The organism is Brevibacillus panacihumi (genome assembly GCF_003710985.1).
Lineage (GTDB): Bacteria > Bacillota > Bacilli > Brevibacillales > Brevibacillaceae > Brevibacillus > Brevibacillus panacihumi.
Genome location: NZ_RHHT01000007.1, coordinates 57290 through 114071 on the forward strand (window position 1 = coordinate 57290; position 56782 = coordinate 114071).

Here is a 56782-nt window from a genome sequence, read left to right on the forward strand (position 1 = left end):
TGGCAGGCCAATTCGCTTGCGAAACAAGGCATTCAGTTCGCTCATTTTTCATCCCTCCACGATTATAATAATACCTGATCAATGATGTTCTCATGACCTCAACAAATAGGGGTATCTCGTTTGCCCAAAAAAGGTTGAACGGAACTTTTTTTACTTCCATAATATACTAAATAGTTTAAAAAGTATACTAAAGTGGTGCGGTTACTTGGGGAAGAGGAAACTGGCGGTGGTAACGGGTGTTATACGCGAATTGGGCCGAGCAATGCTGGATCGGTTTCACGAACTCGATTGGATGGTAGCGGGTTGCGGGCGCTCAGTGGAAGCTGTGGAGGAACTGCGCCGGCAATTTGGTGAAGCACATCATTTTTCGGTTGTGGATGTAGCAGATCAGCAAGAAGTGGGCGGAGGAAGTGGTCCAGCGCCTTGGTCCCAAGGAGAATGGAAGGTCGCTTACTTGTCCCAGAGTTAACTAGACTTTCGAGACAACGTTTCCGTTATGGAGACGGTATTTTCCCGTTTGCCTATGCAAGAGGGGGCAGAAGAACCATTAGCATATAGCTTCTGTTTAGACTGAATCGCTCACCCCGCGTTGGGAGTGAGCGATCTTTTTTTATGAGCAATCTTAGCACTAACTATTGTGAATGGCTCATCAGCTTCTGCCGATCCCGCTGCAAATACGCGTGAAGCATGCAGAGAAGAACCGCAGCAAACGATACTACGGTAGAAATCAACAAGCTCGACTCGACCCCGCCTTGATCGTACACATATCCCAAGGCAAGCGGTCCCAGCAAGCGCCCCACTGCCGTAATCGAGCCGACCACCCCGAGGTAAAAGGGAGCCATCTCTCCCGTCCGCTCCGAAATAAAAGTAGGGATCGTGGGGGCGATCAGCATTTCGCCGAAGGTCGTAATGACCATACCAGTAACAAAGGCAGCATAGCTATCGTGCAAGAAGAGCATAAAGGCAAAGCCGCAGCCGTACGCAACTGCGCTGGCGACGAGCTGTGCGGACAAATTTTGCCGCATCAGGCGTTTGACCCAGGAAATCAGAGGCTGACCGGCAAAAATAATAATCCCGTTTACGGTCCACAGCCAGCTGTAAGCAGACAACGGCATGCCTTGGCTGGTCAGATAAGGCGCGACCCCCGTATTCCACACTGTAGTGGAAAAGAAAATAAAGCCTCCGCCAAGCGCCATAAACAAATATACACGGTAATTGAGCAGCAGCTGCAAGGTTTCGGCACCAGTTCGCCTGGCTGCTTGCTCGTGATCCTTGCCGACGAGATCTTTATGGGAAATATGCTTCATGATCAGGAAGAAGAACAGGCCGAACAGCAAGGTGCTGACGCCATTGATAAAAAAGGTCAACTGAAACGAAAATGTCGCGATCAAGCCTGCCAACGCCGTTCCGATCGCCATGCCCATATTGTTTCCTACATAGACGATATTAAAGATCTCTCGCCGCTGTTCTTTCCAGCGGAAACCGATAAATGCCTGAATCGCGGGCGCAGACAGATTATACGTAAAGCCCAGGCACATCATGATTCCCAGATACACAGGCCAGCTCTGTGTAAGCGGGATGGAAAGCTGAAAAAGACCTTGCAGGAACAAGGCTCCGACGATGAGACGCTTGGCTCCCAGACGGTGAAAAAGCGAACCGCCGACAAACTGGCCGAAGATTCCGGCAATGGATTGAAGCATGAGTACAAAACCGGCTTCTGTCATTGTGCGCCCGAGTATCGTATGCACGTACAAGGTAGTCAAAGGCCACATGAATGCACTGCCTGCCGCATTGATAAAGCTGGCAGTGAGAAATAGCATCGCCTCTCGAGGATAGCGTTGCAAAAGAGAAAACGGCGGTATCATCTCTATTCACCTTCTCTGGTAAGATAATGTAAGTATAGAATATTTTTGAAACTTTGTAAACAAAAAAGTTTGTTATATGCTTGGCCGTACCCAAATATAGGCTGCTCCACATTAATCTGATTCGAGTATACTAAACAAAGGACGAAAGTGAGCAATGGAGCAAAGGTGGAGTCTTTTTGAAACGAATCGGGAAACGAATACTTGTCCTGTTGTTGTTTTGTTTAGTAGTAGCGACCGGCTATTATGGATATGCCTTTTATCAATTTTCGCAGGGAATTCAGCAGCCTAATCTGGTCGAGCCGAATCCAGCCCCTTCTGCAGGGAGCAGTGAGTGGACGAAAGCCGCAGAGCTTCCTCGCTGGGATGGCAAAGACCGCGTCAACATCCTCCTTATGGGGGTAGACCGCAGGGGGAATCGCAATAGCGGGTTGCCGCGGTCAGACTCGATGATGCTCGTCAGTCTGGACCCGGAACACAAGCGTTTTGATCTCTTTTCCATTCTACGGGATACCTACGTGGAGATTCCCGGCTACGGCGAATCGCGAATCAATGCTGCCGTGGTGAATGGCGGACCGGAACTGGCGATGAAAACAGTGAGCAAATTTACCGGATTGCCGGTTGATCGCTATGTCATAACGGATTTTGAGGGCTTCAAGGCGTTGATTGATACGATCGGCGGCGTTGAATTGGATGTGGAGAAGAACATGTACTACCACGATCCGACCGATAAGGGCCGTTACGACATCAATCTGAAAAAAGGGCTTCAGAAGCTTGATGGCGATAAAGCTTTGCAATACGTCCGCTTCCGTCACGATGCAACCTCGGACTATACGCGGACTGAGCGGCAGCGCAAACTTTTTGCGGCCGTAGCGAAGCAGATGAGGCAGGGAACGACGTTGATTCAGTTGCCGACGATTCTGAAGGAAGTGACACCCTATATTCAGACCAATATCAGCTCGATGGATATGCTCAAGCTTTCCGCTCTTGGTCTGCAGCTTGACACAGACCATCCGGGCAACTACCAGCTTCCTCCTATGGGAATGTTCCGTGAGTCGCATCGTGCAGGTTCCGTGCTCGTGCCCGATGTTGCCCAGGTGCAGAACTTTATGAAGGAAATACTCGAATCACCAGAAACGAAGGAAAAAGCAGCAACAAGTACAAGTACAGACGAATAGGGAAGCTCAGGCTGCCGGGAGGATCTCGGCGGCCTTTTTCTTTTTGTGAAAAAATATAATTAATTGTTAAACATTTGACGATATAAAAGTAGGTTGTATATTTCGCATATAGCGGAGGGGACATCGATGAAAAAACTGATTTCAACCAGCCTGATTCTTGCTTTATTGGCTGTAGCACCGATCGCAGGTGTACACGCGGGCGATAAAGGAAAAGAATCGGAACGAGCAAAGCAGGAAAGCAAGGCCAATGAGAAGGCTGAGAAAGAAAAAGAAAAGGCTAAAGAGAAGGAAGAAAAGGAAAAAGAGAAAGCCGAGAAGGAAAAGGAAGAGGCAAAAGAAAAGGCTGAGAAAGAGAAAGAAAAAGCTGAGAAAGAGGCCGAGAAGGCCAAAGAGAAGGCTGAGAAAGAAGCCGAAAAGGCGAAGGAAAAAGTTGAGAAGGTATTAGAAAAAGCGGAGAAGGAAGCAGAAAAAGCGAAAGAGAACGCCGAAAAAGAGGCCAAAAAAGCAAAAGAGGAATTAGAGAAAGCGGCTAAAAAGGCGGAAGAAGATAAAAAGAAAGCCGAAGAAAAGGCTCAGAAAGAAATCGAGAAGCTTCAGGTAGAAGCCAAAGCCAATGCAAATGCCAATGTTGACTACGAGGCCAAAAAAGCAGCCATTCAACAAGCTGTACAAGCGAAAAAAGAGCTGATTGACCTTCGGATACAGTTGAAGAAAAACCCGGTGGTAACGGATGAGCTGAAAGCAAAATACGAAGAGCTGACCAGCCGCCTGGAGCAATTGTCCGAGCTGCAGCAAGCGCTGGAGGTTCAAAAGGAACTTCTGGACCGTTTCTACAAGCCAGGTGACAAGAAAAGCTTTGAGAAACTGGGTGAGTTGTACCAAAAAACAGGGGCAAGCGGGCTGAAAGCCTTCGTAAACGGGAAAGAAGTGGTAATGGACGTAGCTCCGTTCCGGGAAAAAGGCCGTGCTCTGGTACCTGTGCGTGCAGTAAGTGCCTCCCTGAATGCTGAAGTGGAGTGGAAAGCGGAGACCCGTGTCGTTGAAGTGGTGCGCGGAGACAAAAAGATCGTGCTTTACCTCGATTCTGGAGAAGCGGAAGTCAACGGTCAAAAAGTAACGCTGGAGACCAAGCCAGTCCTGAAAAACGGACGCGTGTTCCTGCCGCTCCGTTTTATCGGGGAAGCGCTGAACACCAAAGTCGACTATGAGGAAAAAGGTGAAATCATCATCATAGAGGATGAAGAAGCCGTTGATCCAGTTGTAGAAGAAGAAGCGGAAGCAGATGCGGATGTTGAAGCAGACGCAGAAGCAGAAGCGGAAGCAGATGCGGATGTTGAAGCAGACGCAGAAGCAGAAGCAGAAGCAGAAGCAAATGCAGAAGCTGGTACAGAAGCAGACGCGGAAGCTGCTGCTGCAGAATAATCATTTTCATAAAGAGCGATAGGCCCGGACGTTTTCCGGGTCTTTTTCTTTTACTCATAAACAAATAATCCTGATAAATCCTCTTTTCTAGGAGCTTCATTCCCGCCAAAACGCTCATCTGACCAAGCCGTTCTTTATATTTATTCATAGTTATATTAATATTCATAAAATTTAATGAAATCTATCCAAAACCCATTCCCAAAGGATATCCGCTCAAGTATATTTTGGTGGAAAAAGATTTCAGATAAAGGGGGATTTTTGGAATGAAGAAAAAGATTTCCATGCTGGCAGGTCTTACTTTGCTGGTGGGAACCATCCTGGCAGGCTGCTCGGGAGGCGGAGGCCAAACGACTGCACCTGTCCAGCCGGGAGAGATCAAACAAGAGACGCCGGCTGCACCGAGCGATGTAGAACAGCTTTTCCGTGCCAACCTGACGAGTGAGCCTTCCACGGCCGATCCGGGACTGGCGAAGGATGCGACATCCGGAGCGGTTGTACGTGCTACCTTTGACGGTTTGACACGTCTGGATGCCAATTCCAAGCCGATGAACTCTGTAGCCTCCGATGTGAAGCTCTCCGATGACAATCTCGTATACACCTTCACACTTCGTGAATCCAAATGGAGCAATGGAGACCCTGTGACCGCACACGACTTCGAATTTGCTTGGAAACGCGTGTTGGATCCCCAGTTTGGTGCCGAGTATGCGTATCAACTGTACTACATCAAAAACGCGGAGAAAGTTCATAAAGGCGAGGTTTCTGCTGACGAGCTGGGCGTAAAAGCGCTTGACGACCATACCCTTGAAGTCACATTGGAGAACCCGACGCCCTTTTTCCTCCAGTTGACAGCTTTCTATACGTACTTCCCTGTGAACAAAAAGGTAGCGGAAGCCGATCCCAAATGGGCGATGGAAGCAGCTACCCATGTGAGCAATGGTCCATTCAAGATGACAGCTTGGGAGCACAAAAGCAAAATTATCCTGGAAAAGAACGAAAACTATTGGGATAAAGACGTCGTGAAGCTGGATAAAATTGAGTTCGCCATGATCGAAGACGACAATACCGCCTTGTCGATGTTTGAAAACGGCGAGCTGGATTGGGCCGGCCAACCGCTCGGTGGGCTGCCAGTCGATGCGGTGCCTGCATTGAAAGAATCCGGCAAGCTGGTCATCCATCCGAAAGCGACCATGTACTGGTACAAAATCAACACCACCAAAGGTCCTTTGGCGAATGTGAAGATCCGGAAAGCGCTCTCTCTCGCTGTCAATCGCCAAGAGATCGTAGACAACATCACGCAGGTAGGGCAGGTTCCAACGATGGGGATGCTGCCGCAATCCATGATTCTCAAAAAAGAAGGCTATTTCAAAGACAACGATGTGGAAACCGCGAAGCAATTGCTGGCAGAGGGCCTGCAAGAACTGAATCTGAGCCAATTGCCAACCATTACGCTGTCCTATAATACGACTGACCGCCACAAGAAGATTGCAGAAGCGATTCAAGACCAGTGGAAAAAATCGCTGGGGATCGATGTCAAATTGATGAACAAAGAGTTCAAGGTACATCTGGACGACATGCACCAGCTGAACTATGAAATTGCCCGGATCGGCTGGAACGCTGACTTTAATGATCCGATCAACTATCTGGAGATGTTCCGCGACCAGAATACAGGCAACAACGACACAGGCTGGGAAAACGAGCGCTACAAAGAATTGCTGAAACAATCCGCTTTGGAGAACGATCCGGAAAAACGCAATCAGATCCTGGCGGAAGCAGAAGCCATTTTCATGGAAGATATGCCGCTCATTCCTCTCTTCACCGACGTAGACATCTGGGTCCAAAACGACAAGGTAAAAGGCGTTCAAGTAGACGGTCTCGGCTTCATCGACCTGAAGTGGGCAGAAATCACACAATAAAAACATCCGAAAAATACATGAAACGCAAATAAATAGCAGAAGCTGTAGGAGATATCCTGCAGCTTCTTTTTTTATTGGTTGTTAGTGGGGTAATAATTTTTTACAATTGCGCAATAAATCTTAATGAATAAATAAAAATTTATTAAATCACTCTAAAACATGTTTAAAAATAATATAAATGGATGTATATTGATAAAAGATTTAGAAAAGGGGGATTTAGTTGAATGAAAAAGAATGTCTTCTTGGCAATGAGTTCGATCCTCGTATTGGGCGCAGCACTTGCAGGCTGTGGCGGCGGCAATCAAGCAGCGGCACCAGCAGATAATCAAGGCAGCAACGCTGAAGCGCCAGCATCTACTGACCCTAAAGTATTGAAAGTGAATTTGCATTCGGAACCACCTACAGCTGACCCAGGCATCGCAGAGGATTCTACGTCCGGTACGATTATTCGCGCTACCTTTGAAGGTCTGACTCGTACAGGTGAAGATGGAAAAGTACATGAAGCTGCTGCGGAAAGCTATGAAGTATCCGAAGACGGCACAAAATATACATTTAAACTGCGCGACGCAAAATGGAGCAACGGTGATCCTGTAACCGCGCACGATTTTGAATTCGCTTGGAAACGCGCGCTGGATCCAAAAACGGCTTCCAACTATGCATACCAGCTCTACTACATCAAAAACGGTGAAGCGTTCAACAAAGGCGAAGCCAAAATGGACGATGTCGGCGTAAAAGCACTCGACGACAAGACCCTGGAAGTTACTCTGCAAAACCCAACTCCATTCTTTACAGAGCTGACAGCGTTCTATACCTACTACCCAGTAAACAAAAAAGTAGTAGAAGCCAATGAAAAATGGGCGGCTGACGCTGCTACTCACGTGGGTAACGGTCCGTTCAAATTGACCACTTGGGAACATAAAAACAAACTGATTGTAGAGAAAAACGACAACTACTGGGATAAAGACTCCGTAAAACTTGACAAGATCGAATTCTCCATGGTAGAGGACGAGAATACAGAGCTGTCCATGTTTGACAACGGTGAACTCGACTGGGCAGGTGCTCCAACAAGCGCACTTCCAACAGATGCGATTCCGGCTTTGAAAGATTCCGGAAAAATGAAAACCCAGCCTACTGCAGGTACGTACTGGTACAAATTCAATACGGAAAAACCACCGTTTAACAACGTGAAAATCCGTAAAGCATTTGCTTACTCGATCGATCGTCAATCCCTGATTGACAACGTACTGCAAGCAGGTCAATTGCCAGCGACAGGTGCGGTGCCACCATCCATGGCGCTGAACAAAGATGGCTACTTCAAGGACAATGATATTGAAACAGCGAAAAAACTGCTGGAAGAGGGTTTGAAGGAAGAGGGACTCACTTCTCTGCCGACCGTCACACTATCCTACAATACATCCGAAGGTCACAAAAAGATTGCCGAGGCAATCCAAGACCAATGGAAGAAAAACCTGGGCGTCGATGTAAAACTGGAAAACAAAGAGTGGAAAGTGTACATCGAAGACCTGCATCAAGGAAACTACCAAATCGGTCGTATGGGCTGGTTGGGTGACTTCAACGATCCAATCAACTTCCTGGAGCTGTACAAGGATAAAAAGGGTGGCAACAACGACACCAACTGGGAAAATCCACAGTACAAAGAACTGCTGAACCAATCTTCTCTGGAAATGGATCCGGCAAAACGCGCAGCTATTCTGGCTGACGCTGAAAAAATCCTGATGGAAGATATGCCAATCATGCCAATCTACTTCTACACGCAATCTTGGGTTCAAAATGACAAGGTTACCGGTGTAATCGTAGACGGCTTGGGTAACGTTGACTACAAACTGGCTGATAAAGCGCAATAAGATTTACGGAACAGACGAGGGCTGCGAGAAGCAGCCCTCGTTTTTTTGCGTGTTTATGGACAGATGACCAATCCATTCCGCTGCTCCTGACATAAAGTGAAAGGAACATACTGGACCAGGGGGGATCGCTGTGGATTTGGGCAAGTTGCTCAGTATCATAAAGTCGATACCGAAAGAGAAATTGAAGACAGATGCCGGGTTGAAGGAAGTCATCCGTGATCTCGGGAAAAAGTCGGGAAAGAATTTTACAGATCAGGAATTAACCCGCTATGTCGCCCAGTTCCGGACCATGTACAAGAATGAAGATGTAGGAAGTCTGTTGAACAAGCTCGCGAAAAAAGGAATTACTCCCAACGACGTGCAGGCCTTTAAAAAGAAATTTAAATAGTTGGTTTGGAAAAGAGAAGGGGGGAGGTGGGCATTATCGCTGCAAGGACAAAATCCAAGCCAAAGCAAAAAACGAAGAGCAGCTCTTCTCAGGCGAAAATGGCGGAAGCGATCGAGCGAATTGCAGAGGTGCATTCTTCGGGGAATGAGCAAGTGATGCGCGAAATGCATCAAATGCGTCAGGAAATTCAGATGATGAAGGAAAAATTGAACCGTATGAAAACGAGTCAACCTCCTCAGAGGCGAAGGGGAGGGCTTCTGTTTGGGAGACGGCGTCCTGACCCTGTTGAAGTAGAACCTCCCAAACCAAAGCTCGCACTGCCGCTGGAGGAGCTGCTGCCGCTGTTGCCGCAATTGGGCAGCGTAATTCCCCAATTGAAAAATCCCAAGGTGGCCGATTCGATCAAGGTTCTGTCCAATCCGGCAGTCATCGGAATGATTCAACAGTTTTTGACAAGCGGTGGGCTAAAAGGAGGAGCGGCAGCATCCGAAACTCGTCGGGAAAGAAGAGATTGGAGATAAGAAAAGAGGCGTTCGGCCTAAGAACGCCTTCTTTTTTTCGGGAAACAGGCTTGTCCAGCTGTCGGACGTTGCCTGAAATTGCCTGATGATTCGGACTATTAATTTCTGATATATGCCTTGATAATGAACTTGATTCCAATATTTCACATGCCAGGAGGAGAATTATGTTGAAACGTAAGATGAAGCTGATTCCCATTGCTTTGATTGCGAGTTTGGCATTCAGTCTTCCCGTTTACGCAAAACCGAATCCGTCTGACAGTGCGTTTGACAACAAGATCGTAAAGCGAATCAAGGTAGACAATATTTATGACACGATTGACTACCTCTCACAGGAGCCTCGGGTAGCCGGGACCAAAGCGGAGCATGATGCTGCCAAATACCTGGAAAAGCAATTCAAATCTTACGGCTATGACACAGAACTGCAGGCTTTTGAATTTACCAGCTACAAGGCGCCGGACTACATGTCATTGTCCGTCAGCGGCATGGAAGATGTAGATTGGGATCTGGGCAATTTTTCGTACGGTGTGAGTGGACAAGCCTCCGGGGAATTGGTTTATGTCGGTTTGGGCCGTGAGAGCGATTTGGAAGACGTCGATTTGACAGGCAAAATCGCCCTCGTCAAGCGCGGCGAGATCAGTTTTGGAGAAAAGGTGCTCAATGCGGCGAGGGCTGGAGCGGAGGCCGTGCTCCTGTTTAACAATACCTCCGGGGTGATTAACGGTACGCTGGGAGAGCCGAACGATGACTATGTTCCCGCACTGGCACTGACAAGAGATCAGGGTGAGGAACTATTGGCCTTGCTGGAGGCAGGGGAAACCCTGATTGCCGACGTAGAGATTGAAGGTTCTGAAATGAAGGAGAGCACCTCCTACAATGTAATCGCCACGAAGAAGCCTGATAAGAAGAAAAGCACCGGTCAGATCGTCATCGTAGGAGCGCATCACGACTCCGTGGAGGGGGCTCCTGGAGCAAATGATGATGCCTCCGGTACAGCTACCGTATTGGAGCTGGCACGCGTCATGTCGAATATGCCGATCGATACAGAACTCCGTTTTGTCACATTCGGAGCAGAAGAGAACGGGCTGCTCGGTTCCTACGCCTACGTAGATTCCTTGTCTGAAGAAGAGATTGAAAACACAGTCGGCATGTTCCAGATGGATATGGTCGGCAGCCGCGATGCCGGCAAGCTGATCATGTATACCGTCGATGGGGAGAAAAATATTGTGACTGATCTGGGAGCGGCAGCAGGCTCGCGTCTGTCAGAGACCGTCAATTACGGCCGTGAAGGACGCAGCGACCATGTTCCTTTTGCGGAAGCAGGCATCCCGGCAGCTCTCTTTATCCATGCGCCCGTTGAGCCATGGTACCATTCGCCGGAAGATACGATCGACAAGATCAGCAAGGACAAGCTGCAGGAAGTGGCGGAAATTGTAGGGGCAGCGGTTTACCAGATTGCTCGCCCAGACACGCCAGCCCTTAAGAATGCCAAGGTGGCTCCGAAGAAGGTAGAGTATGAATACGAGGAAAGAGAACTGGAGTAAGAGCAGTTCTGCAGTTCGCTTAGAACAGAAAGTGCCGAATTTCGGCACTTTCTTTATTTTTCCAGTGAATTTGGTTCCATTATACTACAAACTTTGCAGATGGTAATGCGTCTAACCTTACGGGACAATTCATTCGCTCGGCTTCTTCGCCAGACGAAAAAACAACATGAAGGAGGTCAGGATGAAAAGACGTTTGTTACCGTTGTTTGTACTATTGTTATTGCTCAGCCTCCCAGGTTGGGCAGCCGCTGCAGACCAATCCGTTCATCTGATGATCGGGGGACAAGCCGTACAGCCGGAAGTACCGCCTATGATTGATAAAGGGCGTACGCTGGTTCCGGTCCGGGTCATCGCAGAGGGGCTCGGGGCTTCCGTAGATTGGGATCAGCCCACACGAACAGCCTTGATTGCGCGAGGCCAACAAAAATTGCAACTGACGGTCGGATCAAAACAGGCTCTGCTCAACGGAAAAAAGGTGCAGCTGGATGCGCCGCCAGTCATGAAAAACCAGAGAATGCTGTTGCCGCTTCGCTTTGTCGGTGAATCACTCGGAGTGACGGTGGGCTGGGAAGAAAGCACCCGTACCGTGATCGCCAACGAAACGCCGCAGGTCGAGCTGAATGGCCAAAAAGCTCCAGATGCCTGGAAGTTTTATCAGGCGGACGATACGTACTATGTATCCGCACAGGCAGTAGCGGATCAGTTCGGACTCAAGAATCATGCTTGGAAACGGCCGGAGCGAGGCCGCACTATTGATGGCCAGCTTACCTTGCCGCTCTCGCAGCTGGAAGCGGAGCTTGACGGTACATTTGCCTGGAATCAAAAGAAGAACCAGGTAGAGATCGAACGTCTCAGCTATCTGAAGGATGTAGTCGCGGACGGGGAGTACGTACATATCGAGACAACACTGCCAGTCGGTGCGGAGGCAATCGTTTTGAACGGACCGCATCGCATCGTGCTCGACCTGCCGCATACGGTTCTGGATGAGGAGCTGATACCGCAAAGCTACGGTTATCAAGGCCCGACTGACCAAGAAGAAAAGGCGAATTCCGACGCAGATTCGAAAGCAGCCGAGGATGATAGCGACGAATCGGACGAGCCTGCTGACGATGAAAGCTCGGACGACGAAGCAGACGTGAAGGCAGAATCGGCAAAAGCAGAGAATGCTCTCATTGCCGATTTGCGCTTCAGCCAGTTCCAAAGCTCGCCGAATACCGTTCGCGTCGTCATTGAATTGAATCAAAAGAGCAAGTACACCCTGTCCTATACCGAGGACGGTATTGAGGTTAAGCTGATCCCGCAACCTCGAAAAACCGGTTATCTGATCGTAGTCGACGCCGGACATGGCGGCAAGGACCCAGGGGCATTGGGCGTAACTGGAAATCACGAGAAGGATTACACTCTCGCGGTAGCCAATAAAGTAGTAGAGCTGTTGAAGCAGTACCCTGAGTTCCAGGTCGTGCCGACCCGCAGTACAGACGTATTTTTGGAGCTGTCCGAGCGTGTTGCCATTGCCAACGACTGGGATGCAGACCTGTTTCTGTCCATCCATGCCAATTCCTTCTCCAACCCGAACAGTGGCGGTACGGAAAGCTTCTATTACAATGCCAACAGCAAGGAGTTTGCTCAGCTTGTCCACAAGCATCTCCAGGGAGCTACACAATTCCAAGATCGTGGTGTGAAGCCATCAGGCTTTTACGTCATCAAGCATACGAAAATGCCGGCTGTTCTGACAGAGACAGGGTTCCTCAGCAATCCCAAGGAAAACAGCAAGCTGACTTCTCCTGAATTCCAGGAGAAAATTGCGAAAGCGCTTGTAGCTGCCATTCGGGAGTATTACCAATCCTATCAATAAGGCAGCTCGCAGTAAGGAGGAAAAGATGAACTACAGACGTCGCCTGATTGGACTCGGCTTATTCGCGCTGCTTCTTTTGGCTGCCGGCTGCGGCCAACAAAATGCTGCTCCCGCTCCGGTGCCGGAGCCAGCGCCGCCTCAGACGGGCGCCCCAGCAGAACCGCCTTCCAATTCCAGCTTGACCAAACAAACCATTTCCGTGTTTTATTCCGACAACGACCTGCTCGCTTTGCAGGAGGAAAAACAGGAGATTGCCTTTGCGGATGATCTGGAGAAATACAAGAAGGCGGTCGCGCTTCTGGAGGCTCCGCAAGAAAAGGAGAAGCATTTCCCCTTGTGGGTCGATTTCAAGTACCACTCGCTTACCTTTGAAGAAGGCAAATTGACCATTGACGCGGACAGCCATAATGTCTACAACCTCGGCTCCAGCGGTGAAGTCATGGCCCTGGATGCGTTGAAAAAGACCCTCTTTCAATTTCCCGAGGTAAAAAGCATCGTGATTTTGGAGGATGGGAAACCGGCAGAATCGCTGATGGGGCACGTTGATATAGTAGAGCCACTGACGCGAGATGAGGTTGCGCAATAACCGATACCACAAAAAGCACGTCCCGGACTGAAGCGGGGCGTGCTTTTTCATTGGTGGAACTACGATCCATTCTCCGTATCGGGTTGCTCGCGGCGGCCGAAGAGAAATTTGATCGAATAGACGCCGGCCAAGCCGACAAGCGTGTAGAGAATCCGGCATACAATCGATTCAGTCTCCCCGAAAAGAGTCGAGATCAGGTCGTATTGAAAGAAACCGACCAATCCCCAATTCAAGGCTCCGGCAATTATGAGAAACAAGGCTAATTGATCCATGTTCGATCAACCCCCTTGGGCAAAGAGTGTCCTCAGTATTCCCCGCTTCTCCACGAAACATCCCGAATCGTGATGATCTTTAAGAAAGCTTTACAATCCCAACACAATAGAACAACATTCCCCCTGTAAACTTTGTAAGTGAAAAGACCAAAAATAATTACCTTACAAAACGGGGAGGATTTTCATCCAATGAAAAAACTCAGCAAAATGTTTATGGCTCTAACAGTTGTGGGTGCATTGCTCGCAGGTTGTGGAAGCAACGCGGCAACTCCATCTCAACCACAGCAACAATCCGGCGAGACACAGACACCAGCACCGGAATCCAATTCTGGCAATACAGGCGCTGAGACAAAAAGCAACGAACCGATTACAGCAGTAGGCTCTACAGCGATGCAGCCACTGGTCGAGCAAGTGGCCAAAGATTTCATGGCGAAAAATCCAGGCTTGCAAATCCAAGTGCAAGGCGGGGGTAGCGGTACCGGCTTGAGCCAGGTATCCAGCGGAGCTGCAACAATCGGGAACTCTGATATTTTCGCAGAAGAGAAGAAAGACATCCCCGCAAACGAATTGGTAGACCACAAAGTTGCAGTAGTTGGCATGGCAGCTGTCGTAAATCCGCAAATCGGCATCGACAACCTGAGCAAGCAGCAACTGATTGATATTTTCAGCGGTAAAATCACCAACTGGAAAGAGGTTGGCGGTCCTGACACAAAAGTGACCTTGGTTAACCGTCCGAAGTCTTCGGGTACTCGCGCCACCTTCAGCAAATTCGCTCTGGATGGCACAGAGGAAGCGGAAGGCATCACAGAGGATTCCTCGGGTACTGTTCGCAAAATCATCGCAGAAACACCAGGAGCAATCGGTTATCTGGCACTGTCCTACATCAATGATTCTGTCAAAGCATTGAAGCTGGACGGCGTGGAAGCAAACGGCGAGAACATCGCCACCAATCAATATCCGGTGTGGGCGTATCAGCACATGTATACAAAAGGCGAGCCGACTGGCAGCGCCAAAGCGTTCCTCGAATATATCCTGACTGACGAAGTGCAAAAAACAGCCGTGAAGGATCTGGGCTTCCTGCCGATCACAGAGATGAAAGTAGATCGTGCAGCAGACGGAACCATCAAACAAAAATAACCTAGCAAATAGACAGTTTTGGCAAAATGAGGGGTGAGGGGGCGCTTCCCCCTTATTTTGCTTGCTGTCCCTTTTCCAAGGAGGGGAATCATGACCCATCGTACTGACACTCCATCACAATCAGGAATTGCTCGGAAAATGTTGACCAGCAACAAACGCCAATGGACGGAGAATGTGACCGGCAGGCTCATCGCTACCGTTTGTGCGGCATTGTTGATCATCGTAGTCTTGTCGATCACGTATTTTATCGCTTCCAAAGGTTTGTCCACTTTTTTTGTGAACGGAATCAGCATCACGGAATTTTTGAGCCAGGTCAAATGGGACCCTGAGGGCGAACCTGCCGTATACGGCGTCTTTCCCTTCATTCTCGGCTCCTTTCTGGTGACGACATTGGCGGCTTTGATAGCAGCTCCTCTCGGCATTGGCGCTGCCATTTTCATGATTGAGCTGTACCCGAACTTCGGCAAGAAAGTATTGAAACCTGTCATTGAATTGCTGGTGGGAATCCCGTCAGTTGTCTACGGGTATGTCGGACTTACCTTGCTCGTGCCGTTTATACGCGAACAGTTTGATGTGCTGGGCTTCAGTCTATTGGCGGGTGGACTGGTTCTCGCTTTGATGATTCTCCCGACGATTACCAGCGTGGCGGCTGATGCGATTTCGGCAGTACCGCAGGATTTGCGAAATGCGTCCTTGGCTTTGGGGGCGACCCGTTGGCAAACCATCTGGAATGTCGTCCTGCACTCTTCCTTGCCGGGCTGTCTCACCGCCATTGTTTTGGGGATGGCGCGTGCCTTCGGGGAAGCGCTGGCGGTCCAGATGGTGATTGGAAACACCACTAAGCTCCCGGGCAGCCTGCTCGATCCAATCAGCACGTTGACCAGCGGAATCACCCTGAACATGGGGAACACGATTCAGGGAACTCCTTACAATAATGCGCTGTGGTCGATGGCCTTGCTGCTTTTGTTGATGTCCTTCGTCTTCATCATGATCTTGCGCATCATCGGCAGAAAAGGACTGGTGAACAAATGAGAGCCAAAATCATGGACCGCGCGGCGACAGTTATTTTGACCCTGATTGCGGTGCTGATCATCGGCACCTTGGTCGGTTTGCTCGGATTTATCCTGACGCAGGGCTGGCATAAGCTGAACCTGGATTTTCTCACTTCCCCGCCTGATATTGTGAAGGCAGGCGGCGGGATTGGACCTCAGTTGTTCAACTCCTTGTATCTGCTCGTTTTGACGATGGTGATCGCCTTGCCGCTTGGGCTTGGCGCAGGCATTTACATGGCGGAATACGCGCCGGACAACAAATTTACGCAGTTTATCCGCATGAGCATCGAAGTGTTGTCCTCGCTGCCGTCTATCGTCGTAGGTCTGTTCGGACTTTTGGTCTTCGTCAACATGACGGGATGGGGATACACGCTGTTTTCCGGTGCCTTGGCCCTGACCGTCTTCAATCTGCCTCTCCTGGTGCGTGTCACGGAGGATGCGATTCGCAACGTGCCGCGCAGCCAAAAAGAGGCGAGTCTCGCATTGGGCATCACCAAATGGCGGACGATTGTCTCCGTAATTTTGCCTGCAGCTTTGCCAGGGATTCTGACCGGAACGATTCTAGCCTCGGGACGTGTCTTCGGGGAAGCGGCTGCGCTCTTGTTTACTGCTGGAATGTCGTCGCCTGATCTGGACTTTAGCCAATTTTCTCTAAGCGGTCCGACCTCTCCGCTCAACCCGTTCCGACCGGCGGAGACTCTGGCGGTACACATCTGGAAGGTAAACAGCGAAGGCTTGGCTCCGGATGCGCGCGATGTGGCTGATGGCGCCGCTGCGGTGCTGATTATTGCCGTGCTGCTGTTCAACCTATCGGCACGCTGGTTTGGCGCATGGATCTACAAAAAGATGACATCAGGGGCCAATTAGGAAAGGGTGGAAGCGATGAGTGTGATGACCTTGGAAAAAACGATCATTCGGGCGCGAGATGTGTCGGTTTACTATGGTGAGAAGCGGGCAGTGTCCAATATTCACATGGATATTGAGCGAAATTCCGTCACCGCTTTTATCGGTCCTTCCGGCTGCGGAAAATCGACCTTGTTGCGCAGCATGAACCGGATGAATGATCTGGTGCCCTCCTGCCGTGTGACGGGATCGATCGAAGTGGACGGGACGGATATCAACAGTGCGGACGTCAACATTGAGGGATTGCGCCAGGTAATCGGAATGGTCTTTCAGCGAGCCAACCCGTTTTTTAAATCCATCTATGAAAACATTGCGTTTGCTCCGCGTTTTCACGGCCTTACAGACAAGCGAAAGCTGGACGAGGTTGTAGAAGAGAGTCTGCGCAAGGCTGCGCTTTGGGATGAAGTGAAAGACCGCCTGCGCGAGTCGGCGCTCTCGCTCTCTGGCGGCCAGCAACAGCGTCTTTGCATCGCGAGGGCGATCGCCATGCAGCCGACCATTCTGCTTTTGGATGAACCGGCTTCGGCTCTCGACCCCATCTCGACGATGAAAATCGAAGAATTGGTGATGAGCTTGAAGGAGGAGTACACGATTGTGATCGTGACCCACAATTTGCATCAGGCAGCCCGCATCTCGGACAAAACCGCCTTCTTTCTGATGGGCGAGCTGATTGAATACAACGATACCTCCAAACTTTTCACAACCCCCGAAAACGAAAAGACGGAAGCCTATATCAGCGGCCGATTTGGCTGATGGCGGCAAGCAAATGCAAACAAAGAAGAAGCCCTCTACGCGGAGGGCTTCTCTGTTGTTGTCTGGAAAAAGCGGATTTCCTGCTCCAAATCTTCGACGACATCGGTCAGCCTGGCGGCGTCGCTCAGGAATTGCTGGGAGTAGCCCAGGCTTTCCTGATTGGAGGCTACAGCCTGCTGCATACCGTCCAACACCTCGACAGCGGAAGCCGACAGTGCATGTACGCGCTCCAGGATGAACTGGCTATGCTGTCGGATGGAAGCGGAGAGCTGCTGGATCGCCGCGAACTGAGCGTTGAACGTATCGCTGAGCTCGACCGTTTGTGCAAACGTATCGGTTGCCTGACCGAGGGTATGAATCGCCTCCAGGGTGGCTGTATCTGTCGTTTGCATGCAGCGGGAGACGTGTTCCATGCGCTGCTCCCCTTCTGCGATCACTTGCTGGATGCGAGAGGTAGCTGACTCGGTCTGCGCGCTGAGCTGCCCGATCTCGTCAGCCACGACGCCAAAACCAAGGCCGGCCTCTCCGGCGCGGGACGCTTCGATACGAGCGTTCAAGGACAAGAGTTTGGTGCGCTTGGAAATATCCATGATCATACCGGAGATGTCGTGGATGTCATTCATGCTTTCCCTCATGGCGGATACCGCTTGCAGCGAAGTGCGCATATCTTCGGAGATCTTCTTCATTTCCGTTTGCAATTGCTCGATGGAATAAGAAGTGCTCGCTGTTTGCTTGCTTGATTTCTGATTCTGTTCGAGAGCATTTTGAAGCAGGGTAGTGATCCGGTTCATTTCCTGCGAGATGCTGTCCACGTGGCCGTGGATGTCTGCAATCTGCTGGTGCTGGGCATCCATCTCGTGCGACAGCCGTTCCGTGACGTGCGTGACTCCGCTTTGCACCGCATGGGAGCGTTTGGAGCCGCTTTCGACATGGAGGGCAATCTGCTTCACATCGGATATGGCGTGCTGGATCTTGCGTATGATCCCGTTTAGTTGTCCGCTCATGCGATTGAAGCCCTCCGCCAACTGCCGAAGCTCGTCTTGGGTTTTCACATGCATCACCAAGCTGAGATTGCCCTCGCTGAAGGCGGTCATTTTTTGCTGCGCTTCCTTGATGGGCGCGACAATTTTGCGGACGTATCCGTACAGCAGCACGGACAAAGCCCCCAAACCGATCAGCGAGATGGCGAGGATGGTCCATTGCAGGCGTTGAACCTCCTGTTCCAGCTCGGCTACTCCCTGCAAAACGATGATTCCCCAGCGAAGCCAGGGGTCGTATTGAAAGGCAGCCAGATAGTCTGCCTGGTCGAGATGGACGGTCTGGACACCTGCGTTGCCTGCCATAACCTCATTCACGACGGGAAGCTGCTCCAAGGATGGGCGAGTCAATGCGTAATTCGCATCGGGATGGGCGACCAGCTTGCCATGTTGATCTACAATCATGGCATAACCGGAGCGGCCGATCTGAATGCCGCCGATAAACTCGCTCAGCTTGGGGACGGAAACAAAGGCAACGACAACCCCGGCGGTCTGTCCGTCATCCTTTTGGAGAGGAAGCGAGACAGCGATCTTGGGAAACTCGGTTTGGGAAAATTGAAAGACATCCGATATGTATGCCGGTTGATCTTGCAAGCGGAGTGCCTGGCTGTACCAATCTGTCGCCCTCGGATCGTACGCATCGACGGGTGAACCGGGAAACGTAAGGTACTTCCCGTCTGTGGTTGCCAGCTGTATCTCTGATATCGTCGGGTGTTGCGCCGCCAGATCGGAAAAGATGTCGAATACCTGGCTGTTGGTCACTTTTCCCGTTTCGTAAGCGGATGCAAATGATTGCAGGGTGGCTACGATCGCCTTCACGCGATGACTCGCCTCCGTCAAGGTGGTGAGCGAGGCCTGCCTCAATTGTTGCCGGGTTTTCTCCTCTAGCATCGCTTCTGACTGATAGCTGATAAAGAACCCCGCCGTCACCATCATGGCGACGACCATTGCCAAAATTCCGAAGAACAGCCTGGTGAAAATTGTCCGAGAATGAATGGATAAAATGCGAAAATTCATGAATGATGGGGACATCATCAGCTCTCCCTTTTTCGTGGCAACGTTCTCAGCCCTAATTGTAGGAGCAGCTTTGGGGATCGTCGATAGATCAGGAAAAAACTTTACCTGATCTTTACCTTCCTTCAAAAATTAATGAAAACTTCATCATATCTATACGGAAACACCATATTTCATCGGTATAGTGAGAAAGCGAGAATAAAACTGTGCAACAATGAAGGAGCGAGAACCGTATGCGTGTCATTTCGGTGCGAGAGCTGAATCTCTTTTACGGTAAGCAACAGGCTCTCCATGACATCAACCTGGATGTCGACTCCCATGCCATCACTGCCTTGATCGGTCCGTCTGGATGTGGGAAATCAACATTTTTACGGACTTTGAATCGAATGAACGACTCGATTGCCCATACAAAAATTACCGGCTCGGTAAAAGTTTTTGACGAGGACATCTACAGTCCGCAAGTGGATGTAGAAGGCCTGCGCAAAAGGATCGGAATGGTGTTTCAGCATCCGAATCCGTTTCCCAAGAGCATTTATGACAATATCACCTACGGCCCCAAGCTGCATGGCATGACTGATCGCGACAAGCTGGACGAGATCGTGGAGAACAGCCTGAAGGCAGCAGCGCTTTGGGAGGAAGTGAAGGATGTTCTGAAAAAGCCGGCGACAGGCCTTTCCGGCGGACAGCAGCAGCGGCTTTGCATTGCTCGCGCCTTGGCAGTCCAGCCGCAAATCCTCCTCATGGACGAGCCGACATCCGCACTCGACCCGATCTCTACTGCGAAAATCGAGGAGCTGCTTGAGACCTTGAAAGCTACGTATACGATCGTGATCGTCACGCACAATATGCAGCAAGCAGCCCGCATCTCGGATAAGACGGCGTTTTTCCTCAATGGCGTGCTGGTTGAGGTAGATGAGACGTCGACCATTTTTCAAAATCCTGCGGACAAGCGAACCGAAGACTATATTACTGGACGTTTTGGATAAATCCAAAGAGGGGGCTATACAAAAAGACCCTAAAAAAGCAAAGTGTTATAACCAAGCCGCTCGGTCTGTAAAAGGATCGGGCGGCTTCTTTGCAGTTGAAGGATCATTCTTCCTTTTTATGCAAGTATAGGACTCCCGGCACGCGGAGAAAATAGGCGCATCGCACCATAAAAGGAGGATGTTTCCATGTGGCATGGCTGGCCGATTGAACGCGTGCTGATCCTGTTTGCAGGGCTTGCTTTTGTCTTGCTTGCTGTTCAGGTCACCTTATTTCATTCCAGACAAAATTTTCGGCACTGGGCGATGTGGATTCCCGTCATAGAGCTGCCTTTGTTTGCGGTTACGGCGATTGTTTTGTCTTTTTATAACGCAGGATGGCTGCGCTGGGTATTTACCGTATGGATGGTGTTGGGGTTGTTTGGGGGCGTATACGGCGCTTATCTCCATACGGCTGGCATCGGACAGCGTGTAGGCGGGTATGGGGAGAGCCAGAATTTTCTCGTCGGTCCCCCGATTATCCTTCCGTTGTTCATGACGGCACTCTCGGGGCTGGGGCTTATCGCCCTGTTTTGGGGGTGACAGGACATGAGCAAACACAGCCGCTATCCCGGTTACGATGTATGGGAGGAGCATCCGCATTGGGATGACCACACGAAAAAGATCGTAGGTTCCCGGCGGACACCACAGGTATCGTATTCGTTTTTCTCCCAGGGCGAAGCGTTGCTGATGCAGACCGTTGTCAGTGTTTTGGTGAACGACCATCGCCTGGAGGTGCTCACCTATGTGACTCAGCATCTGGATGAATCATTGGCTAGCCCGATCGGGGAGGCGCAGCGCAAGGTAGGTGTGCTTCCGAAAAAGCAATTGTACAGGAAGGGCTTGGCCGGGGTGGATGCGGAGAGCCATGCCCGGTATGGAGTCGATTACGTCGTCTTGAAAAAAGAGGAGCAGCAGGCAGTGCTGCAGGCACTCGCAGAGGGGGAGACGAAAGCGGCAGATGCCTGGTCTGAGGTGGATTCCGTTACCTTTTTCAAGCGTGTCCTACGCGAAGCTGTCGATGCTTATTACTCCCATCCCTTGGTTTGGTCGGATATTGGATATGGCGGTCCTGCCTATCCGCGCGGGTACGTGCGCGTGGAAAAAGGACTGACGGATCCCTGGGAGGCGAAAGCGAGTGAAACATGAAGGCGGAGTAACCCATCACAGTGTTCATTATGCAGGGCATCGTTCCAATGACATGAATCAGCGAAAGTACGCAGACGAGGTGGATGTATGCATCGTCGGCGCCGGTGCGGCAGGGGGCGTGCTTGCGTATGACTTGGCGAAAGCAGGCCTGAAGGTCGTCGTAATCGAGGCGGGGCCATTCTGGGACCCGCAGCATGACTTTGCCAGCGATGAGTTGTCCATGCGCAAGCTGGGCTGGCAAGAGACCCGTCTGGTAGATGGGCAGGATCCCTTGCGATTGGGTCACAATAACTCGGGGCGAGGCGTGGGAGGAGGCACCGTTCACTTCACCGGCGTTTTCCTGCGTTTTCACGAGAGTGACTTTATGACCCGGACGCTGGATGGCGTCGGGGAGGATTGGCCGATCCGCTATCAGGATTTGGCTCCCTATTATGACCGGATTGAGCGGGAAATTGCCGTCTCCGGCCCGGACCACTTTCCTTGGGGGGCTTTTCATGGCCCGTACCCGTACCCAGTACGGGAGCCGATCAGCGCAAATGCCCAGCTGTTTCGCGAAGCATGCGCTAAATTGGGAATGGAGAGCGTCGTCGCTCCCTTGGCAATCCTGTCCGGACCTTTTGACGGTCGTCCGCCCTGCATCAACCGCGGCTTCTGCAACCAGGGTTGCATGCCCAACGCCAAATACAGCGGGCTGATCCATCACATCCCGAAAGCGATCCAGGAAGGTGCCGAGGTGCTCTCTGACTGCATGGTCACCGAGATTTTGTCCGAAGGCAACAGGGTGACCGGGGTCGTTTTTTCACACGATGGACAGACATATCGGCAGCGCGCACGCGTCGTAATTCTCGCAGGATTTGTCGTGGAAACGCCGCGATTGCTCCTCCATTCCGCTACCCCGCATTTTCCCGATGGTCTTGCCAACTCCAGCGGTTGGGTAGGGAAGGCGATCATGCCTCACTCCAGCCATGATGTCTATGGAAGATTGCCGGAAGAGGTTCGTTTGTACAAAGGCACCCCGGTGCTTTCTTTGTCTCAGCATTTTTATGAGACGGACCCGGACCGCGGCTTTGCCAGAGGATATACGCTGATTGCACACGGATCACGGCCAGTGGCGATGGCAGGCGCGATTGCAGCCGATCGGGAAGACGGATCCTTTTTGTGGGGGCAAAAGCTCCGCGAGACGATGCTGGATTACAACCTGTATGCGCGGATCACCCTGGTCGGAGAGGTTTTGCCCCATCCGGACAACGCGGTGACACTGAGCGGATTGAAGGATGAATACGGTATGCCTGTGCCCAAAGTGACCTTCAGCTACCAGGAGAATGACAAAAAATTGTACAAGCATGCCATCGGACAAATGAATCGGCTGATCGAGGCGATGGGAGGAGTTCCGGAGCATGTCGTGTCGGACACGGCTCACCTGATGGGGGGCTGTCGCATGGGATCGGATCCGCAGACCTCTGTCGTGAACGAGTACGGACAGTCGCATGATATACCAAATCTTTTCATTGCAGGAGCTTCCACGTTCGTCACTTCCGGCGGTGCAAACCCGACAAATACAGTAATGGCGCTGGCTGCGCGCACTGCCGACAAGCTGATTGAGGCGATGAAGCGAAGGGATGTATGACTTGCAAAAAGGAAGTTTTCGTGAACCCATCTTCCCCAACTTATATGGCGTATAGTATACTGATGTTCAGAATTATGTTACGCGAGGCAAAGGTGGGTTCATATGGAAACGGATTTCATGCAGGTATTGCTTTTGGCGGAGATATACAAGCTGCTTGGCGACAAGACTCGCTTGACGATCATGGCTCTCTTGCAAGTACAGTCACTCTGTGTCCGTGATCTTGTGGAGATTCTGCAGACGTCCCAGCCATCTGTCTCCCAGCACCTGGCTAAGTTAAAGACACATGGATTGGTAAAGGAACGGCGGAAAGGACCTTGGGTGTACTACTCCGTCAACTCCGAGTGCTCTCCTCAAGTAAAACAAATTTTATCGAATTTGCCCGATATGTCGACGGTCGTCAAACCAAACTCAGCCGAAAGGGCTCCGTCTTTCGGCTGAGTCAGGAGCGTTGGATTACAGATCCAGCGCTTTTTTTATTTGTTCTTTGTCAAAGCCGTGGATGACGATTTGTTCGCCATCTTCTTTTTCGATCAGGGTTACCGGCGTCATGCTTGCTCCGATGTTGATCGCCTCTTGGAAGTAGCTTTCGTTCTTGCGGATGTCTCGGTCTTCAAACGGGATGTTCTGCTGGGTCAACCACATTTTTTCCTCTTGGCAAGGACCGCAGGTGGTTTGCGTGTAGACAATGACTTTCGTGGACATGTTTATTCTCCTTTCAGATGTCAGCCATCAGAGGTATTGTATTCGGTCTTTTCCCGTAAAATCCTCTGGTATTCCCACATTAGGATGCCCCCTGCACTAACTCTCCCTTCGTGAAGTCGGTCCCAATAAATGGCGGCATACGAAGCTCGGCGCAAGTGCAAATTATATGCAGTGACGTCGAGGAGGTGAATCGAGACAATGGCTAAGCAAAACAAACAAGCGATCAAACAGGCTGCTGCGCAGCAACAAGCTCAGAACGCTGCTGCTACTGAATTTGCAAGTGAAACCAATGTGTCGGAAGTTCGTCGTCAAAACCAGCAATCTGCTGCGAAGTCTGCACAACAATCCGGACAGCCTACTGAATAGTGATGGAAGTGACAAGCCCCCGTCTTTGCGGGGGTTTTTTATGTTTCGCTTGTCAATGCTGAATGAGGATGATACGTTGACAGCATAGCTGGAGAGACAGGAGCGTTGCAATCATGATCGTGGGAATCGGACTGGATTTGGTCGAAATCGAGCGGATCGCCAAATGGCTTGAGCGGCAGCCCCATGCAGTTGACCGTTTTTTGACTGAGAAAGAGAAAGACCTGTATGCGAGCAAATCCTTGCATCGGCAAGCGGAGTTCGCAGCGGGCCGTTTTGCTGCCAAAGAAGCGGGAGCGAAAGCCTTGGGGACAGGGATCGGTGCGACGGTAGGCTTTTTGGATATGGAGGTTTTGCCGGACAAGCTGGGAAAACCAGAGCTCCATATCTCAGCAGGTGTGTTTGAAAAGCTTGGGCTGGATCATAGCCGCATCCGTGTACATATCAGCATTTCCCATAGCCAGACATATGCGATGGCACAGGTAATTGTAGAAAGTCAGTAAACTTGTCTGCATAACGGGACGAGGATGGACATAGATTTATATCGCGTAGATCAGGAGGGACTACCTGCTCTGGTGACAGAGAAAGTCTTTTGCCGATTGATGCGATATCGCGTCCGCCAAGGCCGGATATAAACAGACACGATGTTCGCCTTCGTCGAGAAAGGACTGACAGATTTCCCAGGAAATAGACAGGGGTGCCCTTCTTTGTCGAAAAATTTGACAAGGAGGAATTCATTCAATGAAACGAGCAGCTTTTCCACTGGTGTTATTGATGATCTTCACTCTGCTGCTCGGCGGCTGCTTTGGTCAAAAGACACCAGAAGATGTGGTGGGTGACTTGAGTGGTACGCTGGACAAGATGGAAGGCTACAAGTCACAAGCGGTATTGACCATGGAAACCGGTACCACCCCGATGGAGTATGATGTACAGGTTTGGTACGAAAAACCGACCAATTATCGAGTGGCCCTCACTTCCAAGCAGCGCGGCATTACCCAGATCATCCTGCGAAATGACGAAGGAGTTTTCGTCCTCACGCCACATCTGAAAAAAAGCTTCCGATTCCAGAGCGGCTGGCCGGAAAACAATGGCCCACTTTATCTGTATGAGACCTTGGCCCGCAGCATCATAGATGATTCGGAGCGTCAAATGAAGATGGATGACAAGCAGTATGTATTTGAAGTAAAGGCAAATTACAGCGGCAATCGATCGCTGACCAAGCAAAAAATCTGGTTGACAGAAGATTTCAAACCGACACAAGCGGAAATCATGGATTCCAGCATGAACCCGCTGGTGAAGATTAATTTTACAGAGTTCGTCTTCAATCCGACGTTTGAAAAGAACGCATTCGACAAAGACCACAACATGAACACGACCTCCTTGCCGTCCGTTCCTACGATGGGCAAGGCTACAGGCGAAGGAGTGCAGGAACAGCCTTCCAGCCAATTCGGCGTAATTGTTCCGACTTATATGCCAGAAGGCGTACAGCAAGGCGACATCGAGCCGGTGACGCGCGATGGGGAACGCGTGGTCGTCCTGAAATACAAGGGAGCCTACAACTACAATTTGCACGAATCCCGTCCGACTGCTGCCAGTGTTTCCTATGAGCAGGGCATGCCGGTGAACCTCGGCTTTACCATTGGCGTCTTGGCCCAGACAGGCGAAAATCAAAGACAACTGACCTGGGAACTGGATGGGGTGGAGTTTACGCTGACTGGAGACCTGCCGGAGGAAGAAATGGTGAATGTGGCACAATCCACCTATGGAGTAGGCGGAAAATAATGAGGGAGAGGGGACGGTCCAGCGCCGTCCTTTTTCGTTTTTCCCACAACGGTTCCGTATGATTCCCTCCAGATTTCCATCTTTCTCAAACGTGAATCTAAGAATCGTCCACTACACTAAGACTTGTACCGAAGAGGTGCGAGACTGGAATGGAAAGGATGATGGCAACATGTTGAGCAAAGCGAAAATGGGATTGCTGTTTGGATCGATGGCTACGGTGCTGAGTCTGGGAGTGCTGGGGAGCGCGTATGCAGCTGACGCGGACCAAGCAAAAACCAACTATACAGTGGAAGGAAAACAAAACTTTGGCAAGGTGAAAATGGGAGGACATGCGGGCTTTTTCGACGGTGCAGCGTTGAAAGATAACAAAGCTCTGCTTGAACTTCTCGGACTGGAGGCCGAAGAGCTGAAAGAAGCTCAAAAAGCTGGCAAGTCGCTGGCTGAGATCGCTGAAGCGCAAGGCGTCGACAAGCAGGATGTCATTGATCTGCTGGTCCAAGAACAGGCAAATCGGGTTGAGGAAGCTGTGAAAGCGGGGAAACTGACACAAGAGCAAGCAGACAAACTGAGCGAAAATGCGGTTGAGCGCATAACCAAACAGGTTGAGAGCGTGAAGCCAGCAGGTGACATGGGATGGGGCAGAGGTTTTGGCGGCCTGGGACAAAGCGAAGCGCTGCTAAAGCTCCTCGGACTGGAAGCCGAAGAGCTGAAAGAAGCCCAAAAAGCCGGCAAGTCGCTGGCTGAGATCGCTGAAGCGCAAGGCGTCGACAAGCAGGATGTAATTGATCTTCTGGTCCAAGAACAGGCAAATCGGGTTGCGGAAGCTGTCAAAGCGGGGAAACTGACACAAGAGCAAGCAGACAAACTGAGCGAAAATGCCCGCGAACGGGTTGAAGAACAGGTATCAAACCCGCATCCAGGCAAAGCAAGAGGAATGGGCAAAGGATTCTTCGGTTTTGGGCAAAACGAGGATTTGCTGGCTTTGCTCAAACTGGACGCTGCCCAACTGCAGGAGGCGCTGAAGGCAGGCAAGTCGCTGGCTGAAGTGGCGAAAGAGCAGGGTGTAGACCAAGAAGAGGTCATTGCGCTGCTGCAAAAAGCGCATGAGGATCTGCTGGCCAAGGCTGTGGAGGAAGGCAAACTGACACAGGAGCAAGCAGACCAGCAATTGGACAAGGCAAAAGAACAGGCTGCCAAAATGGTAGAAGGGACTTTCAAGAAGGTCCGTTCGTCTGAGGCGGCAAAGGAATAACCATACATGTATCAACAGGAGATCCCTGATCGGTTTCTGGCCGAAGGGGATCTTTTTGTTCAACATTCCCTTCATTGACACCAGACAGGGAAAAGCGATACATTCAAGATAACTTATTTGATGAGGTGGCATGCGTTTCATGAAAAAACCGATGTCAGATGTATTGTATCAAGAGGAATCATCCTACAAGGACATGCTTCTGCGAAAAAGCATGAAAATGCGAATCATGGAAACAGTGGCATTTGTCTTTGGAATGATGATTCTGGCACAGTTTTTTCCCAGCGATGCGACGGAGTTCAAGGTGCTCGCTTTTGCGATCGCGATTGCCGTAGTAGGGTTATCGCCGTTCTTGTACAAAGCCATCCTGCGTCCCATGTACAAACTGACAAAAACACATCTGATCATCTCGCTGTCCGGTCAGGAAAAGAGTTATCCGCTGAACGAGGTGGAACCGATTTACGAAGGACGCCATGTCTATCGCTTGAGTGGCAAAAGGGAGTCCTTGATGGTTTCCCGGCAGTTTCTGTCCCACTTGAACGAGCGACTGTTTTACTACCAAAAAGGAAATAAGAAGAGGAGATAAGGATGAAACCGTTTTGTCGTGACACCTGGGTTGAAGTAGATTTGGATGCCATTCGCGCCAATGTCGAGACGTTCCGCCGGCATATTCCCGAGAAGACGGAGATCATGGCAGTGGTCAAAGCGGATGGTTACGGTCACGGAGCTGTACAAGTAGGCAAGGAAGCGCTGGACGCCGGGGCTGATTCACTGGCGGTCGCGATGCTTGACGAGGCCATCGTCCTGCGGGATGCGGGGATCGCAGCGCCGATTCTGGTACTGGGATATACTCCGCCTGAATCTGTACAGATCGCCAGCAAACGGCAAGTCGAGCTGACCGCCTACAGCGAAGCATGGATACAGGAAGCAGACAGGCTTCTGCGGCAAGACCAGCTTGAGCCTGTCGGCATACATGTCAAAGCGGATACAGGGATGGGCCGTCTGGGAGTGCGTACAGCAGATGAACTGCTGGGGGTAGTCGGGGCGCTGGAAGAGAGCGAAAAGCTCCGCTGGTCTGGCCTGTTTACCCATTTTGCCTGCGCGGATGAGCCTGACGATACCCATGTGCGACGACAGCACGAGAAGTTTCAAGCCTTTTTGCAAGCCCTGCTGACTTCGGGCAGAAAACTGCCTAAAGTTCATTGCTGCAATACGGCTGCCGCCATTGCCCATCCGGAATGGGGGTATGATACGATTCGTTTGGGCATAGGTTTATACGGACTATATCCTTCTCCGTACATGAAAGAGCGCGCGGATGTCTCACTGGTTCCCGCCCTTTCGCTGAAAACGAGAATTGCCCATGTCAAAGTGGCGGATGAACCCATCACTGTAAGCTATGGCGCCACGTACACGACAGAACCGAATGAGCAGGTGGCGACGCTGCCGATCGGCTACGCGGACGGCTATTCCAGGCTGCTGTCCAATCGCGGCGCGGTGCTGTTCGAGGGTTCGCGTGCTCCGATCATCGGCCGGGTCTGCATGGATCAGTCGATGGTGCGGATCGAGAGCGGCGTGGCTAAGGTCGGGGACGAGGTGGTCTTGTACGGCAAGCAGGGAGAAGAAGAGATTTCTTTGGATGAAGTGGCCGCGCTGATCGGTACGATCAATTACGAGGTGCCCTGCATGTTGAACTACCGGATTCCCAAGGTATACATGCGCCAAGGGAAGGAATGCGGAGTCTTTCATCCCCTTTTCAAATAGCAGCACCTATTTGGCATATGGGAAAAACTGTCTGTCCGAACACAGCAGGATTTTATGTGCATAACGCGAATTATAGCTAAGCGCAAACAATGCGCGGCGCAATATTTGCGACACCCAGATAAGCAGCAGGTATATTTTTGCAATGGTTTCGACATAATGGTATTGTTCATACTGGCGCCAGTCAGTATCTAACAAGCATAACGGATGGAAGTTACGGTCATGGTTGGAGGTGGATTTGTCTTGTCGAAGTCTAACACGAAACGCATCATGATCAGTTTGCCACATCACTTGCTCCAGGAAGTGGATGGCGTGATTGAAAAGGAAAAATCCAATCGCAGCGAGTTTATTCGCCAGGCGATGCACCTTTATCTGAAGGAGCGCAAAAAACGCACAATCCGTGAAACGATGCAAAAAGGGTATATGGAGATGGCGAAGATCAATCTAAAAATGGCATCGGAGGCATTTGGCGCTGAAGAAGAGGCTGACCATACTCTTGTCCGCTTAGTTAGCGGGGTGTGACCAGTGATTGTCAAACGTGGCGATGTGTTTTTCGCGGACCTGTCACCGGTCGTTGGCTCTGAGCAAGGAGGCGTGCGGCCTGTTTTAGTCATTCAGAACGACATTGGAAATCGATTCAGTCCGACGGTCATCGTCGCCGCCATCACGGCGCAGATTCAAAAGGCAAAATTGCCGACGCATGTAGAGATTGACGCAAAATTATATGGATTTGATCGTGACTCCGTCATTCTGTTGGAACAAATTCGAACCATTGACAAACAACGACTGACCGACAAGATTACCCATCTTGATGATGAGATGATGGATCGAGTCAATGAATCCCTGCAAATCAGTCTGGGACTCATTGATTTTTAAGGATAAATCAGTCGCGCGTGTAGAAAAACCACTTGGATGCGTGCGGATCGAGTGGTTTTTTGGCGTGCCTTTCAAATGCTCAGCATATCAGAAAGAGATCATTTCCTCATTGGGGGAGGAAAATTCCCCGTCTGTAGCGAATCTGTCTGATAGTGAATATTAGACAAAAAGTGACATGATTTGCTAATCATTCCGCGAATCAGAAAAGAAATCGGGAAGAAGCGGAAGGGGTTCGTGGTTGTGGCAGCGTCTAATCCTGAAACAATCCGTATTGAGAGAGAGAACGATATTGTAACCGCCAGACACATCGGACGAAATATGTCAAAAGAGCTGGGATTTGGCGCGATCATGCAATCGCGTATCGCTACATCCATTTCGGAACTGGCACGCAACATCTTCTTGTACGCAGGATCAGGCACCATCACGATTGCGATCGTTGAGCGAGAAGGAAAAAAGGGCTTGCAAATCACAGCGATCGATGAAGGGCCGGGCATTCCTGACATCAGAAAAGCTTTGGAAGACGGCTATACCACATCGGGCGCACTTGGAGCCGGATTGCCAGGTGTGCGGCGAATGATGGACTGTTTTGATATAGAGAGCGCACCCGGAAAAGGGACTCGCGTAGACGTGGTCAAGTGGTTTGAGCAGTAGCGGGAGAGGTGGAACGCAGGTATGACCCGGAGGTTGGAAGCTGAATATGTTCAAATCCTCCGGGATTACTTGAACAGCCAAGAAGAAGACGAGCTGTACGGAGCGCAGAAACTGGGGAAGTGGCTGCTGCTCAAGGATATTTCCCCTGAGGAACTGGTAGATTTGCATAGCAGGGCTTTGGAGAGCGTCGAAGAAGTGCCGGAATTCGTCCGCGCATCCTTTCGCATGTTGACAGAAGTCATGATCGAATACGGGAATGCGCATCGTTCCCTGCAAAGCTGGAGAAACAAGCATGCGCAACTGCAGTCGGAAGTGGAAATCGCATCCGCCATGCAGCAAAGCCTGTTGCCCCAGAACATTCCGACGTACCCTGGCGTGGAGATTGGCGTCGTCAGCGTCGCAGCGAATGGGATGTCGGGCGATTATTATGATTTCATGCACTTCAGCAGAAATCGCTTCAGCCTGACAATTGGAGATATTACAGGAAAAGGCATTCCTGCTGCCATGTGCATGTCCATGCTGAAATACGCGGTCGACAGTTTGGGCGAAATCCAGCTTGGGCCGGATCAAATGCTTCGCCACCTCAATCGGGTCGTAGAGCGGAACATCGATCCCAGCATGTTTGTGACGATGCTGTTTGGCTGCTACGATACGAACCATCACTGCTTCCGCTATGCCGTAGCCGGACACGAACCAGGTTTTCTCTACCGAGCGCGGGAGGGGCAGTTTCACGATCTGGCGGGAAGCGGCATCGCGCTGGGAATTTCCGCTGACAGCACCTATATGGAGCATGAGGTTGCCCTGCAGACCGGGGACGTCTTGATTCTTTTGACAGATGGCGTGACGGAGAGTAAAAAAGGGCGCTCCTACCTGGTGCGTGAAGAATTGGTCGGCTTTTTGCAGAAAGAGGTGGACAAGCCGGCTCAACTCATGGCGGATGAGATCTACCGCAGGCTCATGATGCTTGCTCAGTTTGAGCAGAGGGACGATTACACGATGATTGTTCTGCGCAGAATCTGAGTACAGACAGGGAGGAATTTCAGATGGATCTGACTATCCAGACAATCAGCGAAGAGACGGAGCATCAGGTAATTCTGGGGGGAGAGATCGATGCCTACACCTGCCCGGAGGTAAAGGAGAGATTATTATCTCTGCTCGAGGCGGGAGCGACGAGGCTTACGGTCGATTTGAAAGCAGTCGAATATATGGACAGCACGGGGATTGGCATGTTTGTCGCCTTGATGAAGGCATGCAAGCGTTCCGGTTGTTCTCTTTTTGTGGAGAACCTGTCCGCTCGGGTGGAACGGTTGTTCCGCATCACAGGTTTCTATGACCTCATTGCCATTCGCAAAGGGGAGGAAGCGTAATGGCATCCAATCAACCTGCTGTTGACGTGATTTCACTAACCTTGCCGAATCGGGTGGAATATTTGGGGGTAGCCCGCTTGCTCGTGTCGGGGGTTGCCAATCGGATGGGCTTCACCTACGAGGAGATCGAGGATATCAAATTGGCGGTAGGGGAGGCGTGCACCAATGCAGTAGAGCACGCTTACGAATCCGAGGACGGCACCAACTCGCTTCACCTCGTCTGCCATGTATACGAGGATCGACTCTGGATCGAGGTGGCCGATCAGGGGAAGGGCTTCTCTGTAGAGGATGCAGAGCAGCAGAGGAAGGCACCCCTTTTAAACGGGATGGAAGAGGATGAGCTCGAAGAGGGGGGACTGGGCTTGTTCTTGATACAAGCTTTGATGGACGAGGTTGTTTTCCATACAGGTGCAGGCGTCTCGGTCTCCATGACGAAGTATCTACGGCGAGATGGGGTGGCTGGTGATGACCGGACAATCTCGAAAAATCAAATATAGCCGCGAGGAAGGGAAGGAGCTCCTGCTGCGGTATCAACAAACAGGAGATCCTGATTTGCAGGAACAGCTTGTCGAGATCTATACGCCGATGGTCGAGACACTCGCAAAAAAGTTCCTGCGCAGTCAAATCATGTACGAAGATCTGGTCCAGGTAGGCATGATTGGTTTGCTGTCCTCTTTCCGCCGTTATGATTCCTCCTTTGAAAGAAGCTTTGAGAGCTTCGCAATACCGACGATTGTAGGGGAAATCAAACGCTTCATCCGGGACAAGACCTGGAGTGTGCACGTGCCTCGAAGAGTAAAGGAGTTAAGTCCCAAGATCAAACGGGTGGTAGACGAGCTGACCGTCCAGATGCAATGCTCTCCACAGATCGCAGATATTGCCCGGTATCTGGGTGTGTCCGAGGAAGATGTGCTGGAAACCTTGGAGATGGGCCGCAGTTACCACGCCCTTTCTATGGACAGCGAGCTGGAGGCGGACAGCGAGGGGAATACCATTTCCCTTTTTGACCTGGTAGGGGAGCAGGAAGAGGGGTACGGTCGCGTCGAACGGCATTTGACGATTGATCATGCTCTTTATGTATTGGATCCCCGGGAAAGAGAAATCATTCAATTGACTTTTTACCAAAATCTCAGCCAGAAGCAAGCAGGGGATCTGCTAGGCATGTCGCAGATGCACGTCTCCCGGCTCCAGCGCAGGGCGTTAGGCAAGCTGCGGGAAGCCTTGAAATGGGATCAGACGCAGCCAATATCAGCGAGAACCAGGTAGGGTGTCAGCAGGCACCTTTTTTTGTTTTCCCCCCTTTTCTGGAGAGATGGGCAAGTATGGTACAATAACGAAAAGAGTGACAAAACGGTCTTGTTTGCAGGAGGAATGTATGGAGCTAACGTTGCTGATTCAGACAATTGCCCGGGATACGGGTGTCAAACCTCATCAGGCAGAGCGCACCATCGCTTTGCTGGACGAGGGCAATACGGTGCCGTTTATCGCACGTTACCGCAAAGAGATGACGGGCCAATTGGATGAAACGCAGATCCGGGCGATTGAAGAGCGGCTTCGCTATCTGCGCAATTTGTCTGTGCGCAAGGAAGAGGTCCTGCGGCTGATCGAGGAGCAGGGGAAACTGACGGATGAACTGAAGGCGGCGATCGAACGAGCGGTGAAGCTGCAGGAAGTGGAGGATCTGTACCGTCCCTACAAGCAAAAGCGCCGTACACGTGCGACGATGGCCAAGGAAAAGGGACTGGAGCCGCTTGCCCAGTATCTGTTGGCGCTGCCGAAGTCGGGCGAGCCGGAGCGGGAAGCGTCTCGCTATATCGATCCCGAGAAAGGTGTCCAGTCGGCAGAGGACGCGCTCCAAGGCGCAATGGACATCGTGGCTGAGCACATTGCTGACGACCCGGATATCAGGCAGTGGATTCGCAAGCAGACACTGCAAAAAGGCCAGCTGCTGTCTGAGCAGAAGGCAGAAGAGGCCGATGAGAAAAACGTCTATCAAATGTATTATTCCTATAGTGAACCGGTGAAAAAAGTGGTGCCGCATCGCGTCCTGGCGATCAACCGCGGTGAGAGCGAAGGCGTTTTAAAAGTGACGGTGGAAGCGCCGGTGGCGGATATTCTGGCATGGGTGGAGCGAAGAGTCATCCGGCAGGAGACAGTCGCCCGCGCTTTGCTGCAGCGTACGATCGAGGATGCATACAAACGGCTGATCGCCCCTTCCGTGGAGCGGGAAGTGCGCACAGAACTGACCGAGGCGGCAGAAGAGCAGGCGATTCACATATTTTCCGAAAATCTGCGCAATCTGCTGCTGCAGCCGCCTGTTAAGGGAAAAGTGGTCCTGGGAGTCGACCCGGCCTATCGTACGGGCTGCAAGCTGGCCGTCGTGGATGAGACAGGCAAGCTGTTGGAGGTGGCGGTCATCTACCCGACGCCGCCAGCGAACAAGGTGGCGGAAGCCTCTGCCAAGGTGAAGCAGCTCATCGCGGCTTACGGAGTGACGTTGATCGCGATTGGCAATGGAACCGCTTCACGCGAAACCGAGCAGTTCATCGCTTCTGTGCTCAAGGAATTGAAGCAGCCGATCCATTATCTGATCGTCAACGAAGCGGGGGCCTCTGTCTATTCAGCGTCCCAACTGGCGAAGGAGGAATTCCCTGATCTGGACGTGGCGGAGCGCAGTGCAGCCTCGATTGCGCGCCGATTGCAGGATCCGCTGGCAGAGCTGGTAAAAATCGACCCTAAATCTGTAGGCGTCGGTCAATATCAGCACGATGTCTCCCAATCCCGTCTGGAGGATAGCCTCCAATTCGTCGTAGAATCGGCGGTCAACCACGTCGGGGTGGATGTCAATACGGCTTCCGCATCGCTTCTCCAGTACGTCTCCGGCATCAGCCGCCAGGTAGCCGGAAACATCGTGAAAAAGCGGGAGGAAATCGGGAAATTCACGTCACGCACACAACTGAAGGAAGTACCGCGCCTGGGAGCCAAAACATATGAGCAGTGTATCGGCTTTTTGCGGATCGCGGATGGCAGCAATCCGTTGGACAAGACGCCGATTCACCCAGAGTCCTACGATGCTACGTACAAGCTGCTCGACATGCTGGGAATCGCGCCGCAGGAAATCGGCAGCGAGGCATGCCGGAATCGGCTGCAAGCCCTCGATATAGCCAAGACTGCCGAAAAGCTGGGCATCGGGGAGCCTACCTTGCAGGATATGGTGGAAAGCTTGCTGCGTCCTGGACGAGATCCGCGTGACGAGCTGCCTAAACCGCTGTTGCGCAGCGATGTCTTGCAGCTGTCTGACCTGAGTGCCGGGTTGAAGCTGCAAGGGACGGTGCGCAATGTCGTAGACTTTGGAGCCTTTGTCGACATCGGGTTGAAAAACGACGGGCTAGTTCACATCTCCCGGTTGAAAAAAGGCTTCGTCAAGCATCCGCTGGATGTCGTCACTGTCGGGGACATTGTGGATGTCTGGGTCGTGGAAATCGACGAGAAACGGCAGCGTGTGGGCCTGACGATGATCGCGCCGGATGAGGCAGGCAAATAAAAAAGGCGGCGTCCCGTCATTGCGGACGACCACCATGTTTTTCCCAGTATAAGAACCAACAGCTGTTCAGCAGGCGAATCTGGCGAATGTCCTTCCCGATGAAGGCACGTTGCAGCTGCCTGCGCATCCATTGTGGCATGAAGGTACCTCCTGGAGATATTCGTCTATTGGCAATGTATGCGCCGGACGAACAGGAGGTACCTATTATTTCGTAAAAGCGTAAATCCGACCTCGCCTGCAAAGGCACGGAACTCGACAAGGCGATGAGCAGGTATAAATACGATTCGGGCAGGCAACGTATGGCGGCCCGGTGTGGGAAGGCTGGGACGAGAGATGACCGATCAGGAACTGCAAAAATTGGTGGAGGAGATCTCCAGCCGCTTTTTCGGCGTGGCTTTTCGCCATCAGGCTCGCTTCAATGGACGGCTGCGTACCACAGGGGGACGTTATCTGCTGCGCACGCATGACATCGAGATCAATCCGCGGCATCTGCACGAGCATGGGGAAGAAGAACTGGTGGGGATCATCAAGCATGAGCTTTGTCATTACCACCTGCATCTTGCCAAGAGAGGCTATCGCCATGCGGATCGGGATTTTCAGCAATTGCTGCAGCAAGTCGGGGGGAGCAGGTATTGTCAGCAGGTGGGGAATGGCAGAACGCAGCTCCCGTATCGCTATGAGCTTCGCTGCCAATCCTGCGGCATGAGCTACAAGCGCAAAAGAAAGATGAATCCCACCCGCTATCGCTGCGGGCGCTGCAGCGGCAAACTGACTCTTCGCGAGCTGCAGCCTGCCAAGCCGAATTAGCGCAGCCCTGTGCTCTGGTTTCTTGCGTCTCTTTGGAAGGCAACGTTATAATGAACTGACTATGCAGCAAAGGAGAGCTGGAAGGTGGCACATGATGAATTTTCCTTGATCCGGCAATGGACGAGCCGTTCGAACGGACAAGAAGGTGACGGCCTGACTGTCGGGATCGGAGATGATGCTGCCGTTTTTAGCCCCACGCCAGAGATGGAAGTCGTGGCATGCTGTGATGCGATGGTAGAGACGGTCCATTTTTTAAGAGAGACCATGAAGCCGGCTGACATCGGCTACAAGGCGGTGATCAGCAACATTAGCGACATCGCTGCCATGGGCGGGATAGCCCGGTACGCCCTGGTCAGCATTGCGGTTTCGCCTAGTTATACAGATGAAGAGTACAGGCAAATATACGATGGCATCTACGAGGCATGCGAGCAGTATGGCGTTCGCGTGATTGGCGGAGATACGGTCTCTTCTCCTCGGTCCTTGCATCTGTCCGTCACCGTGCTGGGCGAGGTTGAAGCGGGGCGCGCGATTCGCCGTTCCCAGGCTAGGCCGGGGCAGCTTGTATTCGTGACCGGGCATGTCGGCAGTTCTGCTGCCGGACTGCACCTGCTGCTGGCGAAAAACGAGCCGGAAGCGAAGTGGCTGCCTCTAGTGGAGGCGCATCAACGTCCCGCTGCTCAAATTCAGGCTGGGCGACTGCTCCAGGCTTCAGGAGTGTGTGGAGCATTGAACGATGTCAGCGACGGGCTGGCATCCGAGCTGTGGGAGATCGCCGAGGCGAGCGACGTGACGATCCGCATCGCTGCAGAATCCATCCCGATTCGAGAGGAAGTTCTCGCCTATGCCCGGGTTTCTCGCAAGGAACCGCTGGACTGGGCTTTGTACGGTGGGGAAGACTATCAATTGGTTGGAACTGTATCAGAGGACGGTCTTGCCGCCCTCTCGCAGCAGTTTGCCGAAAAAGGCATTCCGTTTACGGTGATCGGCCGCGTGGAAGGAAATGGAAAAAATGTTCTGGTCACACGTGATGGCCAGCAGATGACGCTGAACAAGGCGGGTTTCAATCACTTTGTCCACGTGGAAGAGAAGAAAGGATGACGGCAATGGCGTACAAGTGGACGCTCGCAGGAGTAGAGCAGACCCAGAATTTTGCCGCACGGCTTGCTGATCTTTTGCAGCCTGCCGATCTGTTGGCGCTGGAGGGCGATCTGGGAGCGGGCAAAACAACGTTCACGCAAGGGCTGGCGCGAGGCTTGGGAGTGCGGAATGTGGTGAACAGTCCGACCTTTACGATCATAAAAGAGTATCAGGGGCGCTTGCCGTTGTATCATATGGACGTGTACCGGGTGGGCGGCGATGTCGATTCACTCGGCTTGGACGATTATTTCTTTGGAGAAGGCGTCTGCGTTGTGGAGTGGGCATCCTTGATCGAGGAAGTCTTGCCGCCGGACCGTTTGACGATTTTCCTGCGTGCGGTTGGCGACGGACAGCGGCTGGTCGAGCTGGTGCCGCGAGGAGATCGCTACGTGAGATTGTGTGAGGAGTTTGATTTTGATGCGCGTACTGGCGATTGATACATCCAATCTGGTCTTAAGTGTAGCCGTCGTGGAGGATGAACGCGTCCTGGCAGAGACGACGACCAATCAGCAGAAAAACCATTCCGTTCGCATGATGGATGCGATCAGCGAGCTTTTGGACGCCACCAATACCTCTCCGGAAGAATTGAGCGGCATCGGAGTCGCTATCGGACCCGGGTCGTATACTGGCGTGCGAATCGGGGTTGCTTCTGCGAAAAGCATCGCCTGGTCCTTGAACTTGCCAGTCGTAGGCGTCAGCAGTCTTCAGGCAGTCGCCATGAATGCGCTCGGCTTCGCGGATTTGATCGTGCCCTTGTTTGATGCCAGACGCGGGCAGGTCTACACGGGCTCCTATACCTCCAGAGGTCTGGATAGCCTAGACGTATTGGAAAAAGAGCGGATTATCCTTTTGCAAGAGTGGTTGCCGCTTATGCGCGATCGTGCTGGCGGGAGGTCGATTCTCTTCCTGGGCGAAGATGTGCGGATGCACCGGCAGACAATCGAGCAGGTCTTGGGGGAGCAGGCCCTTTTTGCCTCCCCGGCGTTCAACCATCCGCGGGCGGCGCATATTGGCTACCTGGCGATGCAAAGGCTGCAGGAGAGTGGAGATGCCCATGCGCTGGTACCGGAATATCTCCAGTTGGCAGAGGCAGAAGCGAAATGGCTGGCGCAAAAGCAGGAGGGTTCGGTAAAGGAGTGATCGCATGGATCAACCGATAGAGTTGGGATTCCGTTTTATGACACTGGCGGACGTCGGAGCCGTCACCGAGCTGGAACGCTTGTCGTTTACCACTCCTTGGCCGCACGATGCCTTTGTCAATGAATTGACGAAAAATCCGAACGCGCGTTATGTGGTAGCCCTGCATCAGAACAAGGTCATTGCCTACTGCGGGATGTGGATTATCATTGATGAGGCTCACATCACCAACGTGGCCGTCCACCCCTCGTATCGGGGCAGGAATATCGGGATTCGGCTGATGCAAAAAATGATGGGAGTCGCGATGATGTTTGGCGCGAAAAGCATGACGCTGGAGGTGCGGCCTTCGAACACGGTCGCTCGCAGCATGTACGTCAAGCTGGGTTTTACGGAACAAGGGATCAGAAAACGATATTATTCGGATAACAATGAGGACGCAATCATTATGTGGGTGACATTGCAATGAACAGGACAAACCAATCGCGCTACGAACAGCGCGTCATGCAGGCCTATCAGGCACATAAACAGTCGGGAGGTCCGACTTATATTCTGGGAATTGAGACGAGCTGCGATGAAACGTCGGCTTCGGTAGTCCGGGATGGCCGCGAAGTTTTGTCCAATGTGATTGCCTCCCAGGCGGATATTCACAAGCGCTTCGGCGGCGTCGTGCCGGAGGTGGCTTCCAGACGCCACGTGGAGAATATTACGCTGACGATCGAGGAAGCTCTGCGAGAGGCCGACAAGACGCTCGATGAGATCCACGCTATCGCTGTTACTTATGGACCGGGCCTGGTAGGAGCCTTGCTCGTAGGGGTTGCGGCTGCCAAAGCAATCTCTCTGGCGCGAGGCATTCCGTTGATCGGGGTTCACCATATCGCTGGACATATTTACGCGAATCGCCTCGTCGAAGAGATGGATTTCCCGCTGATCTCCCTCGTCGTTTCCGGAGGTCACACGGAATTGGTCTGGATGAAGGGGCATGGCCAGTTTGAAATTCTGGGCGAGACGAGGGACGATGCCGCCGGCGAGGCTTACGACAAGGTGGCTCGTGCGCTCAACATGCCGTATCCGGGCGGCCCGCACATCGATCGGCTTGCTCATGAGGGAGAAGCGAATGTCCCCCTCCCTCGCTCCTGGCTGGAACCCGATTCCTATGATTTCAGCTTCAGCGGCTTGAAATCCGCTGTCCTCAACACCCTGCACAATGCCGCGCAGCGCGGGGAGACGATTCAGCCTGCCAATCTGGCCGCAAGCTTCCAGGACTCGGTAACAGAGGTCCTGGTCGAAAAAACGCTGCGCGCAGTCCGGCAATTCGGGGCCAAGCAGGTGTTGCTGGCAGGTGGTGTGGCGGCGAATAGGGGATTGCGGGAAAGACTGCAGTCTCGTTGCCAGCAGGAAGGCATCCCGCTTGTCATTCCGCCGCTCTCGCTTTGTACGGACAATGCCGCCATGATCGCGGCCGCAGGATATATTCGCTATGAAAAAGGGGAATTTGCCGGGCTTGATCTCAACGGAGTCCCGGGCTTGTCGCTTGCTGAGCACTAAAGGGGCAGGTGGCAGGCAATCCATAAGATTTTTTTCAAGGCTGTCCCGAAGTCAGGTGCTGACGACGGGGCAGCCTTTTTCCCTCTTCGCCTCGATCAGTTGGTGGGCTGCCAACTTGTCCACAGAAGTCGAATAACTTTTGTGTCTGTCCCGAGCTCCCCCTGTGAATACTGGTGATAACTATAAAAAATGACCGGGAAAATAGCCCGGTTCCTGTGGATTATTCTGTGGAATATGTGGATAAAGCAGGCAGTGTTATCAACAGGAGGGAGCAAAGTGAAGAGAAAATGCCTCATTTTTCTGTCAGTATTATTGCTGTTGACCATGGTCCCAAAATCGGAGGCGCGTCAGACAGCGCAAGGCCCGCAGGTGATACTCCTGTTCTTGGAAGGGATGTCTTTTGCCGATCTGGAGAGGTGGCGCACCTATCCACATGTGGACAGTTGGCTGGAGCAGGCGGGAATCGGGGCGCTGTCGATCCGGTCGCCAGGCGCGCGTACAGCGGCTAATGCCTATCTTCTAATGGGAGGCGGCTCGCAAGCGCTCTACACGGAGCGAAGCGGTACCGCCTATGAAAGAGGGGAAATCCTTCAGGGCAATCAAACGGCGGGTGTATGGGCAGCAAAGCTTGGACTGGATCCTGCAGACGCCCAAATTGTCTTTCCGGGTATTTTCCGGCTTCATGCGGAGAATCGGGACAAGCCTTACACGCCGCAGATCGGCCTTCTGGGCAGCGTGCTTGCAGCCCATCAGATCCCGGTGACAGCATACGGGTCCGGCGACTACGAGGACGTCCGGCAGCGGCACGCCATTCTTTTTGCCATGGATGAGTTGGGACGTGTACCGCATGGCGATCTGTATGCAAGGACTGCATCATCTACTGAGGACTACCCCCATGGAATCCGAACCCATTACGAGAAACTGCTAAGCAGCATCGCAGCCAACCAAAACAAGGGCCCAGGGTTGATCACTGTGCAGCTGTCGGATCTGGCCCGCCTGTATCAGTTGGCAGATGCGATGGAACCGAACCAGTTTGAGCGTTCCTACGATCGCATTATGCGGGATTGGTCGGTTTTTTTGGATCAACTCTTGTCAGCACGAGCTGAAAATCAGACCGTCATGGTAGTCACGCCAGCGGTGCATGCCCAGGCCACACAGGAGAAAAAGCTGTTGCCGCCCATTCTGGTGTGGCGAAACGAAGAAAGCGGCCTGCTCACCTCGGCGACCACCAGACAGCCCGGACTGGTGAGTGGACTCGATATTCTGCCAACCCTGTTGTCTTGGTTGCAAGTGCCACAGCCAAAGGGGCTGGCTGGACATACGCTGCGCATCCAGGATAGCGGGACAGATATTGCTTCATTCTTTCAAAAGGTGGAGGGAATTCACCATACCTATGCGACACGCTCCTCTGTGCTGTACACCTATGTGATGCTGCAGATGATTACCCTCGCAGGTGCGGTCGCGCTTTGGCTATGGGGGAGAAAACACGGCATGGGCGAGGCGGGAGAGAAGCTTCGCCGCGGAATGCGTCTGGCTCTCTTGGCTATGCTCTGGTTCCCCTTTTTGCTGCTGGCCGAGGCGGCATTGACCTGGCAGGTATCGGGAATCGTCGTATTGGGAGCGTTGATTATGACCTCCCTGCTGCTCGCCTTTCTGATGGAGATCCTTCCGTTGTCTCGAATCGTTGCGGTCGTTTGCGGTTTGACTGTGGCTGGCCTGCTGCTGGATGGATGGACGGGAGCAAAATTGATGGGCCAATCGTACCTCGGATATGACCCGGTCATAGGCGCCCGCTTTTACGGATTAGGGAATGAGTACGAAGGGGTATTGATCGGCAGCACCGTACTGCTGGTCGCGGCCTTGTACCAAATCGACCGTACTCGGGAAAAGCGGCAGGGTTGGAGCCGTCAGGTGATCCCGGTGATTTCGGCGGTCTTGTTCGCGATTGTGCTGTATTATATGGTGGCTCCCCACTTGGGGACGGACGCGGGCGGCTTTTTAGCCGGACTGGTTGGATTTTTTGTTGCCGGGTCAAGGCTGTCGGGATGGAAGCTGGGCAAAAAAGGCCTCCTGCTTCTGGCAGGCGGCCTCGTGAGTGGTGTGCTGGTATTGATAGCGGGCAGTCTTTTGACGGATCAGCCCCTGACGCATGTAGGGCGGGTATCGCAGCAGATCGTCTCTGGCGATTGGGCGCAGGTGGCCCAGATGCTGGAACGAAAGCTGGAGATGAATATCCGCTTGATTCGCGTCTCGATCTGGAGCAAGGTGTTCGTCGTCTCGCTCCTCGTGCTCGGTGTGCTCTCCTTGCGAAATGATCGCTTTCTGGGGCATCTGGCGCAGGACTACCCGTATCTGGCCAAAGGCTTTGCCGGGGTGATCGCGGGCTCGCTCGCTGGATTGGTCTTGAATGATTCCGGCATCGTGACAGCTGCGACCTGCATCATGTTTATGGTCGTCCCGGCGCTCTACGCTGCTCTGGGAGCTCCCGCAGAGTCAGCCATGCAGACAGAGGGGGCGAATAGCCGGGAGGTCGGCGACTGAAGCCTAATCACCGGAAAGCTGGCTCCACTCGTCATATAGCAGCTCCAGCTCTTCCTTCGCCGCTTGGATTTGATCATTGCGCTCCTTGGCCAGAAGATGGTCGCTGTAGATCTCGGGAAGACAGAGCTCCTCTTCCCATCTGCTGATGTCATTCTCCCGCTTCTGGATCGTCTCTTCGATTTCTTCCAGGCGGCGCTGACGCTGACGCTCGCGCCGCTTGGCCTCTTTATCAAGCTCATAGGATGATTTTTCCGCCTGGACGGGAGCCACTCCCGTCTTTTTGTTTGGCTGTGCCATCTGCTCTGCCGCCAGCTCGGCTAGTTCCTGTTTCTTTTCCACGAAGTAGTCGTAATTGCCGAGATAGCTCGTCACGCCAGTTGGCGACAGCTCCAGCACGCGGCTGGCTATCTTGTTCAGAAAATACCTGTCATGGGAGACGAACAGGATCGTGCCCGGATATTCGTCCAGGGCATTTTCCAGGACCTCCTTGCTGTAGATGTCCAGGTGGTTGGTCGGCTCGTCAAAGATCAGGAAATTGGCTTGCTTGAGCATCAGCTTGGCCAATGAGACCCGTGCCCGCTCGCCGCCGGACAAGTCAGAGATCTTCTTCTGCACATCGTCGCCGCTGAACAGGAAATTGCCCAATAGAGTCCGGACGTCTTTCTCCAGCATTTGCGGATATTCATCCCAGATCTCCCCGAGAACCGTGCTGCGCTCATTGAGGTTGCGATGCTCCTGGTCGTAGTACCCGATGGTGACATTGCTTCCGAACGAGATCTCGCCCTTTAGGGCAGGCAGCTGGGAGACGATGGTTTTGAGCAGCGTGGATTTGCCGATTCCGTTGGGACCCACCAGCGCGACCCGCTCTTCCCGCTCGAGCTCAAAGGTAAGACCTTGTGAAAGGGTCGCGTCTGGATAGCCTATGGCGACATTGCTTGCCTTCATGACGACATTTCCGCTCATTTTGGAGACTTCAAAGGAGAAGCTGACCGCCTTGTTTTTGGTGATCGGCTTTTCCAATCGCTCCATCTTCTCCAAAGTCTTGCGGCGGCTCTGCGCCCGCTTGGTCGTCGTGGCTCGGGCAATGTTGCGCGCGATGAAGTCCTCCAGCTTGGCGATCTCCTCCTGCTGTTTGTCGAAGCGCTTCAGATCCTGTTCCAGTCGCGCCGCCTTCTGATCGAGAAACTGGCTGTAGTTGCCGACGTACCGGGTAGCCCGCGTCCGTTCGATTTCATAGACGACTGTCACCAGCTTGTCCAGGAAGTAACGGTCATGGGAGACGACGAGAATCGCGCCCTGGTAGTTTTGCAGATAGCTCTCCAGCCAGGTGAGGGTCTCGATGTCCAGGTAGTTGGTCGGTTCGTCCAGCAGCAGGATCGTAGGGGATTGCAGGAGCAGCTTCGCCAGGGCCAAACGCGTCTTTTGACCGCCGCTCAGCGTCCGAATCGGCGTCTGGTAATCCATGTCGGCAAAGCGCAAGCCGTGGAGCACGCCGCGGATGGAGCCCTCGTAGCTGTACCCGCCTTTTTCCTTGAAAGCCTCTGCGCGATGGGCGTAATCCTCCATGATCTGCTGATATCGTTTGGAATCGGCAATCACGTTCGGATCGCCCATTTTCGCCTCCAGCTCGCGCAATTCCCGTTCTTCCTTTTGCAGGTGGGTAAATACACTGAGCATCTCATCCCAGATCGAACGCTCCGATTCCAGGCCGCCATTTTGCGCCAGGTAGCCGATGGAGACGTCCTTGGGGATGCGGACGGTTCCGCTGTCGTAGCTCAACTCGCCTGCCAGGATTTTCATCAAGGTCGATTTCCCCGCGCCGTTGACACCGACCAATCCGACGCGTTCTCCTGTTTGAACTTGCAGGGATATGTCTTGTAAAATGGTTTCGACCCCATAGGTTTTTTCTATATGTTCTGCTTGCAGCAAGATCATTTCATTCACCTCTTTGTCAACTATGTTCAAGTGTAGCCTAGAGAGCGCTTACGGGACAACCCTGTGGGGCATGGGGAGGAAGAGACATGGAGAAAAAAGAGCTTCGTCACCACGTATTGGAGAAAAGAAACGCGCTGTCCCAAGAGCAGCGTGAACGCTTTTCCAGGCAAGCCTGCCAAGAGCTGCTCCGCTGTGACCGGCTGTCGCAAGCGCAGGTCGTGATGGCATTTCATCCCTTTGGCGAGGAACTGGATATTTTGCCCTATCTAGAGGAAGCCAAGGAGCGGGGCGTGGAAATCTGGCTGCCGTTGACGGTTCCGGCCCAAAGGCGCTTGGTTCCTTATCGCTACGATGGACCTCATATGTTGAAGCAAGGGGTGTACGGGATTTGGGAGCCCAATCCCGATCTGGCAACTGAGGGAGATTGCAGCAGGCTGGACGCCATCCTGGTCCCAGGGGTTGCTTTTGACAGGCGAGGGGGAAGAATGGGGTATGGAGGCGGCTATTACGACTGCTTTCTAGCAGACTTGCAGCACCGTCCTTTTTTGGTGGGAATATGCTTCTCGATACAAGTCGTCGATCAGGTGCCGATGGAGTCCCATGACATCCCGCTGGATGCGCTTGTCACGGAAGAGGGTTTTTATCATTCGTGAAGGTTTTGTGTCAGGCGTGCTCTTTTCGGGCCTTGCTATCTACAGCGGGAGCAAAAAAGTGTACAATACTAACATTGAAGAAACGAAAGGTTGGTAGCTGTGGGGAAATGGAAGGTAGGCGTAATTTCGGCTAGTGACTCTATTGCGACTGGTGAACGGGAGGATGATCGCATCCCGATCATTCGCCAATTGACACGTGAATGGTTACAGGTAGACGTAGCGGTATACCGCGCAGTTTCTGACGATATGGAAGACTTGAAGGAAAATATGATCGAGCTGGTCGACAGGGAAAAATGCGATTTGCTGATTGTCACGGGAGGAACGGGTCTGAGTCCTCGCGATGTGACCCCGGAAGTGACGGCGTGGGTGATCGACAGACCTGTACCGGGTCTGGCGGAGGAGATGCGCAGGGCTGGACTGCAACAATCCCGCCGTGCTATGCTGACACGTGCCGTTGCAGGCACACGCGGCAACTCGTTGATCGTAAATCTCCCAGGAAACCCAAAAGGCGTAGGGATTTGCTTTAATGCCATTGGAGACATGCTTTCCGATGCTTTGCATATTCTGCAAGGGACGGGTGAAGCCAATGAGGATTGGGGAGGATTGGGTTGGTAGAAAAACCGAAGATGCGGGAAGTGCCTGTTCGTGAGGCAATCGGCATGATGCTTCCTCACGATATGACGCAAATTCTGCCCGGAGAGTTCAAGGGGCGCTTGTTCAAAAAAGGACATATTGTCACGGCAGAAGACATCGAACCGCTGCTGTCCATCGGGAAGGAACACATCTACGTGCTGGACATGCCGGAAGGGTTCATTCACGAGGAAGAAGCAGGTGTGCGCATCGCCCAGGCTGTATCCGGGCAAGGCTTGACACTGACAGAGCCGTACGAAGGCAAGGTGTCCATGAAAGCGGTCTGGCACGGACTGGCGAAAATCAACGAACAAGCCGTCCATGCAGTAAATGCGCTCGAGGGAATCGCCTTCTCCACCATCTACGGCGATCAGGTAGTGAAGCAGGGAGATACTTTGGCGGCGACCCGAATCATTCCGTTGATTATCGAGGAAGCGCGAATTGCGGAGCTGGAGAAGCTGGCCCGCTCGTTCGGGCATCCGATCGTGGAAGTGAAGCCGTTCCAGAAAAAACGCGTTGGGCTGGTAACGACAGGCGGCGAGGTATTTTCCGGCAGGATTGCCGACAAGTTCGGTCCGGTCATCCGCTCCAAGGTAGAAGCGCTTGGTTCGGAAGTGGTCGAGCAACGTTTTGCACCAGACGACAAAGAAGCGATTGAGCGGGAGATCAAGTGGTTTTTGGAGCAGGGAGTCGATCTCGTGCTGGCGACAGGCGGCATGTCCGTCGATCCGGACGACCGGACTCCTGGCGCGATTGCGGGCGTCGGTGCGCAAATCGTTCGCTATGGTACACCGATGCTGCCCGGCTCAATGCTTTTGGTGGCTTATCATGGCGAGACTCCGATCCTGGGACTTCCCGGGGCGGTCATGCATGAGCCTTTTACATCCTTTGATGTATTTTTGCCGCGCATCCTGGCAGGCGAAAAAATTGAGCAACCAGATATGACCCGCTTGGGATACGGCGGTTTACGCAAGTGTTAGCTGGTTAGACTGGCATATAACAGGAAAAGGAGTGAAACACGATGAGTACGATTGGAATTCCTGGTTTGATTCTTATTTTGGTCTTAGCACTCGTATTATTTGGCCCCAAAAAGCTTCCTGAGTTGGGCCGGGCAGTAGGTCATACCTTGAAAGAGTTCAAGAACGCGACTCGCAGCCTGACCAGCGACGATGAGGAAGACGAGGACAAGGAAAAGGCAAAAACCAAGGAGCTGTCTGCCAAGACGACAACAGCTGCCACAACGGCGTCCACTTCGTCTGCGGATAAGACAACGGCTGCAGCTGCAGATCAGGAAGCCATAGACCGCGAACGAATTGAGCGGGAAGTGCGGGAGCGCATCGAGCGTGAACGCATTGAGAAGGAGATTCGCGAAAAACTGGAGCAGGAAAGACTGCAACTTGAAAAAGAACAGCACAAAGCGTAATTGGGTAAGGTGGTTGCCATGGCCGATCAGGAAATGACAGTGGTTGAACATCTGACAGAGTTGCGCAAGCGAATCATCTGGGTGTTGGCCGTATTTGTAGTGGCGTTGATCGTGGGCTTCTTTTTGGCAGGGCCGCTCATTGAATACCTGAAGCAGCAACCCATAGCCGACGGTGTTCCGATTATTTCCCTGCATCCCTCTGACGCGCTGCGCGTCTACATGCAGGTAGCGGTGCTGGTAGGGATTGTCGCGGTTCTGCCGGTTGCCTTGTACCATATTTGGCGTTTTGTGTCCCCAGGCTTGCGGGAAAGCGAGCGCCGCGGAACGCTGTATTTTATCCCTGCCGCCTTTTTCCTCTTTGTCGCGGGAATTCTGTTCGGCTACTATGTTGTATTTCCGATGCTGATGCAGTTCATGTCCAATCTGACAGGCAGTATGGGGGTAAATCCCAACTACGGCATCGGGGAATTTTTCAGCTTCATGTTCAATATGGTCTTGCCGTTCGGGGTTCTGTTCCAGCTGCCGATCATCGTGATGTTCCTCACGCGGCTGCGAATTCTCAATCCTGCGAGGTTGTCCAAGCTGCGGCGGTACGCTTATTTTCTTCTGACAGTCATCGGTGTTACGTTGTCTCCGCCAGATATCATGAGCGATGTGCTGGTGACAGTTCCTTTGATTGTTTTGTATGAGATCAGCACCTGGCTTTCTCGGATTGTCTACCGCAAGCAGTTGAAGAAGGATGAAGAATGGGAAAAGGAATACCGCACCCAAACAGATGAAGTCAGCAGTCAAGGCGAAGCTTAAGTCCTCCGAGAGTGGGGACTTTTTTTATTGGCCACGTTTTACCTTTTCGTACCCGGATATACTAATACGGTATGAAAAGGGAGGTGCGCCGTGATTCGGTGGATTCTTTGTGCGGCCCTGCTCCTATCCCCTGTTCCAGCTGAGGCAGCTGCGGCACAACCGGCGGAACAAAGCATTCAGGCTGAAGAAGTGGAATTGTTTGATACAGACAAACAGCAGGTCGTCAGGACTTTCCCCAATTCTTCAGCTTTTCAGCAGCAGGCGCAGCGCATTCTCGACAGTGTGAGCGGTCGTGTATTGGACCTGAACCCTTCGCTGGAGAATGCCATGATCGTGAAAATTCCCCTTGCTCCCCCCAAACGCTTGGTGCATCAGGCCTCCAATCTGGATACCCAGATCACCGCCATGTTTGTCATCATGCCGAAGTCGGGAGGACGTCAGCCGTGGCTGATTTTGCATACCAAGCAGGAGGAGACGGTCCTGGTCGAGTTTTCCGCACAGGTGGATGCAATACGTGAGCAGCTTCATTTGCCAAAGACAGAAAAAGGAACCCGGCGTCCTTGAGAGGGAAGCCGGGTTCGTGGTTGTAGGCGACTCATTTCGGCAACGTGAGAAAGGCTTGCGTGAAATAATCCGTGACGACGCCTACACCGAGCTGGGTAAATCCTTTTTCCAGCACGTTCTTGCGGTGGCCGGGACTGTTCATCCAGCTCTCATGCGCCTCGATGGCATCCGGGTAGCCAGCCGCTATGTTTTCCCCGGCCATGGTGTAGCGGATGTTTGCCTGTTTCAAGCGGGCAAAGGGGTCCATGCCGCTCGTGGCAGAAATATGGTCGAAAAAGTCATTTGTCATCATATCCTGACTATGTTGGCGTGCGACCTCTGCGGCTCCTTCATGCCAGGAAAGCGCAGGAAGCTTGTAGCGATAGCGGACGACGTTGACCAGGTCGAGCAATTGGCGTTCATTGGCGGCGTTGACCAGCTCCCGTTGCTTGATTGTCAGGGGAGGAGGATCGAAGTTGGGGGCTTTTCCTGTGTAGGTCCATTTGGTTTCATAAAAGCCGCCGCGCAGCAGCATCTGGGTGTTGATCATCCGCAATGCCGTTACTTTGTCGCTGTTTTGCTTGTCGAGGTAGAAGATCAAGGGTGTTCCGTCTTTTAGAACCAGCGGACGCTGCTGCTTCTGATTGGTGATCTGGATGTTTGCTCCCATGTAGGAAAAGGAGACGACGTTTTGCAGGGAATGCTTGCTCGCAATCGATTTCAGACTGGCTCCGATGCCTGTGCCGCCAAGCTTGGCCGTCGGTGCGTTGGAGTAGAGATCGACGACCTGATCTCCTGCGATGCCTACCTGCAGATATTTTGATAAATCCTTGTTGTAGACCCACCATTGATACCCCAGACTGCTTGGTTCTGTGCGATTGGGCTCGCCGAGTATGCTCTTCACCTGTTGCGCTGACATGCCGAGTTTGATTCCGAAGAGGTGGTAAGCTTCGTTTGCTTCAGCAGGAGCTGTCGCTTTCGGAGCGGCTGGGAGATGGCTCGCGCTCGCAGCAATGGCAGCAGGCTCTGAGGGAGCCGTTTGAGGCGGGACTGCAGGCTTGATCGCGGAGGCGCCTGCGTCCGCTACTGTTGTGGCAGGAGCTGCCGGTGCTTGTCCGACCCAGGCCATGGATGTATGCGGGTCCCAGCCGACGGGCTTGTCCAGCCATTCACCCACCATGGTGAGCGGGACGTACAGATTCCCTTGATATTCGATGGTAGCGGGCGGGGCATTATCGCCTTTTGCCGGATTCTTGGCTTCTGGAATAGGGAGCGCTTGACCATCCCAGTAGACGGCTTTGGCAGAATTGACATTTACCTGGATCGGGGATGGAGTGTCTGCCGAAAAGAGACGGCTGATTCCGAAGATCACAAGCGCTATCACACCAAGTAAAAACCAATTTCGCATGTTTTGGGTCCCTCCTTGGACGTCTTGACTACACTCTATGCTTGATTATATGAGCGCAAATGATTGCTAGAACCTCATTGCTAGAAAATTGCTTCCTGCTAGAGAGAGTTGAGAGATCAGATAGATGGAAAAATGTGAGGGAAACCACTTGCAAAGTAAAAGGTGATTCATTATTATAGGAATTGGGTGTTAGCACTCGCTCAAGTCGAGTGCTAACAACAAACTTTCTTAACCTACATTTTTTGAGGAGGGTGTTTTTAGTGCTGAAGCCATTGGGTGACCGTGTGGTAATCGAAGCTATCTCCAAAGACGAAACGACCGCTAGCGGGATCGTTCTGCCTGACACGGCAAAGGAAAAACCGCAAGAAGGCCGCGTTATCGCTGTAGGCTCCGGTCGTGTTGCTGACAACGGCGAGCGTATCGCGTTGGAAGTAAAAGAAGGCGATAAGGTGATTTTCTCCAAGTATGCCGGCACTGAAGTGAAAGTGGATAACAAAGAATATCTGGTGCTTCGCGAATCCGATATCCTCGCGATCGTCGGCTAATTCGTTCCTTCACATAGGATACCGTTAGGAAAACACATAAAGCAGGAGGTAGAGAATCGATGGCAAAACAAATCAAGTTCTCTGAAGACGCTCGCCGCTCAATGCTCCGCGGTGTGGAAACATTGGCAAACGCGGTAAAAGTAACACTTGGTCCAAAAGGACGCAACGTGGTACTGGAGAAAAAATTCGGCTCCCCGCTGATCACCAATGACGGTGTGACCATCGCGAAGGAAATCGAGCTGGAAGATGCTTACGAAAACATGGGTGCGCAACTCGTAAAAGAAGTAGCCACCAAAACAAACGACATCGCGGGTGACGGTACAACCACTGCAACTGTTCTGGCTGCTGCCATGATCCGTGAAGGTCTGAAAAACGTAACAGCTGGTGCTAACCCGATGGTAATCCGTCGCGGTATGGAAAAAGCTGTTCGTGCTGCAGTAGAAGAAATCAAATCCATCGCGAAGCCGGTTGAGAACAAATCCTCGATCGCTCAAGTTGCGGCTATCTCCGCTGACGATCAAGAGGTTGGAAACCTGATCGCTGAAGCAATGGAAAAAGTGGGCAAAGACGGCGTTATCACCGTTGAAGAGTCCAAAGGTTTCGCAACTGAGCTGGAAGTTGTAGAAGGTATGCAGTTTGACCGCGGCTACGCTTCCCCTTACATGATCACTGACACTGACAAGATGGAAGCGGTTCTGAACAACCCTTACATCCTGATCACCGATAAAAAAATCTCCAACATCCAGGAAGTTCTGCCTGTACTGGAGCAAGTGGTACAAAGCGGCAAACCTCTCCTGATCATCGCGGAAGACGTAGAAGGCGAAGCGCTGGCTACTCTCGTGGTGAACAAACTGCGCGGTACCTTCACAGCGGTAGCTGTTAAAGCTCCTGGCTTTGGCGACCGCCGCAAAGCAATGCTGCAAGACATCGCTGCACTGACTGGCGGCGAAGTGATCACAGAAGAGCTGGGTCTGGATCTGAAATCCACCAAGCTGGAACAATTGGGCCGCGCTGGCAAAGTCGTGGTTACCAAAGAAAACACCACTGTTGTGGAAGGTGCTGGCGACAAGGCTGCTATCGAAAGCCGCGTAGCACAAATCCGTCAACAAATCGAAGACACCACTTCCGAATTCGACCGCGAAAAACTGCAAGAGCGTCTGGCTAAACTGGCTGGCGGCGTAGCGGTTGTAAAAGTGGGTGCTGCAACTGAAACCGAACTGAAAGAGAAAAAACTCCGCATCGAAGACGCACTCAACTCTACTCGTGCAGCAGTAGAAGAGGGTATCGTACCTGGCGGTGGTACTACATTGATCAACGTGATCAAAGCAGTAGCCGCTCTGGACGTAGATGGCGAAGAGGCAGTAGGGGCACAAATCGTCCTCCGCGCTCTGGAAGAGCCAGTACGTCAAATCGCTGCGAACGCAGGGCTGGAAGGCTCTGTCATCGTAGAGCGTCTGAAAAACGAACCAGTAGGCATCGGCTTCAACGCTGCTACCGAAGAGTATGTGAACATGCTCGAGGCTGGTATCGTGGATGCTGCGAAAGTAACTCGTTCCGCACTCTCCAACGCTGCATCTGTAGCGGCTATGTTCCTGACTACAGAAGCGGTAATCGCGGACAAACCAGAAGAAAACAAAGGTCCAGCTATGCCAGACATGGGCGGCATGGGCGGAATGGGCATGATGTAAGAAACGGCTTCAAAACCGTTTCGCAAAAGAGGCAGACTTTAATGTCTGTTTCTTTTTTTTTGAATAATCATCTGAAAATTTGGAATAAACAGTTGAAAAAATATTTCGTGAATTATTATAATATTATAAAATATTTCTACATAATGCTTTACACATATGAGCAATCAACAATTAGCGAACGTGGAGGCGATTGAACGGTGAGACGTGTAGGGATTTGGTTGTTTAGCGCTGTACTGATGCTGATTTTATCCGCATGCAGCAGCAATACTTCGACATCTGCTCCAGGAGAACAGAATGCTGCACAGCCACAGCAGCAGCCCGCAGCAGAAGAGGCCAAGAAGGAGCCGGTGGAGCTGGTGATGTACAGCTGGCGTCCAGAGGACAAGGATGCGTACGGGAAATTCATTACCGAGTTCGAAAAGCAGCATGAACACATCAAAGTGAAGTTTCGTTCCTTTAAATCCACGGAATACAATACGATCCTGACGAACTCGCTTACATCCGGGACCGGTGTAGACATCGTTCAGCTTCGACCGTATTCAGGGGCCACTTCGATCGCCGACGCCGGCTATTTGCTGCCGATCGATGATGCCAAAGGCGTCAAGGACATTCCGCAATCGTATTTGGATGCAGCACGTGGCTCGGACAACAAGGTATACGGTGTACCGCTATCCATCAACTCGGCTGTCATTTTTTACAATAAGCAGCTTTTTGAAGAAAACAATTTGCAGCCCCCGACGACATGGGAAGAGCTTCTGCAGGTTTCCCAGGCATTGCAGCAAAAGGGAATCGTTCCGATCGCACAAGCAGGCAAAGCCGCTTACCTGCTCTCCATCGCCCACAGCGTTCTCGGTCCAAGCGCATACGGCGGCGAAGAATACGTGCAAAAGCTCATTTCCGGCGAAATCAATCTGACGGATGCGGCTTTCAAAGAGTCCATCAAGCGGATGAAGGATCTCGAACCGTATTTCCCGCCTGACTTTATTGCGATTGACGACAAGGATGCGCAGGCCCTGTTCTATACAGGCAAAGCCGCTATGTACATCAACGGCAGCTACCGTCTGGAGACGTTTGAGAAGCAGAACCCGGGCATGCCGATCGACATTCTCCCTGCTCTGGCAAAAGAGAAGGGCGGAGAAACTCCGATGATCAACTGGGTGGACGGATCCTACGGCATTGCCAAGGCGACCAAGCATCCGGAAGAGGCGAAGCTGTTTATCGAGTTTTTGGCTTCCAAGGAGTTTGGGCAGTTGTTTAGTGATGAATTGAATCGTCTGAGCGCGATTCCAGGCGTAACGCCTAAGCATCCGCTGGTGCAAAAAATGACCCAGCTCAGCGAGAAGAGCATGACCAGCTATATGATGCTCGTTCACTTTGGGGAAGGCACACCGACGACCAAAACGACCTTTGAGGACTCGCTGCAGGGCTTGTACATCAATAAACTTACGGTTGATCAGGTGGCCGAAGCAGCCCAGGCTTCCGCTGACAAGTGGTTTAAGCCCAAGAAGTAACAAGGAAGAGCAAATGACAGCAAGTGGAGCGATACAGTCAGGCTTCGTCGCTTGACTGTATCTGCTCGTATAAGGAGGGATTGAGCCGAATGCCTGTACTGGAGAAAACGACGGAGATTCAGCCAAAGACGTCCAAGCGAAAAAGAACGAATTGGAAAAAGCATCTGGTGCACTTGTTTTTGCTTCCCGCGCTTCTCTTTTATGTGTGGTTTCAGGTCTATCCGATATTTTCAGCGTTTTTAAACAGTTTCTTTGAGTGGAATGGTTTGCGCCGAGGCGAGTTTATCGGGCTCGGGAATTTTGTCCGGCTTTTTACGGAAGCGCCGTTTGAGGAGACGTTTTATCGCGCGCTTGGCCACAACGTCATCTTCTTCATTGGTACGGTATTGGCAAAATTGATCGTCGCCTTTCTGCTCGCTTTATTGATCAACAGCAAAATCCGCGGCAAAGAGTTTTTCAAAACGGTTCTTTTTTTACCGAAGCTGCTCTCTGTCATTGTCGTCGGCTTTCTATTCAGTCTGATTTTGAACCCGACTTACGGGGCTCTGAATACATTTTTGCGTTTTATCGGTTTGGAGGAGCTGGCGCGGCCGTGGCTGGGCGATCCCAATACGGCACTGTATACCATTATCCTCGTAAACGGCTGGTATGGGCTGGGCTTTGCCGTGCTGATTTTCCTTGCTGGTCTGCAGGCGATTCCGTCGGAGATCTACGATGCAGCCAAGATGGACGGCGCCTCAGGCTTCACAATGCTGATGAAGATGACCATTCCGTTGGCGATGCCTTCGATTATGGTCATGACCATTCTTACTTTCATCGGAGCGTTTGAAACCTTTGAATTGATCTTTGCGATGCAAGGCTCACAGGCGGGTCCTTATTTTTCTACGGATGTGCTGGCTACCTTCTTTTATCGGCTGGCGTTTGGATCTGTCGATGGAGGGGAATCGATCGGGCTGGGCTCGGCCTTGGCTGTCGTCCTCTTTTTGATGATTTCCAGTGCGACTGCCATTCTGCTCTTTTTCTTCAAGCGCAAGGAATATGAACAATAGGAGGGAGAACATGACAGCGCGCTTTGGTCAATACGCAAAATATCTGATTCTGTTGTTGTTTTCGTTTCTGATGCTGTATCCGGTGTTTCTCATGATCTCTTCTTCTTTTAAATCCAATTTGGAGATATTGACTTCACCGCTGGGATTGCCGCATTCGTTTTCTTTTGAGAACTACGTCCTGGTGTGGGAGAAGGTCAGCTTTGGGTCATATGTGTGGAACAGTGTGTACGTGAGCGCGCTCTCCGTATTTTTTATCCTGTTCATCTCGTCATTGGCAGCCTTTTACCTCTCGCGCTTTTCGTTTCGCTGGAACCCGTTCGTGCTTTTTTTCTTTATGATCGGATTGATGCTTCCCATGAAGCTGGCGATTTTGCCGCTGTATATGATCATGCTGCAGCTCAATCTGCTGGATACGCTGACCTCGCTGGTAATTTTGTACGTGGCGGGAGGAATTCCGTTTGCTGTTTTCGTGTTTTACGGTTTTTTCCGCACCTTGCCTACAGAATTGGACCAGTCCGCCAGGCTGGATGGCTGCAACAGCTTCCAGGTGTACTACAAGATCATCCTGCCATTGATGAAGCCTGCTTTGGCTACGGTCGGGATTGTTCATCTGATTGGCGTCTGGAATGACTTTTTCTACCCGCTCATCTTTTTGAAAAGCGAGGAATTAAGTACGATTCCGCTCGGGGTACTGACCTTGTTCGGGGAGTACGATACAGAGTGGAATCTGCTGTTTGCCAGCTTGACGATCTCCTCCTTGCCCATGATCGTGGCGTTCCTGTTTGCTTCCAAGCAATTTATTGAAGGACTGACCTCGGGGGCGATAAAATGACCAAGCAATGGATCACATTTGATCTAGATGGCACGTTGATGCAGAATCCTTTTGGCAAATGGGTGTTTCCGGAGATTGCGCAGACAGTCTCCGGGAAGTTGGGAAGGCCTTATGATACAGTCGCTGAACTGGTGGCGGAACATGAACGGCGTATGAGGCAAGGCAGGTATGTCGAAGCGTACGATTGGGATGAGATGCTGGAGGGATTGTGCGCTCGACTTGGCATCGAAAAGCCTTGTGATATTGAAAGCCTAGTCCAAAAACATTGCGTCCATCCCAAAGTGCACTTGTTGGAAAGTGGAATTGCAGAGGCGTTGGAGGAGATGAAAAAGCTGGGTTTTTCACTGGCGGTCGTGACGAACGGATTTTATAAATATCAGGCTCCTGTCATGGAAGCGCTGGGGTTGCTCCCATTGTTCGAAGCAGTGATAACCCCAGAGCGAGTAGGGACAGGAAAACCTGACCCGGCTGTTTTCCGTACGCTGCCTGGTGAAGTGTTTGCACATGTAGGGGATCGTCTGGATCACGACGTTCAATTGGCAAACAAGTGCAACGTGGTATCCGTACTTATAGAAAGGTCGCTTGATGGCCAAGGCATTGATCTTGAACCGGAAAGGCGTGCTACAGACCAGAGGGTATTGCAGTGGTGTTTGGACAAATGGGGGAAAGAGAGTGGAGAAACGCATTCTACTGACGTTCTTCCTGATCTTTTCACTCCCAGAGTGGTAGTCTTTTCGGTGCGAGAATTGCTTTCTTTGCTAAGGGAATGGAAAGGAGGCTAGTATTTTAAAATTTACCCTTGCTTTTTCGATTTCAACTTGCTATGATAGTCCATGTCGCTTTTGAGAGTATTTTTAAAGAGAATGAAAAAACACGATTCACTTTAAAAAAACCTCTTGATTTTCAGGGCGAGACATGATAAAGTTAAAAGGGTCGGCACTGAAACGTCGACATCGCAAAATGCTCTTTGAAAACTGAACAGCGAAAGCGTTGATGAGTCTATCATTAAATGATTTGCCAGCTTTGAACCAGTAACAAACTTTATTGGAGAGTTTGATCCTGGCTCAGGACGAACGCTGGCGGCGTGCCTAATACATGCAAGTCGAGCGAGGGTCTTCGGACCCTAGCGGCGGACGGGTGAGTAACACGTAGGCAACCTGCCCATAAGACTGGGATAACATAGGGAAACTTATGCTAATACCGGA

General features: G+C 52.0%; 60 protein-coding genes and 1 rRNA gene (1 of these 61 only partly in view). 53 read left to right on the forward strand and 8 right to left on the reverse strand.

Annotated features, from left to right (window positions below; all coding sequences use genetic code 11):
• Positions 1-45 carry the 5' portion of an arylamine N-acetyltransferase family protein gene (locus tag EDM58_RS05225; protein WP_122912416.1) on the reverse strand. 741 nt of this gene lie to the left of the window's left edge, so only the first 45 of its 786 coding nucleotides appear in the window; it begins with the start codon at positions 43-45; the stop codon falls past the left edge of the window.
• A 160-nt stretch (positions 46-205) separates the two neighbouring features.
• Between EDM58_RS05225 and EDM58_RS05230 the strand changes: the two genes are divergently transcribed.
• Positions 206-469 (forward strand): SDR family NAD(P)-dependent oxidoreductase, encoded by a 264-nt coding sequence (locus EDM58_RS05230; RefSeq protein WP_246000545.1) that lies wholly within the window; start codon positions 206-208, stop codon positions 467-469.
• Between the two features lie 163 nt (positions 470-632).
• On the opposite strand, the gene EDM58_RS05235 is transcribed toward EDM58_RS05230, so the two are convergent.
• Positions 633-1865, reverse strand: a complete 1233-nt coding sequence (locus EDM58_RS05235; protein WP_122912417.1) for an MFS transporter — start codon at positions 1863-1865, stop codon at positions 633-635.
• A gap of 176 nt (positions 1866-2041) precedes the next feature.
• Between EDM58_RS05235 and EDM58_RS05240 the strand changes: the two genes are divergently transcribed.
• The 9 genes from EDM58_RS05240 (at position 2042) to EDM58_RS05280 (ending at position 13131) form a co-directional block, all read left to right on the forward strand.
• A complete protein-coding gene (locus tag EDM58_RS05240) occupies positions 2042-3040 on the forward strand; it encodes an LCP family protein (RefSeq protein WP_122912418.1) in 999 nt (332 codons plus the stop codon).
• A 126-nt stretch (positions 3041-3166) separates the two neighbouring features.
• Entirely contained in the window at positions 3167-4462 is a 1296-nt protein-coding gene (locus EDM58_RS05245) for a copper amine oxidase N-terminal domain-containing protein (RefSeq protein ID WP_122912419.1), read from the forward strand.
• 263 nt (positions 4463-4725) lie between these two features.
• The gene (locus tag EDM58_RS05250) at positions 4726-6375 is read left to right on the forward strand and encodes a peptide ABC transporter substrate-binding protein (RefSeq protein ID WP_122912420.1); all 1650 of its coding nucleotides are present in this window, start codon (positions 4726-4728) and stop codon (positions 6373-6375) included.
• 224 nt (positions 6376-6599) lie between these two features.
• Complete coding sequence (locus tag EDM58_RS05255) at positions 6600-8240, forward strand: peptide ABC transporter substrate-binding protein (RefSeq protein WP_122912421.1); 1641 nt, start codon at positions 6600-6602, stop codon at positions 8238-8240.
• A 130-nt stretch (positions 8241-8370) separates the two neighbouring features.
• Positions 8371-8628, forward strand: a complete 258-nt coding sequence (locus tag EDM58_RS05260) for a hypothetical protein (RefSeq protein ID WP_122912422.1) — start codon at positions 8371-8373, stop codon at positions 8626-8628.
• 26 nt (positions 8629-8654) lie between these two features.
• The gene (locus tag EDM58_RS05265; protein WP_246000546.1) at positions 8655-9149 is read left to right on the forward strand and encodes a hypothetical protein; all 495 of its coding nucleotides are present in this window, start codon (positions 8655-8657) and stop codon (positions 9147-9149) included.
• Between the two features lie 164 nt (positions 9150-9313).
• Positions 9314-10690, forward strand: a complete 1377-nt coding sequence (locus EDM58_RS05270) for a M28 family peptidase (protein WP_122912423.1) — start codon at positions 9314-9316, stop codon at positions 10688-10690.
• A gap of 181 nt (positions 10691-10871) precedes the next feature.
• The gene (locus tag EDM58_RS05275; protein ID WP_122912424.1) at positions 10872-12545 is read left to right on the forward strand and encodes an N-acetylmuramoyl-L-alanine amidase; all 1674 of its coding nucleotides are present in this window, start codon (positions 10872-10874) and stop codon (positions 12543-12545) included.
• A 25-nt stretch (positions 12546-12570) separates the two neighbouring features.
• Positions 12571-13131, forward strand: coding sequence for a GerMN domain-containing protein (locus EDM58_RS05280; protein ID WP_122912425.1), 561 nt, complete (start codon positions 12571-12573; stop codon positions 13129-13131).
• Between the two features lie 59 nt (positions 13132-13190).
• On the opposite strand, the gene EDM58_RS05285 is transcribed toward EDM58_RS05280, so the two are convergent.
• Positions 13191-13403, reverse strand: coding sequence for a DUF378 domain-containing protein (locus tag EDM58_RS05285; RefSeq protein ID WP_122912426.1), 213 nt, complete (start codon positions 13401-13403; stop codon positions 13191-13193).
• 189 nt (positions 13404-13592) lie between these two features.
• Here EDM58_RS05285 and EDM58_RS05290 point away from each other — a divergent pair, with 189 nt between their 5' ends.
• The 4 genes from EDM58_RS05290 (at position 13593) to pstB (EDM58_RS05305) (ending at position 17248) form a co-directional block, all read left to right on the forward strand.
• A complete protein-coding gene (locus tag EDM58_RS05290; protein WP_122912427.1) occupies positions 13593-14540 on the forward strand; it encodes a phosphate ABC transporter substrate-binding protein in 948 nt (315 codons plus the stop codon).
• A 90-nt stretch (positions 14541-14630) separates the two neighbouring features.
• A complete protein-coding gene (gene pstC / locus EDM58_RS05295; RefSeq protein WP_122912428.1) occupies positions 14631-15572 on the forward strand; it encodes a phosphate ABC transporter permease subunit PstC in 942 nt (313 codons plus the stop codon).
• Entirely contained in the window at positions 15569-16459 is an 891-nt protein-coding gene (pstA, locus tag EDM58_RS05300) for a phosphate ABC transporter permease PstA (protein WP_122912429.1), read from the forward strand. The genes pstC and pstA overlap by 4 nt, the downstream gene beginning before the upstream one ends.
• Before the next feature lie 15 nt (positions 16460-16474).
• Positions 16475-17248: a phosphate ABC transporter ATP-binding protein PstB gene (pstB, locus tag EDM58_RS05305; protein ID WP_122912430.1), complete on the forward strand. Its 774-nt coding sequence runs from the start codon at positions 16475-16477 to the stop codon at positions 17246-17248.
• Between the two features lie 35 nt (positions 17249-17283).
• Here pstB (EDM58_RS05305) and EDM58_RS05310 read toward each other — a convergent pair whose 3' ends face one another.
• Positions 17284-19317 (reverse strand): methyl-accepting chemotaxis protein, encoded by a 2034-nt coding sequence (locus EDM58_RS05310; RefSeq protein ID WP_122912431.1) that lies wholly within the window; start codon positions 19315-19317, stop codon positions 17284-17286.
• A gap of 215 nt (positions 19318-19532) precedes the next feature.
• Between EDM58_RS05310 and pstB (EDM58_RS05315) the strand changes: the two genes are divergently transcribed.
• The 5 genes from pstB (EDM58_RS05315) to EDM58_RS05335 all read left to right on the forward strand — a co-directional run bounded on the left by pstB (EDM58_RS05315) (position 19533) and on the right by EDM58_RS05335 (position 23535).
• Complete coding sequence (gene pstB, locus EDM58_RS05315; RefSeq protein WP_122912432.1) at positions 19533-20285, forward strand: phosphate ABC transporter ATP-binding protein PstB; 753 nt, start codon at positions 19533-19535, stop codon at positions 20283-20285.
• A 186-nt stretch (positions 20286-20471) separates the two neighbouring features.
• Positions 20472-20864: a hypothetical protein gene (locus EDM58_RS05320; protein ID WP_122912433.1), complete on the forward strand. Its 393-nt coding sequence runs from the start codon at positions 20472-20474 to the stop codon at positions 20862-20864.
• Between the two features lie 6 nt (positions 20865-20870).
• Complete coding sequence (locus EDM58_RS05325) at positions 20871-21470, forward strand: gluconate 2-dehydrogenase subunit 3 family protein (RefSeq protein WP_122912434.1); 600 nt, start codon at positions 20871-20873, stop codon at positions 21468-21470.
• Between the two features lie 52 nt (positions 21471-21522).
• A complete protein-coding gene (locus EDM58_RS05330; protein WP_122912471.1) occupies positions 21523-23097 on the forward strand; it encodes a GMC family oxidoreductase in 1575 nt (524 codons plus the stop codon).
• A 102-nt stretch (positions 23098-23199) separates the two neighbouring features.
• A complete protein-coding gene (locus EDM58_RS05335; RefSeq protein WP_122912435.1) occupies positions 23200-23535 on the forward strand; it encodes an ArsR/SmtB family transcription factor in 336 nt (111 codons plus the stop codon).
• Positions 23536-23550: 15 nt separating this feature from the next.
• Here EDM58_RS05335 and EDM58_RS05340 read toward each other — a convergent pair whose 3' ends face one another.
• Complete coding sequence (locus EDM58_RS05340) at positions 23551-23799, reverse strand: glutaredoxin family protein (protein WP_122912436.1); 249 nt, start codon at positions 23797-23799, stop codon at positions 23551-23553.
• A 198-nt stretch (positions 23800-23997) separates the two neighbouring features.
• Here EDM58_RS05340 and EDM58_RS05345 point away from each other — a divergent pair, with 198 nt between their 5' ends.
• The 14 genes from EDM58_RS05345 to EDM58_RS05410 all read left to right on the forward strand — a co-directional run bounded on the left by EDM58_RS05345 (position 23998) and on the right by EDM58_RS05410 (position 35389).
• A complete protein-coding gene (locus tag EDM58_RS05345; protein WP_122912437.1) occupies positions 23998-24165 on the forward strand; it encodes a gamma-type small acid-soluble spore protein in 168 nt (55 codons plus the stop codon).
• 113 nt (positions 24166-24278) lie between these two features.
• Entirely contained in the window at positions 24279-24665 is a 387-nt protein-coding gene (acpS, locus tag EDM58_RS05350; RefSeq protein ID WP_122912438.1) for a holo-ACP synthase, read from the forward strand.
• Between the two features lie 238 nt (positions 24666-24903).
• Entirely contained in the window at positions 24904-25944 is a 1041-nt protein-coding gene (locus EDM58_RS05355; RefSeq protein ID WP_122912439.1) for an outer membrane lipoprotein-sorting protein, read from the forward strand.
• 169 nt (positions 25945-26113) lie between these two features.
• Entirely contained in the window at positions 26114-27196 is a 1083-nt protein-coding gene (locus EDM58_RS05360) for a hypothetical protein (RefSeq protein ID WP_122912440.1), read from the forward strand.
• Between the two features lie 139 nt (positions 27197-27335).
• On the forward strand, positions 27336-27779 hold the full coding sequence (locus EDM58_RS05365) for a hypothetical protein (protein ID WP_122912441.1): 444 nt from the start codon (positions 27336-27338) through the stop codon (positions 27777-27779).
• A gap of 2 nt (positions 27780-27781) precedes the next feature.
• A complete protein-coding gene (gene alr / locus EDM58_RS05370; RefSeq protein WP_122912442.1) occupies positions 27782-28954 on the forward strand; it encodes an alanine racemase in 1173 nt (390 codons plus the stop codon).
• A gap of 219 nt (positions 28955-29173) precedes the next feature.
• A complete protein-coding gene (locus tag EDM58_RS05375; protein ID WP_122912443.1) occupies positions 29174-29473 on the forward strand; it encodes a CopG family ribbon-helix-helix protein in 300 nt (99 codons plus the stop codon).
• A 3-nt stretch (positions 29474-29476) separates the two neighbouring features.
• Positions 29477-29827: a type II toxin-antitoxin system PemK/MazF family toxin gene (locus EDM58_RS05380; protein ID WP_023556675.1), complete on the forward strand. Its 351-nt coding sequence runs from the start codon at positions 29477-29479 to the stop codon at positions 29825-29827.
• 234 nt (positions 29828-30061) lie between these two features.
• Positions 30062-30478 (forward strand): anti-sigma regulatory factor, encoded by a 417-nt coding sequence (locus EDM58_RS05385; protein ID WP_122912472.1) that lies wholly within the window; start codon positions 30062-30064, stop codon positions 30476-30478.
• 21 nt (positions 30479-30499) lie between these two features.
• A complete protein-coding gene (locus tag EDM58_RS05390; RefSeq protein WP_122912444.1) occupies positions 30500-31498 on the forward strand; it encodes a PP2C family protein-serine/threonine phosphatase in 999 nt (332 codons plus the stop codon).
• A gap of 23 nt (positions 31499-31521) precedes the next feature.
• Positions 31522-31845, forward strand: coding sequence for an STAS domain-containing protein (locus tag EDM58_RS05395; RefSeq protein WP_122912445.1), 324 nt, complete (start codon positions 31522-31524; stop codon positions 31843-31845).
• Complete coding sequence (gene rsbW / locus EDM58_RS05400; RefSeq protein ID WP_122912446.1) at positions 31845-32342, forward strand: anti-sigma B factor RsbW; 498 nt, start codon at positions 31845-31847, stop codon at positions 32340-32342. The genes EDM58_RS05395 and rsbW overlap by 1 nt, the downstream gene beginning before the upstream one ends.
• Entirely contained in the window at positions 32311-33111 is an 801-nt protein-coding gene (sigB, locus tag EDM58_RS05405) for an RNA polymerase sigma factor SigB (RefSeq protein ID WP_122912447.1), read from the forward strand. The genes rsbW and sigB overlap by 32 nt, the downstream gene beginning before the upstream one ends.
• Positions 33112-33220: 109 nt before the next feature.
• Positions 33221-35389, forward strand: a complete 2169-nt coding sequence (locus tag EDM58_RS05410; RefSeq protein ID WP_122912448.1) for a Tex family protein — start codon at positions 33221-33223, stop codon at positions 35387-35389.
• A gap of 16 nt (positions 35390-35405) precedes the next feature.
• Here the strand turns inward: EDM58_RS05410 and cmpA are convergent, their stop codons facing one another.
• A complete protein-coding gene (gene cmpA, locus EDM58_RS05415; protein WP_023556668.1) occupies positions 35406-35528 on the reverse strand; it encodes a cortex morphogenetic protein CmpA in 123 nt (40 codons plus the stop codon).
• A gap of 194 nt (positions 35529-35722) precedes the next feature.
• On the opposite strand from cmpA, the gene EDM58_RS05420 reads away from it, so the two are divergent.
• The 7 genes from EDM58_RS05420 to EDM58_RS05450 all read left to right on the forward strand — a co-directional run bounded on the left by EDM58_RS05420 (position 35723) and on the right by EDM58_RS05450 (position 42556).
• Positions 35723-36196 carry a SprT family protein gene (locus EDM58_RS05420; RefSeq protein WP_122912449.1) on the forward strand — a complete coding sequence of 158 codons (474 nt, stop codon included), beginning with the start codon at positions 35723-35725 and terminating at the stop codon, positions 36194-36196.
• An 84-nt stretch (positions 36197-36280) separates the two neighbouring features.
• Positions 36281-37294 carry a thiamine-phosphate kinase gene (thiL, locus tag EDM58_RS05425; RefSeq protein ID WP_122912450.1) on the forward strand — a complete coding sequence of 338 codons (1014 nt, stop codon included), beginning with the start codon at positions 36281-36283 and terminating at the stop codon, positions 37292-37294.
• A 5-nt stretch (positions 37295-37299) separates the two neighbouring features.
• Positions 37300-37770, forward strand: a complete 471-nt coding sequence (tsaE, locus tag EDM58_RS05430; RefSeq protein ID WP_122912473.1) for a tRNA (adenosine(37)-N6)-threonylcarbamoyltransferase complex ATPase subunit type 1 TsaE — start codon at positions 37300-37302, stop codon at positions 37768-37770.
• Entirely contained in the window at positions 37751-38473 is a 723-nt protein-coding gene (gene tsaB, locus EDM58_RS05435) for a tRNA (adenosine(37)-N6)-threonylcarbamoyltransferase complex dimerization subunit type 1 TsaB (RefSeq protein ID WP_122912451.1), read from the forward strand. The genes tsaE and tsaB overlap by 20 nt, the downstream gene beginning before the upstream one ends.
• A gap of 4 nt (positions 38474-38477) precedes the next feature.
• The gene (gene rimI / locus EDM58_RS05440) at positions 38478-38936 is read left to right on the forward strand and encodes a ribosomal protein S18-alanine N-acetyltransferase (protein WP_122912452.1); all 459 of its coding nucleotides are present in this window, start codon (positions 38478-38480) and stop codon (positions 38934-38936) included.
• On the forward strand, positions 38933-40015 hold the full coding sequence (gene tsaD / locus EDM58_RS05445; protein WP_122912453.1) for a tRNA (adenosine(37)-N6)-threonylcarbamoyltransferase complex transferase subunit TsaD: 1083 nt from the start codon (positions 38933-38935) through the stop codon (positions 40013-40015). Before rimI ends, tsaD begins: the two co-directional genes overlap by 4 nt.
• Before the next feature lie 276 nt (positions 40016-40291).
• Entirely contained in the window at positions 40292-42556 is a 2265-nt protein-coding gene (locus tag EDM58_RS05450) for a hypothetical protein (RefSeq protein WP_122912454.1), read from the forward strand.
• A gap of 3 nt (positions 42557-42559) precedes the next feature.
• Here the strand turns inward: EDM58_RS05450 and EDM58_RS05455 are convergent, their stop codons facing one another.
• On the reverse strand, positions 42560-44491 hold the full coding sequence (locus tag EDM58_RS05455) for an ABC-F family ATP-binding cassette domain-containing protein (RefSeq protein WP_122912455.1): 1932 nt from the start codon (positions 44489-44491) through the stop codon (positions 42560-42562).
• A gap of 86 nt (positions 44492-44577) precedes the next feature.
• Between EDM58_RS05455 and EDM58_RS05460 the strand changes: the two genes are divergently transcribed.
• From EDM58_RS05460 to EDM58_RS05485, 6 genes are all read left to right on the forward strand, one after another.
• The gene (locus EDM58_RS05460; protein WP_122912456.1) at positions 44578-45144 is read left to right on the forward strand and encodes a 5-formyltetrahydrofolate cyclo-ligase; all 567 of its coding nucleotides are present in this window, start codon (positions 44578-44580) and stop codon (positions 45142-45144) included.
• Between the two features lie 99 nt (positions 45145-45243).
• Positions 45244-45759 (forward strand): MogA/MoaB family molybdenum cofactor biosynthesis protein, encoded by a 516-nt coding sequence (locus EDM58_RS05465; RefSeq protein WP_023556658.1) that lies wholly within the window; start codon positions 45244-45246, stop codon positions 45757-45759.
• The gene (locus EDM58_RS05470; RefSeq protein ID WP_122912457.1) at positions 45753-46754 is read left to right on the forward strand and encodes a molybdopterin-binding protein; all 1002 of its coding nucleotides are present in this window, start codon (positions 45753-45755) and stop codon (positions 46752-46754) included. The genes EDM58_RS05465 and EDM58_RS05470 overlap by 7 nt, the downstream gene beginning before the upstream one ends.
• A gap of 41 nt (positions 46755-46795) precedes the next feature.
• Positions 46796-47197: a twin-arginine translocase TatA/TatE family subunit gene (gene tatA / locus EDM58_RS05475; RefSeq protein WP_122912458.1), complete on the forward strand. Its 402-nt coding sequence runs from the start codon at positions 46796-46798 to the stop codon at positions 47195-47197.
• A gap of 18 nt (positions 47198-47215) precedes the next feature.
• On the forward strand, positions 47216-48001 hold the full coding sequence (gene tatC, locus EDM58_RS05480; RefSeq protein WP_122912459.1) for a twin-arginine translocase subunit TatC: 786 nt from the start codon (positions 47216-47218) through the stop codon (positions 47999-48001).
• Positions 48002-48091: 90 nt separating this feature from the next.
• Positions 48092-48565 carry a hypothetical protein gene (locus tag EDM58_RS05485; protein ID WP_246000547.1) on the forward strand — a complete coding sequence of 158 codons (474 nt, stop codon included), beginning with the start codon at positions 48092-48094 and terminating at the stop codon, positions 48563-48565.
• 31 nt (positions 48566-48596) lie between these two features.
• On the opposite strand, the gene EDM58_RS05490 is transcribed toward EDM58_RS05485, so the two are convergent.
• Complete coding sequence (locus EDM58_RS05490) at positions 48597-49952, reverse strand: CAP domain-containing protein (protein ID WP_122912460.1); 1356 nt, start codon at positions 49950-49952, stop codon at positions 48597-48599.
• A 260-nt stretch (positions 49953-50212) separates the two neighbouring features.
• Here EDM58_RS05490 and groES point away from each other — a divergent pair, with 260 nt between their 5' ends.
• The 7 genes from groES to EDM58_RS05525 all read left to right on the forward strand — a co-directional run.
• Positions 50213-50497 (forward strand): co-chaperone GroES, encoded by a 285-nt coding sequence (gene groES / locus EDM58_RS05495; RefSeq protein ID WP_023556652.1) that lies wholly within the window; start codon positions 50213-50215, stop codon positions 50495-50497.
• 59 nt (positions 50498-50556) lie between these two features.
• A complete protein-coding gene (groL, locus tag EDM58_RS05500; RefSeq protein WP_122912461.1) occupies positions 50557-52185 on the forward strand; it encodes a chaperonin GroEL in 1629 nt (542 codons plus the stop codon).
• A gap of 197 nt (positions 52186-52382) precedes the next feature.
• Positions 52383-53696 carry an ABC transporter substrate-binding protein gene (locus EDM58_RS05505; RefSeq protein ID WP_246000548.1) on the forward strand — a complete coding sequence of 438 codons (1314 nt, stop codon included), beginning with the start codon at positions 52383-52385 and terminating at the stop codon, positions 53694-53696.
• An 89-nt stretch (positions 53697-53785) separates the two neighbouring features.
• Positions 53786-54745 carry a carbohydrate ABC transporter permease gene (locus tag EDM58_RS05510; RefSeq protein ID WP_023556649.1) on the forward strand — a complete coding sequence of 320 codons (960 nt, stop codon included), beginning with the start codon at positions 53786-53788 and terminating at the stop codon, positions 54743-54745.
• 10 nt (positions 54746-54755) lie between these two features.
• Positions 54756-55577 (forward strand): carbohydrate ABC transporter permease, encoded by an 822-nt coding sequence (locus EDM58_RS05515; RefSeq protein WP_122912462.1) that lies wholly within the window; start codon positions 54756-54758, stop codon positions 55575-55577.
• Positions 55574-56359 (forward strand): HAD family hydrolase, encoded by a 786-nt coding sequence (locus EDM58_RS05520; protein ID WP_122912463.1) that lies wholly within the window; start codon positions 55574-55576, stop codon positions 56357-56359. The genes EDM58_RS05515 and EDM58_RS05520 overlap by 4 nt, the downstream gene beginning before the upstream one ends.
• Before the next feature lie 259 nt (positions 56360-56618).
• Positions 56619-56782 (forward strand): 16S ribosomal RNA (locus EDM58_RS05525); the annotation flags it as partial.

Bases quoted from the DNA above. Each gene is read 5' to 3' on its own strand.
- EDM58_RS05235 (WP_122912417.1), bottom strand. From the start codon at position 1,865: ATGATACCGCCGTTTTCTCTTTTGCAACGCTATCCTCGAGAGGCGATG.
- EDM58_RS05245 (WP_122912419.1), top strand. From the start codon at position 3,167: ATGAAAAAACTGATTTCAACCAGCCTGATTCTTGCTTTATTGGCTGTA.
- EDM58_RS05250 (WP_122912420.1), top strand. From the start codon at position 4,726: ATGAAGAAAAAGATTTCCATGCTGGCAGGTCTTACTTTGCTGGTGGGA.
- EDM58_RS05255 (WP_122912421.1), top strand. From the start codon at position 6,600: ATGAAAAAGAATGTCTTCTTGGCAATGAGTTCGATCCTCGTATTGGGC.
- EDM58_RS05270 (WP_122912423.1), top strand. From the start codon at position 9,314: ATGTTGAAACGTAAGATGAAGCTGATTCCCATTGCTTTGATTGCGAGT.
- EDM58_RS05275 (WP_122912424.1), top strand. From the start codon at position 10,872: ATGAAAAGACGTTTGTTACCGTTGTTTGTACTATTGTTATTGCTCAGC.
- EDM58_RS05280 (WP_122912425.1), top strand. From the start codon at position 12,571: ATGAACTACAGACGTCGCCTGATTGGACTCGGCTTATTCGCGCTGCTT.
- EDM58_RS05285 (WP_122912426.1), bottom strand. From the start codon at position 13,403: ATGGATCAATTAGCCTTGTTTCTCATAATTGCCGGAGCCTTGAATTGG.
- EDM58_RS05290 (WP_122912427.1), top strand. From the start codon at position 13,593: ATGAAAAAACTCAGCAAAATGTTTATGGCTCTAACAGTTGTGGGTGCA.
- pstC (WP_122912428.1), top strand. From the start codon at position 14,631: ATGACCCATCGTACTGACACTCCATCACAATCAGGAATTGCTCGGAAA.
- pstA (WP_122912429.1), top strand. From the start codon at position 15,569: ATGAGAGCCAAAATCATGGACCGCGCGGCGACAGTTATTTTGACCCTG.
- pstB (WP_122912430.1), top strand. From the start codon at position 16,475: ATGAGTGTGATGACCTTGGAAAAAACGATCATTCGGGCGCGAGATGTG.
- EDM58_RS05310 (WP_122912431.1), bottom strand. From the start codon at position 19,317: ATGTCCCCATCATTCATGAATTTTCGCATTTTATCCATTCATTCTCGG.
- pstB (WP_122912432.1), top strand. From the start codon at position 19,533: ATGCGTGTCATTTCGGTGCGAGAGCTGAATCTCTTTTACGGTAAGCAA.
- EDM58_RS05320 (WP_122912433.1), top strand. From the start codon at position 20,472: ATGTGGCATGGCTGGCCGATTGAACGCGTGCTGATCCTGTTTGCAGGG.
- EDM58_RS05325 (WP_122912434.1), top strand. From the start codon at position 20,871: ATGAGCAAACACAGCCGCTATCCCGGTTACGATGTATGGGAGGAGCAT.
- EDM58_RS05330 (WP_122912471.1), top strand. From the start codon at position 21,523: ATGAATCAGCGAAAGTACGCAGACGAGGTGGATGTATGCATCGTCGGC.
- EDM58_RS05335 (WP_122912435.1), top strand. From the start codon at position 23,200: ATGGAAACGGATTTCATGCAGGTATTGCTTTTGGCGGAGATATACAAG.
- EDM58_RS05340 (WP_122912436.1), bottom strand. From the start codon at position 23,799: ATGTCCACGAAAGTCATTGTCTACACGCAAACCACCTGCGGTCCTTGC.
- EDM58_RS05345 (WP_122912437.1), top strand. From the start codon at position 23,998: ATGGCTAAGCAAAACAAACAAGCGATCAAACAGGCTGCTGCGCAGCAA.
- acpS (WP_122912438.1), top strand. From the start codon at position 24,279: ATGATCGTGGGAATCGGACTGGATTTGGTCGAAATCGAGCGGATCGCC.
- EDM58_RS05355 (WP_122912439.1), top strand. From the start codon at position 24,904: ATGAAACGAGCAGCTTTTCCACTGGTGTTATTGATGATCTTCACTCTG.
- EDM58_RS05360 (WP_122912440.1), top strand. From the start codon at position 26,114: ATGTTGAGCAAAGCGAAAATGGGATTGCTGTTTGGATCGATGGCTACG.
- EDM58_RS05365 (WP_122912441.1), top strand. From the start codon at position 27,336: ATGAAAAAACCGATGTCAGATGTATTGTATCAAGAGGAATCATCCTAC.
- alr (WP_122912442.1), top strand. From the start codon at position 27,782: ATGAAACCGTTTTGTCGTGACACCTGGGTTGAAGTAGATTTGGATGCC.
- EDM58_RS05375 (WP_122912443.1), top strand. From the start codon at position 29,174: ATGGTTGGAGGTGGATTTGTCTTGTCGAAGTCTAACACGAAACGCATC.
- EDM58_RS05390 (WP_122912444.1), top strand. From the start codon at position 30,500: ATGACCCGGAGGTTGGAAGCTGAATATGTTCAAATCCTCCGGGATTAC.
- EDM58_RS05395 (WP_122912445.1), top strand. From the start codon at position 31,522: ATGGATCTGACTATCCAGACAATCAGCGAAGAGACGGAGCATCAGGTA.
- rsbW (WP_122912446.1), top strand. From the start codon at position 31,845: ATGGCATCCAATCAACCTGCTGTTGACGTGATTTCACTAACCTTGCCG.
- sigB (WP_122912447.1), top strand. From the start codon at position 32,311: ATGACCGGACAATCTCGAAAAATCAAATATAGCCGCGAGGAAGGGAAG.
- EDM58_RS05410 (WP_122912448.1), top strand. From the start codon at position 33,221: ATGGAGCTAACGTTGCTGATTCAGACAATTGCCCGGGATACGGGTGTC.
- cmpA (WP_023556668.1), bottom strand. From the start codon at position 35,528: ATGCCACAATGGATGCGCAGGCAGCTGCAACGTGCCTTCATCGGGAAG.
- EDM58_RS05420 (WP_122912449.1), top strand. From the start codon at position 35,723: ATGACCGATCAGGAACTGCAAAAATTGGTGGAGGAGATCTCCAGCCGC.
- tsaE (WP_122912473.1), top strand. From the start codon at position 37,300: ATGGCGTACAAGTGGACGCTCGCAGGAGTAGAGCAGACCCAGAATTTT.
- tsaB (WP_122912451.1), top strand. From the start codon at position 37,751: ATGCGCGTACTGGCGATTGATACATCCAATCTGGTCTTAAGTGTAGCC.
- rimI (WP_122912452.1), top strand. From the start codon at position 38,478: ATGGATCAACCGATAGAGTTGGGATTCCGTTTTATGACACTGGCGGAC.
- tsaD (WP_122912453.1), top strand. From the start codon at position 38,933: ATGAACAGGACAAACCAATCGCGCTACGAACAGCGCGTCATGCAGGCC.
- EDM58_RS05455 (WP_122912455.1), bottom strand. From the start codon at position 44,491: ATGATCTTGCTGCAAGCAGAACATATAGAAAAAACCTATGGGGTCGAA.
- EDM58_RS05460 (WP_122912456.1), top strand. From the start codon at position 44,578: ATGGAGAAAAAAGAGCTTCGTCACCACGTATTGGAGAAAAGAAACGCG.
- tatA (WP_122912458.1), top strand. From the start codon at position 46,796: ATGAGTACGATTGGAATTCCTGGTTTGATTCTTATTTTGGTCTTAGCA.
- tatC (WP_122912459.1), top strand. From the start codon at position 47,216: ATGGCCGATCAGGAAATGACAGTGGTTGAACATCTGACAGAGTTGCGC.
- EDM58_RS05490 (WP_122912460.1), bottom strand. From the start codon at position 49,952: ATGCGAAATTGGTTTTTACTTGGTGTGATAGCGCTTGTGATCTTCGGA.
- groL (WP_122912461.1), top strand. From the start codon at position 50,557: ATGGCAAAACAAATCAAGTTCTCTGAAGACGCTCGCCGCTCAATGCTC.
- EDM58_RS05510 (WP_023556649.1), top strand. From the start codon at position 53,786: ATGCCTGTACTGGAGAAAACGACGGAGATTCAGCCAAAGACGTCCAAG.
- EDM58_RS05515 (WP_122912462.1), top strand. From the start codon at position 54,756: ATGACAGCGCGCTTTGGTCAATACGCAAAATATCTGATTCTGTTGTTG.
- EDM58_RS05520 (WP_122912463.1), top strand. From the start codon at position 55,574: ATGACCAAGCAATGGATCACATTTGATCTAGATGGCACGTTGATGCAG.